Here is a 55,605-nt window from a genome sequence, read left to right as displayed (position 1 = left end):
CAGCCCCACCAGGTCGAGCAGTTCGGCGGCCCGTGCCCGCGCCTTCGCCTTCTTCCAGCCGACCAGCGCGGGGACGGTCGCGGTGTTGTCGAGGATCGTGCGGTGCGGGAACAGGCCCACCTGCTGGATGACGTACCCGATCCGGCGGCGCAGCCGCACCGGGTCGACGGTGGCGACGTCCTCGCCGCTCACCAGGATGCGTCCGGAGGTCGGATCGATGAGCCGGTTGACCATCATCATGGTCGTGGTCTTGCCGCAGCCGGACGGGCCCACCAGCGTGACGAGTTCGCCCTCGGACACCTCGAAGGAGAGACCGTCCACGGCCGTCGTACCGTCCGGATACCGCTTGGTGACCTGCTCGAACCGGATCATCACCCCACGCTAGCCGCGCCGGATGCGGCATGCCCGGCTCCGCTTTTGAAAAAGGTACAAAACAACTCCGACCGGCCGAAGGGATGACGGTGTGACCGACGGGAGTGCGGCGAAGGACGGTGCTGACCACGGCTGTGGGGGCCGTACCGACGGCCAAGGCGGGCGGCGCCGGCCCCACGGGGGCCGCGCCGTCCTCCGACCCGGTCCGCGCGGCACAGCGGGCGGGTCCGGTCGGGGGTGGTCCTCAGTCGACCAGGACGACCTCCAGCGTCCGGGGCCCGTGCACGCCCTCCACCCGGTCCAGCTCGATGTCGCTGGTCGCCGACGGGCCGGAGATCCAGGTCAAGGGCCGTACCGGATCGAGCCGTTCGAGCGCCTGCGGGACGGCGGAGACGACCTGGTCGGGGACCCGGACCACACAGATGTGGTGGTCCGGGACCAGGGTGATCCGACGCCGGCCCTGATCCGGCGCGCCGTCCAGCACGATGGTGCCGGTCTCGGCGATCGCGACCGCGCACGCCGTGACGACGCTGTCCACCCGGTCGAGTTCGCGCACGGTGCTCTCCGCCCGGTCGGCGACCCGGGCGATGTCCGTGGCCGCGAGCCAGCCCGTGTCGAGACCGGGCGGCACCAGCACGGACGTCGCCCCACGGGCCGCCAGCAAGTCGGCGATCAGCGAGGGCAGTTCACCGGCCGTGCAGCGGTGCACGCGCGCCCGGTAGTCGGCGAGGTTCTCCGCGAGCAGATCCACCGTCTGCGCGGCGCTGCGCTCGCCGTGCGCCCGTAGATAGTCCCGGGCGACGGCCCGTTCGTAGGGCGGGTCGTCGCCCGGTACGTCGGCGAGCGCGCGCCGCACCCGGCCCAGGATCAGTTCCCTGCCGCTCACCGTGCGGCCCCCTTCCCACCGTCGGTGCCGGGCTTGCCGCGTTTGCCTACTGTGCCTGCTGTGCTTGGTGTGCCGATTGCGCCCTGGGTGCGCTGCCACCAGTCGCGGAACGGCTCCGCCGGCACCGCCGGCAGATCCCGGGTGGCGCTCCACGCCCGGCCGGGACCGGGCAGGGTGCGGGGGTGCAGCCGGCGGGTGCGGGAGGCCAGCCGCTGACCGGTGCGCAGCGCTGCGGGATGTGTGAACGCCCAGCGGGCCGCCCGCATCGCGGCCCGTTCCGCCGCGTGCCCCTTGGCCGGCCGCAGCACCACCTTGTCGCCGCCACGGGTCGCCGGGCCGCCCGCGACGACCCGCTCCCGCAGATGCACCAGCACCTCGGGGATGTCGATGGCCACCGGGCACACCTCGTAGCAGGCCCCGCACAGCGAGGACGCGTACGGCAGCGAAGCGTCGATCTCGCTGGCCGTGCCCCGCAGTTGGGGACTGAGGATGGCGCCGATCGGACCCGGGTACACCGAGCCGTAGGCGTGCCCGCCCGCCCGCTCGTACACCGGGCAGACGTTCAGACAGGCCGAGCAGCGGATGCAGCGCAGCGCCTGCCGGCCCACCTCGTCGGCCAGGGTGTCGGTGCGTCCGTTGTCGAGCAGCACCAGATGGAAGACGCGCGGACCGTCCTCGTCGGCGGTGCCCGTCCACATCGATGTGTACGGGTTCATCCGCTCGGCCGTCGAGGAGCGGGGCAGCGTCTGCAGGAACACCTCCAGGTCCCGCCACGTCGGCACGATCTTCTCGATGCCCACCACCGAGATCAGCGTCTGCGGCAGGGTCAGGCACATCCGGCCGTTGCCCTCGGACTCCACGACCACCAGTGTGCCGGTCTCCGCGACCATGAAGTTGGCACCCGAGATGCCCACCTTGGCGCGCAGGAACTTCTCCCGCAGATGCAGCCGGGCGGCCTCGGCCAGCTCGGCGGGCGAATCGGTCAGACCGTCGGGCGCCGGGCGGCCCCACTCGCCCATCTCCGCACGGAAGATGTCGCGGATCTCGCCGCGGTTGCGGTGGATGGCCGGAACCAGGATGTGTGAGGGCCGGTCCTTGCCCAACTGCACGATCAGCTCGGCGAGATCGGTCTCGTAGGCGTGGATGCCCTCCGCCAGGAGTGCCTCGTTCAGCCCGATCTCCTGCGTGGCCATCGACTTGACCTTCACGACCTCCGACTCGCCGGTCTCCTTGACCAGCCGGGCGACGATCCGATTGGCCTCGTCGGCGTCCGCCGCCCAGTGGACGACGCCGCCCGCGGCGGTCACCGACTCCTCCAACCGGACCAGATACCGGTCGAGATGACGGAGCGTGTGGTCCTTGATCTGCCTGCCCGCCTCGCGCAGCTGCGCCCAGTCGGACACCTCCGCGACGGCCTTCTCCCGCTTGGCCCTGATGGTGTGCGTGGCGTGCCGCAGATTGCCCCGCAGCGTCGCGTTGCCGACCGCCTCGTGCGCGGCCCTGGGAAACGCCGGCATGCCGACGAACGTCCCGCTCATGGCGCCGGTTCCTCCTCGGTGCTCGCCAGGATCTCAGCGATGTGGACCGGCCGCAGGCCGGACTTCAGGCGGGTCATCGTCCCGCCGATGTGCATCAGACAGGAGTTGTCGGCCGCGCACAGCACCTGCGCGCCCGTCGCCTCGGCGTTGCGCACCTTGTCCTCGCCCATCGCCGCCGAGACATCGGCGTTCTTCAGCGCGAACGTGCCGCCGAAGCCGCAGCACTCCTCGGCGCCCGGCAGCTCGACCAGTTCAAGACCCCGCACCGCGTCGAGCAGCCGGCGGGGACGGTCGCCGAGCCCGAGGCCGCGCAGCCCGTGACAGGTCGGGTGGTAGGTCACCCGGTGCGGGTAGTACGCCCCGACGTCCGTCACCCCCAGCACATCCACCAGGAACTCCGTCAGCTCGTACGTCTTGGGCACGACGGGCGCGAGCGTGGCGGCGAGTGTGTCCCCGCGGCCCTCCGCCCGGGCCCGTTCGCCCATCCGCGGATACAGCTCCCGCACCATCGCCCCACAGGATCCGGACGGCGTCACGATCGCCTCGTACTCCCCGAAGACATCGGAGAAATGCCGGGCCAGCGGTTCCGCCTCATGCCGGTAGCCGGTGTTGTAGTGGGCCTGTCCGCAGCAGGTCTGGGCCATCGGGAAGTCCACGTCGACGCCCAGTCCGGTCAGCAGCTTCACCACCGCGCGGCCGGTGTCCGGATAGAGCGTGTCGTTGACACAGGTCAGGAACAGTGCGACACGCATCGCGGCTCCTTGTGATCGATCATCCGATGAGTGCAGGGTAATGGGCGGCGTGCCGCCGGGGGAGACCCGGTTCACCGCGCGGTGAGCCGTGCCTCCGCCTCCCGCCAGCGCGCGGCATCGCCCCGCGGCTCGTAGCGGGTCAGCGGCTGGGTACGGGCCAGCAGCCCGCGCATATCGGCGCGGTCCCCGACGAGCCCGTGGGCGCGGGCCTGGACCAGAACGTTGCCGAGGGCCGCCGCCTCGGTCGGCCCCGCCACCACCGGCAGCCCGCAGGCGTCCGCGGTGAGCTGGCACAGCAGCGCGTTGCGGGTGCCGCCGCCGACGATGTGCACCACATCGACCGGGTGGTCGGCCAGCCGCTCGGCGTCCGCGACGGCCCGGCGATGGGCGAGCGCCAGGGAGTCCAGGATGCACCGGGTGATTTCGGCAGGGGTCCGCGGCACCGGCTGCCCGGACGCCAGGCAGGCCGCGGCGATCCGGTCCGGCATCCGCCCGGGCGCGAGGAAATCCGCGTCGCCCGCGTCCACCACCGACCGCAGCGCCGGCACCTCGGCCGCGTCCCGCAGCAGCCCGCCGAGGTCCGGATCGCCCCAGGCCCGTACGGACTCCTGGAGCAGCCACAGGCCCATGATGTTGCGCAGATGGCGGACCGTGCCGTCCAGCCCCAGCTCATTGGTGAAGTTGGCGGCCCGGCTCTGCTCCGTCAGCACCGGCGCGGTCAGTTCCAGGCCCGCCAGGGACCAGGTGCCGGTGCAGATGTAGGCGAAGCGTTCGCCCACGGCCGGTACGGCGGCCACCGCGGACGCGGTGTCGTGCGAGGCGACCGTGGTCAGCGGCACCGGACCGGTCAGCCCGGTCTCCTCCAGCACCTCGGCGCGCAGCAGACCCGCCGGATCGCCGGGCCGGCGCAGCGGCGCGAACAGCCCGAGGTCGATGCCCAGCCGGTCCGCGACAGCGTGCGCCCAGGTGCCGGTGCGGGGGTCGACCAGCTGGGTGGTGGAGGCGTTGGTCAGCTCGGTGCCCTGCTGCCCGGTCAGCCAGTACGCCAGCAGATCGGGGATCAGCAACAGGCGCGCCGCGTGGGCGAACTGGTCGGTCGAGCGGGCGGCGGCCAGCTGGTACAGCGTGTTGAAGGGCGCGTACTGCAGCCCGGTGGCCGCGTACAGCTCGGCCGCCGGGACCGTCGCCCACACCTTCTCCGGAACCCCCTCGGTGCGCGGGTCGCGGTAGTGCACCGGGTTGCCGAGGAGGGCGCCGTCGGCGTCCAGCAGGCCGTAGTCGACGGCCCAGCTGTCGATGCCGACCGAATCCACCTGGCCGGCCGCCCGCAGCCCCTCCAGCACTCCCGCGTACAGGGCCAGGACGTCCCAGCGCAGCCCCTCCGGCAGCCGGACGGGCCGGTTGCCGAAGCGGTGCGCCTCGCGCAGCTCCAGTGTGTCGCGGCCGACGCGGCCGACCATCACGCGCCCGCTGGAGGCGCCGAGATCGACCGCGGCGTATGCCCGGACGGCAGCGCTCATCGCAGGAACGCGGCCGCCACGCCCGCGTCGACCGGGATGTGCAGCCCGGTGGTGTGGGTGAGCTGCCCGCCGGTGAGCGCGAACACGGCGTTCGCCACATGCTCGGGCAGCACCTCCCGCTTGAGGATGGTCCGCTGGGCGTAGAACTCGCCCAGCTTCTCCTCCTCGACGCCGTACACGGCGGCCCGCTTGGCGCCCCAGCCGCCCGCGAAGATCCCGGAGCCGCGGACCACCCCGTCCGGGTTGACCCCGTTGACCCGGATGCCGTGCTCGCCCAGCTCGGCCGCCAGCAGACGGACCTGGTGGGCCTGGTCGGCCTTGGTCGCGGAGTAGGCGATGTTGTTGGGCCCGGCGAACACGGCGTTCTTCGAGGCGATGTAGACGATGTCGCCGCCGAGCCGCTGCGGGACCATCACCCGCGCCGCCTCGCGCGAGACGAGGAAGGATCCACGGGCCATGATGTCGTGCTGGAGGTCCCAGTCCTTCGTGGAGGTCTCCAGCAGCGGCTTGGAGACGGAGATTCCGGCGTTGTTGACGACGAGGTCGACGCCGCCGAAGGCCAGCAGGGCCGCCTTGAAGGCGGCCGTGATCTGCTTCTCGTCGGTGACGTCCACGGTCACGGCGACGGCCTTGTCGGGTCCGCCCAGCTCCTCGGCGACCTCGGCGGCGCCGTCCGCGTTGACGTCGGCGACGACGACGCACGCGCCCTCGGCCGCCAGCCGGTGCGCGATCGCCCTGCCGATCCCGCTGCCCGCGCCCGTCACCAGCGCCACCCGGGTCGCCAGCGGCCTGGGCTTCGGCATCCGCTGGAGCTTGGCCTCTTCGAGCGCCCAGTACTCGATGCGGAACTTCTCCGCCTCGTCGATCGGCGCGTACGCCGAGACCGCCTCCGCCCCGCGCATCACGTTGATCGCGTTGACGTAGAACTCGCCCGCCACCCGGGCCGTCTGCTTGTCCTTGCCGAAGCTGAACATGCCGACGCCGGGCACGAGCACGATCGCCGGGTCGGCGCCGCGCATCGCGGGGGAGTCCGGCAGGGCGTGCCGCTCGTAGTAGGCGGCGTACTGCTCGCGGTACTCGGTGTGCAGCTCGGCCAGCCGGGCGACCGCCTCCTCCAGCGGAGCGGACGGCGCCACGTCCAGGACCAGCGGACGCACCTTGGTGCGCAGGAAGTGGTCGGGGCACGAGGTGCCGAGCGCCGCGAGCCGCGGGTGCTCGGCCCGGGCGAGGAAGTCGAGCACGACGTCGGAGTCGGTGAAGTGCCCGACCTGCGGCCGGTCCTGGGAGGCGACGGCCCGCACATACGGCGCGAGCGCGGCGGCCCGCTCCCGCCGCTCGGCCTCGGGCAGGGCCGTGTAGCCCTCGATCACCGGCCCGAACGGCTCCGCCCTGCCCCGCTGCGCGAGGAAGGTCTCCGCGGTACGGATGATGTGCAGCGAGTTGCGTTCGCACTCCTCGGCGGTGTCGCCCCAGGCTGTGATGCCGTGCCCGCCGAGGACACAGCCGATCGCCTGTGGGTTGGCCTCCTTGACGGCCGCGATGTCCAGCCCGAGCTGGAACCCGGGCCGCCGCCACGGCACCCACACCACGGTGTCGCCGAAGCACTCGGCGGTCAGCTTCTCGCCGTCCGCCGCGCAGGCCAGCGCGATGCCCGAGTCGGGGTGCAGATGGTCCACGTGCGGGGCGTCCACCAGACCGTGCATCGCGGTGTCGATGGACGGCGCCGCGCCGCCCTTGCCGTGCAGGCAGTAGTCGAACGCGGCGACCATCTCGTCCTCGCGCTCTACGCCCGGGTAGACCCCGGTGAGCGCGCGCAGCCGGTCGAGGCGCAGCACGGCGAGCCCGGCCTCGGTGAGCGTGCCGAGGTCCCCGCCGGACCCCTTGACCCACATCAACTCGACGTCGCCGCCGGTGACGGGGTCGGTCGCGGTGCCCTTGGCCGACGCGTTGCCGCCGGCGTAGTTGGTGTTGCGCGGATCCGCGCCCAGCCGATGCGACCGGGCCAACAGACCGACAACTTCGGGGTGTGTCATGAACGTTCAGTCCTTACTGAAGTGAAAAAGAGAGAAACCCAGAAACCCAAGCCCCAACGCCCCAAAGAACCAAGGACCCGACAAGCCACCGACCGATCCACCCCAAGGGGACGCAAGAAACGCCGCGACAAGCGACAACGAGCCACCAGCCGACCGCCGACCGATCCACCCCGGATGGGGGCGCGGGGAACGGCGCGACAAGCCCCGACGTGCCGGCAGCCGACCGCCGACCGATCCACCCCGGATGGGGGCGCGGGGAACGGCGCGAGAAGCCCCGACGTGCCGGCAGCCGACCGCCGACCGATCCACCCCGGATGGGGGCGCGGGGAACGGCGCGAGAAGCCCCGACGAACTGCCAGCCGACCGCCGACCGATCCACCCCCAAAGGGGCGCAAGGAACTGCGCGACCAGCCCCGACGTGCCGCCAGCCGACCACCGACCGATCCGACCCCACCGGTCCCACCCGGCGGAGCCCCCCGCAGGGAACGGTGCGAGAAGCCACAACACCCCCGCAGCCGACCGACGACCCCACCCGGCCCACCCGGCGGAGCCGACCGCAGATCCGGCCAACCCAGCGGAGTGCCTACGCGCCCCATCCCGCCTGCTGCCCGCCGACCCGCTCCGCCACGACCTTCTCGGCCCACCCGGACCGGGCATACGCACCCATCGGGTCGGCGTCGAGGCCCAGCTCCTCGCGCACCTCGGCCAGCAGCGGCCGTACGTCCGTGTTGTACGCGTCCATCAGCACGGCGTTCGCGCCGAGCACGTCCTCGGCCCGCTGCGCGGCGGCCAGCGCCTCCGCGTCCACCAGCAGCGCCTTCGCGGTGGCCTCCTGGACGTTCATCACCGACCGGATGATCGCCGGCACCTTGGGCTCGATGTTGTGGCACTGGTCCAGCATGAACGCCACGTCGGCGGTGAACCCGCCCCCGCGCACCACCTCGTACATGATCCGGAACAGCTGGAACGGGTCGGCCGCACCGACCATCAGGTCGTCGTCCGCGTAGAAGCGCGAGTTGAAGTCGAATCCGCCGAGCTTGCCCTCGCGCAGCAGCGTGGCCACGATGAACTCGATGTTGGTCCCCGGCGCGTGGTGACCCGTGTCCACCACGACCTGCGCCTTCGGCCCGAGCTTGAGGCAGTGGGCGTATGCGGTGCCCCAGTCGGGCACGTCCGTGGCGTAGAAGGCGGGCTCGAAGAACTTGTACTCCAGCAGCAGCCGCTGCCCCTCGCCGAGCCGTGCGTACACCTCGGCCAGCCCTTCGGCGAGCCGGTCCTGGCGGCCGCGCAGATCGTCCTGGCCGGGGTAGTTGGTGCCGTCGGCGAACCACAGCTTCAGGTCCTGCGAGCCCGTGGCGTCCATGATGTCGACGCACTCCAGCAGATGGCCGACCGCCTTGCGGCGCACCGCGGCGTCCGGATGGCAGATGCTGCCCAGCCGGTAGTCGTCGTCCTGGAAGGTGTTGGAGTTGATCGCGCCGAGCCGCAGCCCGCGCTCCTCGGCGTACCCGGCCAGGGCGGCGTAGTCGTCCACGGTGTCCCAGGGGATGTGCAGGGCGACGGTGGGCGCGACTCCGGTGAAGGCGTGCACCTGTGCCGCGTCGTCCAGCTTCTCCCGCGGCGAGCGCGGAACGCCCTGCTGGGCGAACACCTTGAAACGGGTCCCCGAGTTGCCGTACGCCCATGACGGTGTCTCGACGGCCTGGGTCTTGAGCGCGGCTTTCACCGCGGCGAGGTCGGTCACTTGAGGGCTCCCGTGAAATCGGTTGGAACGGCTGAGCGGTGAAACGATTCAGACTCGCAAGCTATGAGTCCCCCGAAGGGGGTGTCAAGCTCTCCCGCGCATCCAGTTTTCCGTGACCCCGCCGTGACCTTCGGCTATCGAAAGTTTTTCGAGACGGACCCATTGACGTGACATGGCTGCCCTGTCTAACGTCCCGGCAATCCAGTTGAAACCTTTCACGACGCCGTGGGGGCCATCCCGCAGGCGTCGTCGAGGAGCCCCCATGACCCACCCGTCCGACACGGGACCGGCGCCGGTGCTGGCGCTGAAGGACCTCTCCAAGTCCTTCGGCGCCGTACGGGCCCTGCGGGACGTCTCCCTGGAGCTGTTCCCCGGCGAGGTGCACGCCCTCGCCGGGGAGAACGGCGCGGGCAAGTCGACGCTCATCAAGACGCTCGCCGGGGTGCACCGACCGGACGCCGGTCAGGTGCTGCTCGACGGCGAGCCCGTCGTCTTCCACGGACCCGGTGACGCCCGAGACGCCGGCATCGCCGTGATCTACCAGGAACCCACCCTGTTCCCCGACCTTTCGATCGCCGAGAACATCTTCATGGGCCGCCGGCCACGGCGCGCCCTCGGCCGCATCGACCACCGGGCCACCCATGCGGCCACCGCCGCCCTGATGAAGCGGCTCGGTGTCGAACTCGACCCCGACCGCCCGGCCCGCGGCCTGTCCATCGCCGACCAGCAGATCGTCGAGATCGCCAAGGCGCTGTCCTTCGACGCCCGGGTCCTGATCATGGACGAGCCGACGGCGGCGCTGACCGGCAGCGAGGTGGCCCGCCTCTTCGGCGTCGTCGAGACCCTGCGCGAGCAGGGCGCCGCCGTACTGTTCATCTCGCACCGGCTGGAGGAGATCTTCCAGATCTGCCGGCGCGTGACCACCCTGCGCGACGGCGCCTGGATCGCCAGCGAACCGCTCGCCGGCATGACCGAGGACGACCTGGTACGCCGCATGGTCGGCCGCGACCTCGACGAGCTGTACCCGAAGCAGACCGTGCGGCCCGGCGAGGTCGCGCTCAGCGTCCGGCGGCTGACCCGCGAGGGCGTCTTCACCGACGTCTCCTTCGAGGTGCGCCGCGGTGAGATCGTCGGCCTCGCCGGGCTCGTGGGCGCCGGCCGTACGGAGGTCGCCCGGGCGGTCTTCGGCGTGGACCGCTGGGACGCCGGTGAGGTCGAGGTCGCTGGCCGGCAGCTGACCAACGGCGCCCCCTCCGCCGCCATGGCCGCCGGGCTCGCCCTGGTCCCCGAGGACCGACGCGCCCAGGGCCTGGTGATGGACATGTCCATCGAACGGAACATCGGGCTGACCGGGCTGCGCAGCACCGTGCGCGCGGGGCTCGTGGACCGCGGTGCCGAGCGCAGCCGCGCCCTCGACTGGGCGGTCAGGCTCCAGGTGAAGTACGCCCGGATCGCCGACGCCGTCGCCACGCTCTCCGGCGGCAACCAGCAGAAGGTCGTGCTCGCCAAGTGGCTGGCCACCGGCCCGAAGGTGCTGATCGTCGACGAGCCGACCCGCGGCATCGACGTCGGCACCAAGGCCGAGGTGCACCGGCTGCTCGGCGAGCTGGCCGCCGACGGCGTCGCGGTCCTGATGATCTCCTCCGACCTGCCCGAGATCCTCGGCATGGCCGACCGCGTGCTCGTGATGCACGAGGGCCGGATCACCGCCGAGATCCCCCGCTCCGACGCCACCGAGGAAACCGTGATGGCCGCAGCCACGGGGAGGGCCGCCGCATGACGGTGACCACCCCGAACCAGACCCCCGTCGCCGAGGTGCCGAGGTCCAGCGGCACCCGCCTGGTCGACCGTGTCTTCCGGATGCGCGAACTCGCCATCCTGGTCGTCTTCCTGGTGATGATCGCCGTCACCCAGGCGGGCAACAGCGAGTTCCTGTCCGAGCAGGGCATCAAGGACCTGCTGCTCAACGCGACCATCCTGGTGCTGGTCGCCACCGGCCAGTCGCTGGTCGTCATCACCCGCAACGTCGACCTGTCGGTCGGCTCCACCCTCGGTATCAGCGCCTTCGCGGCCGGCACCTATCTGCACGGCGGCGGGAACGCGGTCGTCGCCGTCGTCCTCGCGGTCCTGCTCGGCGTCGGCTTCGGGCTGCTGAACGGCCTGCTGGTCAGCCTCGGTCAGGTGCCCGCCCTCGTCGTCACCCTCGGCACGCTGTACATCATCCGCGGCATCGACTCCATCTGGGTCGGCTCCCGGCAGATCACCGCCGCCGATCTGCCGGGCGGCTTCGTCGACTTCGGCTCCGGCGGGCTGTCCGCCGTCCCGTGGCCGGCCCTCATCGCCCTGGCCGTGCTGGTCGCCACCGCCTACTACCTCAAGCACTTCGGCAGCGGACGCGAACTGTACGCGCTCGGCTCCAACCCGGAGGCCGCCCGGCTCGCCGGCATCCCGGTGCGCAAGCGGATCCTGGCCGCGTACACCTTCTGCGGCGCCCTGGCCGGCCTCGCCGGCGCGATGTACCTGGCCCGGTTCGGCAACGTCGACTCCAGCACCGGCAACGGCTATGAACTCACCGTGGTCAGCGCGGTCGTGGTCGGCGGCGTCGTCTTCACCGGCGGTTCCGGGAGCGTCTACGGCGCGGCCCTCGGCGCCCTGCTGCTGACCTCCGTCAACAGCGTGCTGCCCGCCCTCGGCGTCAGCTCGGTCTGGGTGCTCGCCATCAACGGCGTGCTGCTGCTCCTCGCCATCGCGGTCGACCGGGTCGTCGCGCTGCGGGTGGCCTCCGCCCTGAAGAAGTCGGCTGCGAAGAAGACGGTCCCGAACAAGGAGAACGGCCGCCATGCCTGAGTCGTTGACGCGCGCGATCCGCTGGGACACGGTCGTAGGTGCGCTGCTCGTCGTCCTGCTGCTGCTCTCGTTCGGCCTCGTGGACGGCTTCGGCAACGCCCTGAACCTGTCCTTCCTGATCGGCAACACCCTCCCGATCGCGCTGATCGCCCTGCCGATGACCCTGCTGGTCGTCTCCGGCGAGATCGATCTGTCGGTCGCCTCCACCGCCGGCCTGTCGGGCGCCGTCATGGGCAAACTGTGGAACCAGGGCATGACGATCGAGACGATCATCCCGCTGTGTCTGCTGCTCGGCGTGGTGTGCGGGATGATCAACGGGCTGCTGGTGACCCGGCTCGGGCTGCCGTCGCTCGCCGTCACCATCGGCACCCTCGCCGCCTACCGGGGCATCGCACAGATCGTGCTCGGCTCCGACGCGGTCACCGACTTCCCCACGCAGTACCTGGACTTCGCGGCCGGCCGGATCGGGGACACCTTCGTCCCGCAGGCCCTGCTGCCCTTCCTGGTGCTGCTCGCCATCGCCGTGGTCGTCCTGCACGCCACCCCGTTCGGCCGGTCGCTGTTCGCGGTAGGCGCCAGCGAGGAGGCCGCCCGGTTCGCCGGCATCCGGGTCAAGCGGGCCAAATTGCTGCTGTTCGCCGCCACCGGCCTCATGGCCTCCCTCACCGGCGTCTTCTGGGCCCTGCACTACGCCAGTGCCCGCTACGACAACGCCACCGGACTCGAACTCTCCGTCGTCGCCGCGGTGTTGCTCGGCGGCATCGACTTCGACGGCGGCAAGGGCACGCTCGGCGGCGCCATCGCGGGCGTCTTCCTGCTCGGCGCGCTGCAGAACGTGATGAGCCTGCTGAACGTCTCCGCGCAGTCGCAGATCGTCGTCACCGGTGTGCTGCTCGTCGTCTCCGTGCTCGGCCCGCGGGTCGCGCGCCAGATCTCCGTCGCGAGGGCCGCACGCTCCACCGGATAGGCAGTTCGAACGCTGCGGGCCGTCTGTGGCTGGTCGCGCAGTTCCCGGCGCCCCTCGGGGCACTCCGTACTCACCTCCGTCAGAAAGATCCCGCCATGCGAACGTCTTCGATCCGCCGCACCTGCGCGGCCCTCGCCGCCGCCACCTCCCTCGCCCTGGCCGTGACCGCCTGCGGCGGCACCACCAAGAACGACGTCAAGGACTCCGGCGGCGGCTCGAACACCGCGGCCGGCACGGCGAACCCGGACGCCGCCCTGAAGAAGGGCCTCACCGTCGGCTTCCTGCCCAAGCAGGTCAACAACCCCTACTTCACCACCGCGGACAAGGGCGGCGAGAAGGCCGTCACCGAACTCGGCTCGACCTACAAGGAGGTCGGCCCCTCCAGCGCCACCGACACCGCCGGCCAGGTGAGTTACGTCAACACCCTCACCCAGCAGCAGGTGGACGCGATGGCCGTCTCCGCGCAGGACCCGGGCGCCCTGTGCACCGCGCTCAAGCAGGCCATGAAGAACGGCATCAAGGTCGTCACCTACGACTCCGACACCACCGCGGACTGCCGCAACGCCTTCATCTCCCAGGCCGGCGCGGAGGACCTGGGCCGCACCGAGGTGCAGCTGCTCGCCGAACAGATCGGCTACAAGGGCGAGATCGCGATCCTGTCCGCCGCGCAGACCGCGACCAACCAGAACACCTGGATCGACTACATGAAGGAGGAGCTGAAGGACCCCAAGTACAAGGACATCAAGCTCGTCAAGACCGCCTACGGCAACGACGACGCCCAGCAGTCCTTCCAGCAGACCCAGGGCCTGCTCCAGGAGTACCCGAACCTGAAGGGGATCATCTCCCCGACCACCGTCGGCATCAAGGCCGCGGCGCAGTACCTGTCCGGCTCCAAGTACAAGGGCAAGGTCAAGCTGACCGGCCTCGGCACCCCCAACGACATGCGCAAGTACGTCAAGAACGGCACCGTCGACGCCTTCGAGCTGTGGGACCCGGCCAGGCTCGGCGACCTCGCCGCCCGCACCGCCGTCGCGCTGGCCTCCGGACAGATCACCGGCAAGGAGGGCGAGACCTTCAAGGCCGGCGACACCGAGTACACCATCGGCAAGGACGGCGTGATCAGCCTGGGCAAGCCGACCGTATTCGACGCGAAGAACATCGACCAGTTCGACTTCTGATCCGCGTCGGCCACTGATCCGCGTCGGCCACTGATCGGGGTCGGCCACTGATCGGGGTCGGCCACTGATCCGGGTCGGCCACTGATCCGGGTCAGTCACCGAACCCTGTCACCTTCTCTTTCCCCAAGGGGTGTTGATGCAGCGCGTGTGCTTCCTGCTGAAGGTCCGCGCGGACCGGCTCGACGCGTACCGCGAGCGGCACGCCGCCGTCTGGCCCGAGATGCGCGCGGCGCTCTCGGCCGCCGGCTGGCACAACTACTCGCTCTTCCTGCGCGACGACGGTCTGCTCGTCGGCTACCTGGAGACCGAGGACTTCCCGGCGGCCCAGGCGGCCATGGAAGCCACCGACGTCAACGCCCGCTGGCAGGCGGAGATGGCGCCGTTCTTCGAGTCGCTGGACGGTGCCAGACCCGACGAGGCCATGAAACCGCTCACCGAAGTGTTCCATCTGGCCTGACACTGGAGTCTGCTCATGACAAGACGCACTGTGCCGGCCGGCGCCCTGCTCCCGTCCGCCGCGGCGTCCGGCAGGGCCGCCGCGGCGGCCCCCGGCCCGTCCACGACCGCCCCCGGCCGCACCCGGCCGGACCCCCAGGCCCTCGCCCTGCCCATGTGACCAGCCCGTAGCGGGGCGGCACCGACGGTAGTGTGAAGTTTTCCCGCCGCCCCTCGTCTTCCAGGAGGTCCCCGCCCGATGGCCCAGTCGGTGGGTATCAAGGACGTCGCCCGCGCCGCCGGAGTGTCGGTGGGCACGGTCTCGAACGTCATCAACCGCCCGGAAACCGTCGCGAGCGAGACCCGTGCCCGGGTGCAGTCCGCGATCGACCGGCTCGGCTACGTACGCAGCGAGTCAGCGCGCCAGCTGCGCGCGGGCCGCAGCCGGATCATGGGCCTGCTCGTCCTCGACATGGGCAACCCGTTCTTCGTCGACCTGGCGCGCGGCGCCGAGCGGGCGGCGCGGGACGCCGGGCTCGGCGTGATGGTCTGCAACAGCGCACAGAACGCCGGGGAGGAGGCCGAGTACCTGGCCCTGTTCGCCGAGCAGCGGGTGCGCGGGGTGCTGCTCACCCCGGCCGACGCCACCGGCCACAACATCGCGGCCTTCCGCCGGCACGGCATCCCGTTCGTCCTGGTCGACCGGGTCGCCGAGGGCACCACCGAGTGCTCGGTCTCCGTCGACGACGTGGCGGGCGGCGCCCTGGCCGTGCGTCATCTGGTGGACGCCGGGCACCGCAGCATCGCCTACGTCAGCGGGCCGCCCGGCCTGAACCAGGTCCACGACCGGCGCACCGGCGCACTGAACGCGCTCGCCGAGGCCGGGCTCGGCCCGCAGTCCCTGCGCGAACTGCCCACCGAACGCCTCGACGTCGCCGCCGGACGGGACGCGGGCGCCCGGCTGCTCGGCCTCGCCGACCGGCCGACCGCCGTCTTCTGCGCCAACGACCTGCTCGCCCTCGGCGTGCTGCAGGCCATGTACGCGGCCGGGGTCGTCGTCCCGGACGATCTGGCGATCGTCGGCTACGACGACATCGAGTTCGCGGCGGCCGCCGCCGTCCCGCTCACCTCGGTGCGCCAGCCGGCGGTGACCATGGGCGCCCTCGCCGCCGAACTGCTCCTGGAGGAGACGGAGGCGCCGCCGGGCACCCATGAGCACCGGCGGGTGGTGCTCCAGCCGGAGTTGGTGGTGCGCCGTTCGAGTCTCGCCGCCCGCTGATCCCCCGGCCCATAGCCCCACCATGATCCCGGGTGTCCGACGGCCGGCGGACATGTGCTGAACTGGGACGCGTCCATCCGTCCGTCCCGGGAGACCTGTTGAGCCACCGTTACCGCCAGCCAGGCGTCGTCCTCACCGACCATCGCTTCACCGTGCCTCTGGACCACACCGACCCCGCGGGCGAGACCATCGAGCTGTACGCCCGAGAGGTCGTCGCCGGCGACAAGGCACACCAGGATCTGCCCTGGCTGGTCTACCTCCAGGGCGGCCCGGGACACGGGGCGAACCGTTTCATCGGGAGACAGGCGTGGCTCGGCCGGGCCCTGGACGAGTACCGGGTGCTGCTGCTCGACCAGCGCGGCACCGGCCACTCCACGCCCGCCACCCGGCAGACGCTGCCGCTGCGCGGCGGCCCCGCCGAACAGGCCGACTACCTCACCCACTTCCGTGCCGACTCGATCGTCCGTGACTGCGAGCACATCCGCCCGCGGCTGACCGGCGGCGCCCCCTGGACCGTGCTCGGCCAGAGCTACGGCGGCTTCTGCACGGTCACCTATCTGTCGCTCGCCCCCGAGGGCCTGAACACCGCGGTGATCACCGGCGGGCTGCCCTCCCTGGACGCCCACGCCGAGGACGTCTACCGGGCCGCCTACCCGCGCATCGAACGCAAGGTCGGCGCGCACTACGCCCGCTATCCGCAGGACGTCGAGCGGGCCCGGCGCATCGCCGAGCACCTGCTGAACCACGAGGTGGTCCTGCCGGGCGGCCACCGGTTCACCGTCGAGGCCTTCCAGTCCCTCGGCCTCATGCTCGGCTCGGGCGACGGCAGCCACCGCCTGCACCACCTGCTGGAGGACGCCTTCGTGCGCACACCGTCGGGCCCCGAGCTGTCCGACGCCTTCCAGGAGGCGGTCCGTGGGCTGCTCTCGTACGCGGCGTACCCGCTGTACGCGCTCGTCCACGAGTCCATCTACGGCCAGGACGCCCGCCCCACCGCCTGGGCGGCCGAACGCGTCCGCGCCGAGTTCCCGCAGTTCGACGCGGCCAAGGCGGTCGCCGGTGACGCACCCGTGCTGTTCACCGGGGAGACCGTGCACCCCTGGATGTTCGAGGCCGACCCGGCCCTGCGTCCGCTGCGTGAGACCGCCGATCTGCTGGCCGCCCGCGCCGACTGGCAGCCGCTGTACGACCCGGCCCGCCTCGCCGCCAACGAGGTCCCGGTCGCCGCGGCCGTCTACCACGACGACATGTACGTCGACACCGAGTTCTCCCTGCGGACCGCCCGCGCGATCCGGGGCCTGCGCACCTGGGTCACCGACGAGTTCGAGCACGACGGCCTGCGCGTCGGCGCGCCCCGTGTCCTGGACCGTCTGCTGGCCCTGACCCGCGACGAGGTGTGACCGCCGCCGGTGAGCCGGTGACCGGCGGGGCGGGCGCGGCCGGGCGGGGCGTCGGCGTTCGCCCCGCCGGAGCGGCGGACGAGCAGGCCAGTAGGGTGGTCGGTATGTCGGATGAGAGGGACCGTCGATCGGCGCTGCGCGGTGACTGTGCGCGCTGCTTCGGGCTGTGCTGTGTCGCCCTGCCCTTCGCCGTCTCGGCGGACTTCGCCCTCGACAAGCCCGCCGGCCGGCCCTGCCCGAACCTGCGGGGTGACCACCGCTGCGGCATCCACACCGAGCTGCGGTCCAAGGGCTTCGCGGGCTGCACGGTCTACGACTGCTTCGGCGCCGGGCAGAAGGTCTCGCAGCTCACCTTCGGCGGGCGGGACTGGCGCACCGGCTCCGCCGAGCACACCCGGAGCATGGTCGAGTCCTTCCCCCTCGTGCGGCAGCTCCACGAACTGCTCTGGTACCTCGCCGAGGCGCTGGAGCTGCCCGCTGCCCGTCCGCTGCGTACCGAGCTGCGTGAGGCATGGCAGCACACCGAGCGGCTCACCCGGCAGACCCCCGAGGAACTGGCCGTCCTGGACGTGGCCGCCCACCGGCAGCGGATCGACGTGCTGCTGCGGCGCGCCAGCGAGTCGGCGCGGTCGGCGATACCGGGCGCTCGGGGCCGGAAGAAGGACCGGCGCGGCGCTGACCTGGTCGGCGCCCGCCTCAAGGGGGCCGATCTGCGCGGCGCCGATCTGCGCGGGGCCTGGCTCATCGCCGCCGACCTGACGGGCGCGGATCTGCGCGGCGCCGACATGATCGGCGCCGATCTGCGCGATGCCGATCTCACGGGCGCCGATCTGACGGGCGTGATCTTCCTGACCCAGCCGCAGGCCGACGCGGCCCGTGGCAGCGCCGGCACCCGGTTGCCGACGTCGGTCACCCGCCCCGCGCACTGGACAGCGCACCGCTGATCCCCGGCTGGTCCGCGGCAGGGGCGGCCCCGGGCCTGGTTGGCGTACATCTCGATCTCCGATAAGTTAGGCAAGCCTTACCTAAGGAGGTTTCGGATGGGTGACAGCCAGACCTGGACGGCCGGGCCCGGCACGGCCGAGCGGGCCCGTTCGGTGCTCGCCACGGCGTGGTCCTGCGCGGTGACCGCGCAGGGCGGGCGCGAGGAACTCGTCGGGGCGCACACCGTGACCGACGACGGGCGGGTGATCCTGCATGTGCCCGAGGACAGCGCCCTGCTCACCGCGGCGATCTGCGCACCGCGCGGCGAGCCCGCCGCGGTGCTGGAGTTCGCCGACGTGGCACCCGTTCCGCTGCACAGCCGGATCCGCGCCCGGCTCTGGCTGGCCGGCTGGTTCGCCCCCGAGGACGGCCGTCTCGTCTTCCACGCCACCCGGGTGGTGCTGCGCCGCCCGTCCGGTGCCGAGGCCATCGGCCTCGACGAGTTCGCCGCCGCCGCACCCGACCCGCTCGCCGCCGCGGAGGCCCGGCTGCTCACCCATCTCGCCGACGCCCACCCCGACGCCGTCGAACGCCTCACCCGGCTCGTCCGGCCCGAGAGTCTGCACGCCGCGACCCGTGTCGTGCCGCTCGCACTGGACCGGCACGGACTCACGCTGCGCATCGAGCGCACCCGCGCCCACGGCGACGTACGGCTGACGTTCCACCGGCCCGCCGACGACCTCGCCCAGCTCACCGAGCGTATCCACGCCCTGCTGGCGCAGGCGGCCACCGCCGGCTGCCCCCGCGCCCTACAACGGCAGCGCGCAGACGGCGACCGGTGAGGCGAACGGCTCGCCCGCGAGCCGCAGCCCGCCGTCCTCCGCGGCCACGTGGAAGACGCTCACCGTGCCCGAGCGCTGGTTCGCCGCGAACAGCAGCCGGCCGTCCGGCGAGAAGGCGATCTGCCGCGGGAAGTCACCGGCCACCGGCACGCTGTCCAGCAGCCGCAGCTTGGCGCCGTCCGCCTCCACGGCGTAGCGCGCCAGACTGTTGTGGCCGCGGTTGGCGAGATAGGCGAACGCGCCGTTCGCCGTGACCAGGATCTGCGCCGGGTAGTTGGTGCCCGCACCGGACCCGGTGGACTGCGGCTCGCCGATCCGGAGCCGGCCGGTGTCCGCGTCGTACGCGCACACCACGACCGTGTCGTCCACCTCGTTGGCCAGATACGCGAACCGGCCGCCCGGGTGGAAGGCGAGATGCCGCGGGCCGGCGCCCGGCCGGGTGTGCGCCCGGGCGACCTCGGTCAGCGTGCCCCGCGCCAGGTCGAGCCGGTAGCTGTACACGCTGTCGGTGCCCAGGTCGACCGCCAGGACATGACCGCCGTCGGGACCGGTGATGAACTGGTGCGCGTGCGGGCCCTGTTGCCCGGGGCCGGGCGGGCCGGAGTGGGTGGCCAGCGCCGTGCGCTCCCCGAGGGCCCCGGAGGCGCCGATGGGGTGCACGGCCACGCTGCCCGAACCGTAGTTGGCGCTGAGCAGCCAGCGCCCGCTCGGATGCACCGACACATGGCAGGGCGCCGTGCCGCCGGTGCCGCGGGAGCCGAGGATCCGCCGGTCGGCGAGGCGCACGGCGGTCACGGCACCGTGCGTGCGCTCGTCGACCGCGTACAGGGTGCGGCCGTCCGGATGCGCGGCGAGGTAGGACGGGTCGGCGACGCCGGTCAGGGTGCCGGATCGGGTGACGGCGCCCGTCGCCGGGTCGTACCGGGCCAGACCGATGCCGGTGCCGCTGCCCGCGGCCGAGGTGTAGGTGCCCAGGTAGAGGGGGCGCGGGCCGGACGGCTCGGCCGGGCGCCGGGGCGCGGCGGACGACGCCGGCGCGGGCTTTGCCGACTGTCCGGGCTCGGCCCGCGGCGCCGCCGGTGCCGGCAGCGCCACCGAGGCGGCGCCGCCCGCCATCGCCCCGACGAACCGGCGCCGGCTCCAGCCGCCGCCCGTCGCTCCCGCACCACTGCCCATGCCCGCACCTCAAGGAAGTCCGCTGCCCCGGTCGTGACAGCCACCATGGCCCGGACCGCCCCGCCGAAGCAAACGAGGCCGTGGCAGAGCGCGCCCCGCGGCGAGTACGGCCACCCTCCTGCCGCGCTCGGTGCCGCCCGGAATCCGGGGCGGCCGATGCATCAGAAGACGGCGGCGACCCGCGGCTGGACCTCATCGACGGCTGGCCCTTCCCGGAAGGCCGGGCCCCGCCCATGACCCGCGCCACCGGTCGTGCCGACGGGACGCACCGCGGTTACGACGGCCTGCGAGTGGGTGTCGGCCGGAGTGGGGCACGGTGGTGATCGTCTGCGAGTGGGTGTCGGTGGGCCGGAGTGGGGCACGGTGGTGATCGTCTGCGAGTGGGTGTCGGTGGGCTGGTGGGGGGCGTGGTGGTGATCGTCTGCGAGTGGGTGTCGGTGGGCTGGTGGGGGGCGTGGTGGTGATCGTCTGCGAGTCCGTGCCGGTCGGCCGGGCTGGGCGCGGTAACGAACGCCTGCGGACCGGTGCCGGTCGGTCGGAGCGGGGCGCGACGCCGTCCGTGTACGAGCCGCTGACCGGCAGGGTCGGCGTACGGCGAGGGACCGCTACCACTCACCGTCCTCGATCGGTCGGCCCGGTGTGTCCTTCAGCGGTTTGACCTGGCCCTGGGCCGGCGGCTGCCAGGGGTCGAGATCGTCCCCGAGCCAGTCGCCGACCGGCTTGACCGCGCCCAGCGCGTCCGTCGCGGCGAGATCCGCCGCCTCCTCGTCGTAGTAGTCGAACCAGGGCAGTCCCGCCCGGGTGTACGCCGCCCGGTCCACCGGCGACGGCGGCGGCGCCTCGCCCGTGATGCGGCGCCACTGCGGAGGCGTCACCAGATGCACGAACACCCGCCCGGCCGGCTCGTCCGCCCAGTCCCGCGCGGGCCGCTCGTCCCGGTAGACCTCCTGGCGCATCGAGCCGCCGACGCCGAGCCCCATGGCCGCCGCCGCCCGCGCCGGGGCGGCCGGCGCCGGTCCCGCACCCGCGGCGGCGGCCATCGGCAGCGCCGCCCCGTACCCGCCGGCCGGCCCGGAGCGCCGCCGCAGCATCCGCTGGTCCCGGTGCCAGGCCGCGAGCGGCTCCGCCTTCAGCGGGAACGACTGCAACTGCACTCCGCCCCACACCTCCTCGCCCGTGATCTGCCCCTCCACCGTCGCGCCCAGGCCCAGCGGCACGGCCACGAACTGGCGGACCGTGCCGCTGCCCGCGTTGATGCCGTCGAGCCAGGGCTGCCGGGGCAGCACCACATAGTTCTGCGGCTCCCGGGACAGCCAATCGCTCCACGGCCGGCCCGAGACGGCGCACACCTTGCCCACCCCGACCTGGAGCGCGGCCGGCTCCGTCGAACCCGCGAAGTCCAGCCACATCGCCTCGCGCAGGTACACCGGCAGCATCACGCCGCCGCGCGCCCGCCACCGCTCGGGCACCGTGTCCGGATGATCGGCCACCCGCCGGAGCGGGAACTCGCCCAGCCCGGGCGGCAGCGGATGCGTGCCCGTCTCGGGCAGCCGCAGCGTGCGCACGAACCGCACCGCGACCCCGCCCGGCAGCCGCAGCGTGTTCCCGTCGATCCGTACCGCCGTGTCGGTCATGTGCAGGCCCCCTCCGTCATCGGTACGCACCTTCGCCTCGCCGGTCCGCACCTCACCGAAGAGAACGTCCCCCGGTGTCCGAGTGGTTCCGGCGCAGCCGCTCCGGCACGCCCACCCGTTCCCGCACCCAGGACATCCAGGGCAGCCGGTCCCGCTGCTTGCGCGAGACCCGGTCCAGCTCCTCCAGCAGACGGCGCGAACGGTGCTCGGTGTCCAGCTCGTCGATGATCCGGTTCACCTCGGCCAGGGTCGCGCCGAGCAGTTGCCAGCGCCGCGGGTCCCGCTCGGCCTGCTCCCGCAGCAGCAGGGCCACCTTGTCGCGGGTGCCGGCCGCCGTCTGCAACTCGGCGGTCAGCCGCGCCTCGGCGGACTCGGCGCTGACGCTGAGGTCGGTGGTCACCAGCACCGCGAAGCTGACCACCGCGTCGGCGACCTCGGACAGCAGCTGCTCTACGGCGGCGCCCGTCTCCGGCGGGAACAGGGGGTGGGGGGCGCGTGACTTCGCCAGGTCGGTGAAGGTCCGGGCCAGCACCCGCAGTACGACCGTGCAGATCTCCAGCGTGTCCAGTCCCGTCCGCAGCACCACCCGGTGCAGCAGGCCCTCCCGCACGCGCGGATTGAGCCGCAGACTGTCCTCGGCCTGCCGCAGGTCGGCGTCCACCTCGACGATGTCGTGATCCAGCCGGCGCGCCTCGTGCAGCCGCTCGACGGCCAGTTCCCACGGGACGCGCCCCGCGGCCTCCTCGCCCAGCCGCAGCATCAGCTGCCGCACCCGCCGGGCCAGCCCCTCGATCGACTCACCGGCCTCGTCCACCCACACCGGGGGAGCGAGCACCAGGTTGCAGGCGAGCCCGACGGCCGCGCCGATCAGCGTCTCCACCACCCGGGCCCAGGCCGTGTTGCCGACCGTGGTCACGCCGAGCACCAGCATGGCGCTGATCGCCACCTCCGGTACGTACTCGTCGACCCGCACCAGGCGCCCGACGGCCAGCGCGGCCACGATCAGCAGGGCCAGGCTCCACCAGGTCAGCCCGACCAGCAGGCTGAAGGCGATGGCGACCAGGACGCCCGCCACCACGGCGTTCACCCGGCGGATGCCGTTGGTGAGCGTGGCGTACAGGGTGACCTGGACGACGAGCAGGGCGGTCAGGGGCGCGGTGAGCGGCGCGGGTTCCGGGCTCAGCCGCAGCGCGACGACGTACGCGATCGTCGCCGCGCCGGCCGACCGCAGCGTCTGGACGACGACGGGGTCACGGCGCCGCTTCACGAACCGCTTCGGGCCCGCGGTCCACTTCCGTACCTCTGGCATGCCTTCGGCTGTTCCCCGACCACGGACCCGCCGAACGTACCCACCCTGCTCCGACCCCATCCCCAAGCGCCCCCGCCCGGCGCCGAGCGGCGGCGTGACGGCGTCTCGCGCGCGTGGCGGTGGCCGGGGCCCGGGGGTGTGGGTGTGGCTCCCGTGGGGTCGGGCGTAGTCCTGGTCGTGGATCGCGAACGGGTTCCCGGCGCGGGGACCGTCGCACGTGCCCGTCGCCTGCCGGGACATCCACGGGCGGCTCCGCCCGACGACGAGCGGCGGCGTGACGGCGTCTCGCGCGCGTGGCGGTGGGTGCCGGTGTGGCCCCTGTGGGAGTCAGGCGTAGAGCTTGTCGAGGAAGGCGAGCAGGTTGCCCCTCGCGCGGGCGATCTGTTCGTCCTGCGTGAGGCTCTCCTCGAAGCGCAGGCCGGACTCGGGCACCTTCCTGCCGCGCATGTACAGCGAACACGCCAGGTCCGTGCACATGTACACGCCGACCGAGTTGCCCTCGCGGCCCGCCGTCCCCGCCTTGCGGGCCGTCATCAGCGAGACACCGCCCCCGCCGTGGGTCGTCAGGCACACCGAGCACATGCTCCGGTGCAGGAAACCGCGCTGCGCGGCCGGGAAACGCAGCGCGACCCCGACCGGCCGGCCCTCCCGCTCGGCCACGAGATAGCTGCGGTCGGGCGCCCCGGGGTCGCGCCAGCCGAGGAAGTCCAGATCGTCCCAGGGCCGTTCGCCGAGGTCGCGGGGGACCGCCAGCCGCTTGGCCTCGCCCTTCGAGCAGTTGACGAAAGAGGCGCGGATGTCCTGTTCGGTGAGCGATCTCATAGGGGGCCTTTCCGGAGGTACGACGGAACCGGAGCCGGAAACCCGACGGCTCCAGGTCTGCGGGCAGCCTAGGCAGCCCCGACGAGGGGGAGCCAGCGGATTTCCGGCGTACCGCACCGGCGCGGACACGTGGGGCACCCGGCCCGCCCGCCACGGGTGGCGGTCACGGCGGCGGTCACGACACAATTCCCGGCCATGCGGATCACCGAACGCGAACTCAACCGGGCCACCCTGTCCCGGCAGCTGCTGCTGGGCAGGGAATCGCGCGGCGTCGACGACGCCGTCCGCCGGGTGGTCGCCCTCCAGGCACAGCACCCCGCCTCCCCCTATGTCGCGCTGTGGAACCGGATCGACGGCTTCGACCCCGCCGACCTGGACGCCGCCTTCGCCGACCGCACCCTGGTCAAGGCCACCCTGATGCGCATCACGCTGCACGCGGTGCACGCCGACGACCACCGGGCGTTCCGCGAGGCGATGCAGCAGACGCTGTACTCCTCCCGTCTCGGCTACCGTTTCGCGGCGGCCGGGCTCACCCCGGCGGACGCGCACGACCTTGTGCCCCACCTGCTGGAGTTCACCGGACGGACGCGTACGGCAGACGAGATGAAGGCGTGGCTGGAGCGGCGGCTCGGCCCCAAGAAGGCGGTCGGCGCCTGGTGGGGGCTGAAGGCGTACGCACCGCTGCTGCATGTGGCCACCGGCGGACCGTGGTCGTTCGGCCACCGGCCGTCGTTCGTCGCCGCGCCCATGGGCCCGCCGCCCACGACCCGGGACGCGGTGCCGGCCGCGCTCCAGGCCCTGGTGCTGCGCTGTCTGGCCGGGTTCGGACCGGCGTCGGTGGCGGACATCGCACAGTTCTCCATGGTGCAACGGTCCCTCGTGCGTACGGCGTTGAGCGCACTCGACGGCTCGGTCGAGCGGCTGGCCGGGCCCGGCGGCAGCGTCCTGTTCGACGTACCCGGCGCCCCGCGCCCGCCCGCGGACGCCCCGGCCCCGCCCCGGCTGCTGGGCATGTGGGACAGCATCCTGCTCGCCTACGCGGACCGCAGCCGGATCATTCCGCCCGCATACCGGCGGCTGGTGATCCGCGTCAACGGCGACGTGCTGCCCACGCTGCTGGTCGACGGCCGGGTGGCCGGAGTGTGGCGCGCGGTCGACGGCGGCATCGAGGCCACGGCCTTCGCGGACCTGCCGTCCGCCGTCTGGGACGGCCTCGCCGACGAGGCCCGCTCGCTCGGCGCGCTGCTGGCCGCCCGCGCCCCGCGCGCCTACGGCCGGTACGACCACTGGTGGGCCAAGCTTCCCGACGGCGCGACGCGTCGGCTGCTGGCGGGCTGACCGCCCGCCGCCCACCGCCGGTCCGTACCCTGGAGCGGGGCCGCCGCCCGACGGGGCGGCGGACGACGGGACAGGGGAGGGGCGGCACACGATGGAGGACTCCTGGGCACGGGCCCGACAGGCACTGGCCGACGCGGGCATCGCGCCGGACCGGCTCGCCGCGGTGCGCCGGCTCGGCGGCGGCACCTACAACACCGTGGAGGAACTTCGGCTCGCCGACGGCGAACGCTATGTGCTGAAGGTCGCGCCGGCCGCCCCGGGACTGCGCTACGAGGTCCGGCTCCTGGACGCCGAGGCGGAGTTCTGCCGCGCCGCCGAGGCCGCCGGGGTGCCGGCGCCGCGCGCCGTGGCCCTCGGCGCCGGTGCCGACGGGCCGCGGCTGCTGCTGACCGCCTGCCCCGGCGAGCCCTGGGACGGCACCCTGAGCGAGCGTGAACAGACCTCGCTGCGCATCGAGTTGGGCCGCCAGGTGGCCCGGCTGCACCAGGTGTCCGGGCCCGGTGGGTACGGCTACCCGTCCGGCGCCCTCGGTCCGCTCGCCGCCGACTGGCGGACCGCGTTCACCACGATGTTCGACGCCGTCCTCGACGACGCACACCGCTACCGGGCCCGGCTGCCCCGGCCCGTCGAGGAGGTGGCGGGCACGGTGCGGGCCGCCTACGACGCGCTGGACGAGGTCACCGCGGCCCGCCCGGTCCACTTCGACCTGTGGCAGGGCAACGTCCTGGTGGACCGCTCGGCGGGGCCGGCCCGGATCGGCGGACTCATCGACGGCGAGCGGATGTTCTGGGGCGATCCGCTGGCCGACTTCGTCTCCCTCGCCCTGCTCGGGGACATCAGGAAGGAGGAGGCGTTCCTCGGGGGCTACCGGGAGGCCGGGGGCCGTGCCGCGTTCGACACCGCGGCCTGTCTGCGGCTCGCCCTCTACCGCAGCTACCTCTACCTGATCATGCTGACCGAGACCGTGCCGCGGGCGGCGGGCCCGGAACACCAGCGCTGGGTGCGTGAGACGGTCGGCCCGGAACTCGTCGCCGCGCTGGACGAGATCGCCGAGCTGGCTCCCGCCTCTTAGCTCGGGGCGTCGGCCGCGGCGCCCGTAACGCGGTCGTGGTCCTCTTCGGCCCCGGCGTCGGCGCCTGCCTCGTCACCCGGAGGCGGAGCACGGCAGGGCCGTCGAGTGGGGGCATCCGACGGTGCGGGTGCGCGGCCGGCGCTGCGGGGCGCTCGGCCCCGTTTGCCGGGGCCCGTGACCCGGCGTTCACGCGCCGGGCGTTTCGTGGTCGTGGCGCGTGGTACCCGCTCTGCGATCGATCGCATGTGAGGGGAGCGCATCATGGCCGTACGGCGCCGTGGCGAGCCCGCCGAGGGCGGGGCGCCCATCCCCCGTGATCTGCCGGACCAGCAGGCCCGTGCCGGGAACGACCCCTGGGAGGCCGCACCGCAGAACCCGGCGGGCGACACCGATGACGATGTCCCCGACACCGACGAGGCCGGCACGGGACGCGGCGACACGCCGTTCTCGGGGACGGTGCACCCCGAGCACCCGGCACCGGAGGAGCCCTCCGACTGACGGGTGGCGGCCCGTCCACGGGGCGGCCGGCGGCCAGGAACCGTTCGGTGAAGCCGCGCACGCTCTCCGGGTCGCCGAGGTCCAGCTCGTCCACCTCGACGCCGTCGAGGCCGGCCAGTGCCTCGCGGGCGCCGTCGGGGCGCCGGGCGGCACGGCCACGCGGGTGCCCGCGCCGGTCGGCGCGCGGGTGGTCTCCAGACCGAGGCCGGAGCAGCCGCCGGTGACGAGGGCGAGCCGCCCGGTGAGGTCGATGCCCGTCGGCTACGAATTCGAGCGCTCTCGCAGTCGAACGCAGATGCGCGGCCCGGACAGGGGGAAGCCCCGACCGCGACGGGGGAATCACGGCCGGGGCGGCCAAGGGGTGGGCGCGCACGGCGGTCGCCTCTCGGCGAAAGGCTCCACAGGGCTTCAGCCGAACGATCGTCCCTGTGGGCGGAAGATGAGGCCCGGGGACACTGTCCCGTCCGCACCCACGGTCTGTTCAACGGGCAACCACCCCCGGGTGTTCCGGGCGCGGGCCGCCCGCCACCGTGATCCCCGTCACCCCGGCGAGGCGCGCCCCGCCCCACGCCGCGGGATCCGGCCCTCCCGGGTCCAGGCCAGCAGTTGCGCGGCGGTCCAGGTGGTCACCACCCGGTCGGCGGGCACTCCGCACTCCTCGGCCCGCGCGCAGCCGAGGACCTGCCAGTCGAGCTGGCCGGGGGCGTGCGCGTCGGTGTCGATCGAGAACAGCACGCCCGCCTCGACGGCCGCGCGCAGCAGCCGGAGGGGCGGGTCAAGCCGCTCCGGGCGGCTGTTGATCTCCACGGCGGTGCCCGCCTCGGCGCAGGCGGCGAACACCGCGTCCGCGTCGAACCGGGACTCCGGCCGGCCCCGCTCGCCCCGCAGCCGCCCGGTGCAGTGGCCGAGCACGTCGGCGTGCGGACTGCGCACGGCGGCGACCATCCGGCGGGTCATCGCGCGGGCGTCCATCCGCAGCCTGGAGTGCACGGACACCACCACCACGTCCAGCAGCTCCAGCAGCTCCGGCTCCTGGTCCAGCGAACCGTCCTCCAGGATGTCGCACTCGATGCCGGTGAGCAGCCGGAACGGGGCCCAGACCGTGTTCAGCGCGGCCACCGCGGCCAGCTGCTCCCGCAGCCGCTGCGGGGACAGCCCGCGGGCCACGGTCAGCCGGGGCGAATGGTCGGTCAGCACCGCCCACTCATGCCCGAGCCGCGCAGCCGTGCGTCCCATCTCCTCGATCGTGCTGCCGCCGTCCGACCAGTCGGAGTGCAGGTGACAGTCGCCGCGCTGCGACTCGCGCAGCCGCCGGCCGCCCTCGGTGAGGGGAGCGCCGGCCTCGTCCTCCAGGGCGCGCAGATAGCCGGGCACCTCACCGGCCAGCGCCTCCCGCACCACCTGGGCGGTCTTCGGGCCGACGCCCTTCAGTGACTCCAGCGTCCCGGCGGCGGCACGCTCGGCGACCTCGGCCGCGGGCAGGGCGCCCAGCACCCGCGCGGCGGTACGGAAGGCGCGCACGCGGTACGTCGGCGCCAGGGACCGCTCCAGCAGGAAGGCGATCCGGTCCAGCGCCTGCACGGGATCCATCGCCACCTCCACCTCAAGGGTTGCCCAGGCGCGGCGGCGCCGCACGGCGGCCCGCGGGCGTCGTGCGGCGCACGATGATCAAAAGGACATATCGCCCGTATCGCTCATCTGCGAATTAACCTCGATGGCATGACCGAGATAGCGAGCCCGCACATCTCCAGACCCCGGATCCTGGTCCACGGGGTGATGCGGGGCAGGCCGGGCAACCCGCCCTTCCGCATCATGGAGGTCGACGGCCAGGTGGTCGGTGCGGCACGGACCGTGACCGACGTCCTGGAGGTCGCCGCCGCCTACGGCATCACCGTCCACGACCTGGACGACCCGGATGTGGTCCGCTGGGTCGGCGGCGACAAGTTCACCTGGACGCCGCACTGAGCCGCCGTCCGCTCAGCCGACCGCCCATTTCTGGTTGGCGCCGCCCGAGCAGGTCCGGATCTGCAGCCGGGTGCCGTTGGCCGAGTTGCTGCCTGTGACGTCCAGGCACTTGTTCGCCTGCGGGTTCACGATGTCGTGCGCGGCGAGTCGCCGGTCGTCACCGACACCGAGTCCACCACCAGTTGCTGCGGGAACACGGTGGAGCCGTCCGGGTCGCCGGGCCAGTAGCCGCCCACCGCCAGGTTCAGGATCAGGAAGAACGGCTTGTCGAACACCCATGTCCTGCCGCCCAGGTCGGCCGGCGTCCGCCGCTGGTAGACGTTGCCGTCCACGGACCAGGTGATCGAGTCCGGCGCCCAGTCGACGGCGAAGCTGTGGAAACCGTCCGCGAACGCCTGCCCGTTCGGCAGGGTGTAGCCCGCGCCGATGCCGCCCGAGCCGGAGTAGCCGGGGCCGTGGATGGTGCCGTGCACGGTCGAGGGCTCGAAGCCGACGTTCTCCATGATGTCGATCTCACCGGAGTCCGGCCAGTTGACCGGTGTTCCGAGCATCCAGAACGCGGGCCACATGCCCTGCCCCCGCGGGATCTTCATCCGTGCCTCGACGTGCCCGTACTGCGCGGTGAACTTCCCGGAGGTGTTCAGCCGGGCCGAGGTGTACTGGCATGTCCCGTACCAGCACTGGTAGTTGGAGGGGTTCTCGCGCCGGGCGGTGATCACCAGATGGCCCTGGCCGTCCAGGGCCGCGTTCTTGTTGCCCGACGTGTAGTACTGCCGCTCGTGGTTGTTGACGTTGTCGCCGGTCTCTGTCTGCCACTTCGAGGAGTCGGCGGCCGCGCCCGCGGGACCGTCGAAGGTGTCGGAGAACGTCACTGCGGTGACGTCGGCGCCGGAGGAGTCCGCCTGGGCGGGACCGATCGCGGCGGCGGCGACGAGCGCGGCGGACAGCGCGGCGAACAGACAACTGCGGAGCAGGCGTGGGGAGGCCATGGCTCGCCCTTCCGTACGGCGGCCCGGAACGCGCACGTGCCGGGCCGGGGTGGGGGGTGAAGGTGACGCCTCTTGATTCAAGGAGTGAGGTGAGGGAGCGTCAATACTTTGGTACGGACCAGTGTCGGGCGATGGTGTGCCCGTGCGGCGGCCTCGTGCCGCGGTCCCGGTGACGGCACCTCAGGTCTTGCCCCCGCGCGCGTGCACCGCCCGCCCGAGCCGTCGGCCGAGGAACAGGTGGCCCACCAGCGCGCCCGCGGTGTTGAGCAGCACGTCGTCGATGTCGAAGGCGCGGCCCGTGACCAGCGCGCCCTGCGCCAGCTCCACCAGCAGCATCACGATCGCCGTGAGCAGCAGCACCTGGCAGACGCCGCGGGCCCGCGGCGCGAGTACCGGCACCAGCACGCCGAACGGGACGCCGAGCAGCAGATTCCCGCCGATCTGCTTGACGGCGTCGCGCAGCGCGGGCTGGTCCAGATAGGCCCTCAGGGTGCTGCCCGGGCGCAGATTGCTGTGCGTGAGGGCCGCGGACGCGGGGGAGGGCTCCAGGGTGAGCCGGGCCAGCGCGGCGGCGAACGCCACCATGCAGGCGAAGGCGATCAGCATCGCCGGCAGCCGCACGGTCCATGCCGGCGCGCGCCGCCCACGGTCGGCCGGCCGCACCGCGCGCCCGCCCCCGCGGGTGCGGCGCGGCGCGCGATCGGCCTTCCCGCCGCCGTGCGGCTTCCCGGCTCCGCGCGGCTTTCCGGCGCCGGGTGGCTTCGCGGAGCCGCCGCGCACGGCCGACCACACCCTGCGCAGCAGTTCCGTGGGCCTGCCGGCCCCGGCCCGCCGGAACGCGGCGGCGGCCCCCGTCCTGGCCGTACGTTCGGCCTTGGTGGCCTTGGTGGCCTTGGTGGCCTTGGTGGCCTTGGTGGCCTTGGGAGTCTTGGCGGTCCCGGGGGAGCGGTTGCCCTTGGCGGGGCGGTCGGGGCTCGTGGGGCCGGCGTCCTTGGCCGTGCGCGGGTGCGAGGCGGAGCGGGCCATCGGTCCTCCTGTCTTCGCGGGCGGTCCGGTCAGCTCCCGTAGGAGACGTGCACCTCCGTGAAACCGAGCGAGCGCAGCAGTCCTTCGAGCATGGCGGTGGTGTTGGTCTCGGCCCGGGCGGTCAGCCCGCTGCCGCCGGCCGCCTCACCGATGTGCCGCACGGCGAGCTGCTGGACGGCGTGCTCGGTGTTGGGGTTGTCCGAGAAGAAGTCCCCGAGCCGGTCGAGCAGACCGCGCTGCTTGGAGACGGTGTACGAGTGGTCGGCGTCCAGGGCCGGCGTGCCCAGCCGGGCGTGCGGCAGCCGGAGCGTGGCCGACGTGCGGTCGCCGTCGACCGTCACGTCCCGCTCGCCCACCCGGCCGAGATCGACATAGGCGTCCACGGTGCCGGTCCCGACGTACAGGGTGCGGGTGCCGCGGATCGCGTCGGGCAGGAACTTGGCGTCCTTCTCCAGGTCCACGACGACCTGGAAGGTGCCGGACGCGGCGTCGTAACGGCTCATGTCCCGGATCGAGCGGAGGAGCGCCGGTCCTGAGCGGTCGTGCGTCTCGGTGCCGAACAGGTCCTTGATGCCCGGCAGCACGGCCAGCCGGATCCCGGCGAAGAGCACCGCGAGCACCGCTACGACGGCGGTCAGGGCCTTCGCCCAGCCCGGCATGCGTCCGGGCTGCCGTCCGATGGCAGTCGTCATGTCGGCTGGCCCCCTTTCTACTGTCCGGATGCCCGCCGAACGCCCGTACCAGACCGGCGGGTTGACGGGGTGCTGGACTCACCGGGGGCACGCGGGGGCGCACGCCCCCGCGCGCTCACCATGAACCGGAGGTCGTCTCGGGCTGCTCAAGGGCCGCGTCCAGGGTCGGCCGCGGGGGCAGCAGCCGGGCCAGGCCGGTGACCCGCAGGACGCGCAGGGTCAGCGGATGGGTGCACACGAGGTGCAGCCGTCCGCCGCGCTCCAGCACCCTGCCGCGGGCCCGGTAGAGCAGGCGCAGCCCCGAGCAGTCGAAGAACTCGATGTGCCGCAGGTCGATCACGATGCGGGCGCCGGGCCGGTCCGTCACCCGGTCCAGGTACGGGCCGATCTCCGTGGCCGCCGCGATGTCGATCTCGCCGTGGAACTCCAGCACCGTGGCCCCGCGGTCCTGGCGGACGCGCAGGTGCCGGGTGAGCGGTGTGGGTTCCTGCCGCGGTTCCGGGTGCACGATGTCACCTCCCACCCATGCCGGGAAAACCGTTTCCCGCCCTGCAAGTTACCCTCGATGGAAGGAATTTGAGCATGTTCGATTGACATATGTCTTCGAGTTTGGCCGCATGCTGCGTGGTTCACGCCCTCACGCCCCCCCGGGGACCGCCCCGACCCGCGGCCCGGACCCCACCAGGCACCCGACGCCCGGCCCGGGCCCCGCCACGTATCCGGCCCGGGGTCCGGGCCCGTCATGTATCCGGCCTGCTGTCCGGACTGCGTCACCCGTTCGGCGCGCCGCCCGGAACCCCGCTGTTGCCCCGGCCGCCGCACATCGGGGCCAGTCGGACGGGTGTTCGTGTTCGGGGTGGTGGTTGACAGGCTGCGGGGTCGGTGCCAAGTCCCCAGTGTTGTGGGACGTTTGGTGCCTCTGTGGGCCTGTCGGAGAGTGGCGGAATCCTCACCTCCGCCACCGGGAGAAGTTGATCTTTTCGCCTTCGAACCAGATAAGCTCCAGAAAGTCACCGCGAGTTGACGTGACCGTTCCATTGAGCGGTCGGCTCGCCGTGCCCACTCATGAGTGCGGCCCTCGCGCACCCCCTTGTTGTGAACGCTTTCTAAGGATGCAGATGGAACTCGCCACTCCGCCACCGGCGGCGCGGGCCCCTGTCGCCTGGTACAGCTGGTGGCTGATGCCACTGGCCTTGGGAGGCGGGACGGTTGCCGCCACCTTCATGAGCTCCGAGCACATGACCGCCGCCGCCGTCGCCGGTGCCGCCGCGACCGCCGCAGGCTCCGTGTGCGTACGGCAGCTGATCCGCTCGCAGCGGCAGTTGCGCGGCCTCGCGGACAGCTCACGTACCACGCAGGCCGAGCACGCGCAGCAGTGGCAGCAGCATGTCGCGGGACTGGAACGGAAGTTCGCCGCCGAGCGCGCCTCGCTGGAGACACGGCTGACCGAACAGAGCGCCGCATTCGAGGCCCAGGCCGGTGAGCAGGCCGCGGCCCACGAGGCCCAACTCGCCGACACCGCACGGGCCTACGAGGAACGGCTCACCGACCAGGCCACGTCCTACGAGGCCCAGCTCGCCGACCGGGCCGAGATCTGGGAGGAACAACTCGCCCACCAGCGGGCCGCGGTCGCCCGGCTCGCCGAAGAGCAGCTGCCCGAGGCGCTGAAGCGGCTGCGGGCCGGCGACGCCATCGACGATGTGCTGCCGACCACCTGGAAGGCCGAGGGCGCGCCGGAACTCCAGGCCGACCTGCGCCGGATCCTGCGGACCTCGCTGATCGGCATCGAGGAGGAGTTCAACCGCTCCACCTCCGCCGAGCAGGCCGTGATCAGCATCGGCAACCGCATCCACGTACTGACCAGCAAGCTCCGCGGCCGGCTGCACGAGATGCAGGGCGAGCACGGCCGGCTGCCCGCCGTGGCCCGCGGCCTGATGGAGCTGGACCAGGAGCTGGGCCCCGCCGACTCGCTCGCCGCGAGCATCGGTGTGCTCGGCGGCTCGGACCGGCCGGGCCGGCAGTGGCAGGAGCCGCAGCGCCTGCTGAGCGTGGTGCGCGGCGGCATCGGCCGGATCAAGGACTTCCACCGCGTCGAGGTGCGCCATCTGCCCGAACTCGGCGTCGACGGCGGTCTTGTGGACCATCTCACGCTGATCTTCGCGCATCTGCTGGACAACGCGGCCCGGTACTCGCCGCCCACCGAGCCGGTGGTGGTCTCCGGCAAGGAGGTCCCGAACGGCGTCGGCATCGAGATCCAGGACTCCGGCAAGGGACTGAGCGAGGAGAAGAAGCGCGAGGCGGCGCACTCCCTGGCGGGCACCGCGGCCGGGCCGGGCCTCGGCGGCATCTCCGAGGACGCCACCATCGGTCTGCGGGTCGTCGGCATCCTCGCCCGCCGCTACGGCATCCGCGTCACCTTCGCGGACTCGCCCTGGCTCGGCACCTCGGTCGTCGTCGTGGTCCCGCACAAGTACTTCAGCCCGCTGCCCACGGTCCCGGCCGCCGCCCCGCCCGCCTCCGCCGCCGGAGCCCCGGTGCCCGCGGCGGCCCCGGCGCCCGCCGCCTCCCACGGCCCGGTCGCCGCACCGCCCGCGGCCGAGCCCGCCGACGCCCTGGACACCACGCCCGGCGGACTGCCCCGGCGTCGGAGCAGACGGCACGATACGGAGCCGGCGCAGGAGGCCGGACGCGGCGACGCCACAGCCGTCTCCGCCGTACCGCCGGACGCGTCCTTCGCCGGTCTGGCGGCGTTCGCCACCGCGGGCCGCGACTCCACCGCGGGCCGCGACTCCGCCGCCCGGACGGCGTCGCTTCGCTCCGGATCCGTCGAGGACGACCGCGCAGGCACCGCGCCCGCCGCCGACGCGCACGCGTTCGCCGAGTCCGGTGAGGCCGCCCCCGGCCCCGTGCCCGAAGCCGCCGCGGCATCCGCGCCGTCCGCCGACCGTGAGTCCACCGAGCACCGCACTGAAGAGAGCGACTAGTCCACATGACGCAACAGGGAACCGACGTGAGCTGGGCGCTGCGCGATCTGGTGGAGAGCATCCCGGAGATCCGCTTCGCCCTCGTGGCCTCCAGCGACGGCAAGGCCATCACTTCCTTCGGCGCCGAAGACCCCGACGACGTGGACCGCTTCGCGGCGGTGGTGGCGGGCCTCCAGGCCCTCGCCCAGCCGGTCGCCGAGCAGTTCCCCAAGTACGCGGGCCAGTTGCGGCTCGCGATGATCGAGGTCGACGGCGGGCATCTGTTCGTCGTCCGCGCGGGCGTCGAGACCTATCTGGGCGTGCTGGCCCGCGAAGGACTCGACCAGGGCCTGCTCGGCCACCAGATGAGAGACCTGGCCCGCCGCATGGGCGAGCTGCTCGGTACCACTCCGCGCCTGGAGGAGCACTCTGGATGAGTGCTCCCCGCCGGCCCACGGACCCTCCCCCCAGCTCTCGGCCGCGCTCGGGCAGGGGGGACCCCCAGGGCCTTGAGCGCTACTACGTCCTGACCAAGGGACGCAGCAGGCCGGGCGGTTCGGCGTCGAGCCTCGACGTGGCGACCCTCATCGTCTCCCGCACCGCCCCCGCCCCGGGCATGCAGCACGAGCACGAGGAGATTGTCCGGCGTTGCCGCGATCCGCTGTCGGTGGCCGAACTCGGCGCCCATCTCGGATTGCCCTTCAACATTCTCGCGGTGCTGCTGGCGGATCTGCTGGACGCAGGCCGCGTCGAAGCCCGTGATCCCATCCCGGCGCACGACGCCGGGCGCGGGCCCGACCTCGCGCTCCTTCAGGAGGTACTCAGTGGACTTGAAAGGCTTTGACCAATCCGGCCGGCCCGCCGCCGGAGGCACCCGCTCGGTCAAGGTGATGATCGCCGGTGGGTTCGGCACCGGCAAGACCACCATGGTCCGCTCCGTCAGCGACATCAAGCCGCTCACCACCGAGGAGACCCTCACCCAGGCCAGTGTCGGCGACGACCATCTCATCGGCATCGCCGACAAGGCCGAGACCACCGTCAGCCTGGACTTCGGCAAGATCAGCCTCAACGACAGCCTGATGCTCTACCTGTTCGGCACCCCGGGCCAGGAGCGGTTCTGGTTCCTGTGGAACGGCCTGTTCAAGGGTGCGCTGGGGGCTATCGTCCTGGTGGACACCCGCCGGCTGGCCTCCAGCTTCCGGGCGATCGAGGAGATGGAACGGCAGAACGTGCCGTTCGTCATCGCCCTCAACGTCTTCCCCGACTCCAAGGACCACCCGGTCGAGGAGATCCGGGACGCCCTGGACATCTCCCCGCACACCCCGGTCGTGGCCTGCGACGCCCGCGACCGTGCCTCCAGCCGTGATGTGCTCCTCGCGCTCATCCGTCATCTGCAGGAACGCTCGGCCGTCGCAGTGGAGTCCCGATGAACGACCAGTCCCACGGCAGCGGCGCCGCGGGTGGCTGCCCGGTCGCCCACGGCGCGGGCGTCACCCGGCTGTACGGCCCGGAGTCGGAGCGGGATCCGCACGGCATCTACGCGCGGCTGCGCGAGCAGCACGGCACGGTCGCCCCGATCCTGCTGGAGGGCGACATCCCCGCCTGGCTGGTGCTCGGCTACCGGGAGAACCGGCGGGTACTCGACAACCCGCTCCAGTTCAGCCGGGATTCACGGATCTGGCGGGACTGGCAGGAGGGCCGGGTCGCCGAGACCTCGCCGCTGATCCAGATGCTGGGCTGGCGACCCGACTGCGTCTCCCAGGACGGCGAGCCGCACCGCAGGCTGCGCGGCGCGGTCACCGACAACCTCCTCGGCGTCTCCGGCCGCGGCATCCGGCGGCATGTCACACACTTCGCGCACAAGCAGATCGACGCGTTCGCGGACGCGGGCCGCGCCGACCTGGTGACGGACTTCGCCGACTATCTGCCGATGCTGGCCCTCACCCGGGTCCTCGGGCTGGCCGAGCGGGAGGGGCGCAGTCTCGCCGAGTCCAGCAACCAGATCCTCAAGGGCGGTGCTGACGCGCTCGCGCACAACGAGAAGATCATGGGCGTACTCGCCGAGCTGGCGGCCCGCAAACGCGCCGAACCGGGTCCCGACTTCGCCTCCGGGCTCATCGAGCACTCCGCCGACCTGGACGAGGACGAACTCGTCAACCATCTGCGGCTGGTGCTGATCACCGGTCACACCATGACCAGCAATCTGCTGGCACGGGCCCTGCAACTGGTCCTCACCTACCCCGAGCGGCGCTCCGAACTGGTCAGTGGGCAGCTGAACATGTCCTCCGTGGTGGAGGAGGTCATGTGGAACACCCCGCCGCTGGCCGTGCTCCCGGGCCGGTTCGCCACCTCCGACCTGGAACTCGGCGGCTGCCCGGTCAAGGAGGGCGACCTGCTGGTGCTCGGCCTCGCGGCGGGCAACGCGGATCCGCAGATCCGCCCGGACCCGACCGTCTCGGTCGTCGGCAACCAGTCGCATCTGGCGTTCAGCGCCGGGCCGCACGAGTGCCCGGGGCAGAATCTCGGCCAGGGCATCATCGAGACGGCCGTCGATGTGCTGCTGCACCGGCTGCCCGGGCTGCGGCTGGCCGTACCGGCGCAGGAACTCACCTCGACGGCCTCCACCTGGGAGTCCCGGCTGGACAGCCTGCCGGTGGAGTTCACCGCCTGAAACGCGCGCGGGCCGCCGTCCGACCGGACGGCGGCCCCGCGGCGTTTCACACGGCGAGCAGATCGTCCACCGAGCCGCGCCCGGCCAGTTCGGCGTTCACCGCCGGCCCCTCCTTGGCCGCCGCGTAGCGGCCGGTGGTCAGCGCCCACTCGTAGTTGCCGTTGATCCAGTGCTGGATGGCCTCCACGCCCATCCGCACCCGCTGCCGCCCCGTCTCGTCCAGGCCGAGGTCGTCGCACATCCGCGGTACGCGCGCCTCCAGGGCGACGTACTCCTGTAGGCACTCGGTCGTCATCCGGTACGCCTCGTCGGCCGCGTCCTGCCAGGAGCCGCCCCGCTCCCGTTGCAGGACGCATATCAGGTTGTGGCCGTCGCCCCGGCGCCGCTCGCGCTCGAAGGAGTGGATGTCGTTCATGAACCCGATGGTGTCGGCGGCCAGATCGCGCATCCGCTCCATCACCGGGTGGGCCTGCACCTCGGCCGGCACCTCGAAGCGGCGGCTGCGCTCGCCCGCGTCGATGCTGTGGTGGATGCCCACCGTGCGGCGGCGGAAGGCCGTGTACTCGTTGAGCGTCAGCGTTCCGGCCAGCCCGCGGGCCGCCAGGTCGACCTCCTCGCAGTGCGCCACGAGGAACCGTCCCCAGGAGGCGGCGAACCGGGATTGCCAGGTCAGGGACATGCCATCCGAGAGATGCTGCCAGACCTCCGCCCAGGCCACGGTGATCGGGCAGACCACCCGGGGCCGGGTGCCGGCCGGGCGCAGCGGCGTGACGATCAGCTCGCGCGCCACCTCCGCGATCCGGTCGGCGCGGTCCGGCCGGCCGGTGTCGAACTGGTCGTCGAAGAGGAAGGCGAGCGAGAACCAGTTCATCAGGACGACCATGTCGTCGGCCGAGGCATGCGGATAGGTGCGCGCGGCTGCCTGCGGCAGGTCCCAGGACCGGTACTCCGCGAACCCGGCCTGGCTGCGTACCAGGCCCATGTCCCAGACCCAGCGCAGATGGCGGGATCGCGCGGACTCCAGATGCGGGCTGACGGGGGTCTCGAAGGGCAGGTCGAAGGTGACGTCCTGCGGCATGCGATTCCTTTCGGGGAGACGGAACGCAGAGTCCCCCTGTCCCTGCGAGCGGGCGGCCGCTTCGGCTGCCCGCGCCTCGAACTCAGCTTTCTGGCCGGTAAGTTGAGACCGGAAGCAGTACGAGGCTGCCCAGAGCCTAAATGATCTATCCCGCAAGATCGCCGTGATGTGGATTACTGCTCACGCCCCCCACGCCGCGTACACTCCCCCACCCCCACAAAGCCCCCCACCGGCCCGCGCCCCGCTGGGCACCGCCAGTTGTTGCACAGAACATCGCCGGGCGCAGGGTTCCCGGGTGTGGCCGTTCGGCCGGGGCGGGGGAGGGAGGGCGAAGTCCTCCCGCAAGGGCCCGGACCCCGCGAACGCGGCAGGCCGTCGGGGCTGCACGTCCTGGAGAATGCGCCGGATGCGGTCGGGCGGCGGCGCTCAGCCCGTGGCCCGCCGCCTCGATCGCACCCAGCGTGCCGCGCAGCACCCACCCGCACATGACGGCCGCCGCCCGCCATCGGGTGACCACCGAGTGGGCCCGCGCCGCGCAGGGCGTCGTCGGGGCCATCAACCGCTCCCACGCTCGGATCCCTGGGTGTGGCCGTTCGGGCGGGGTGGGGGAGGGAGGGCGAAGTCCCGCCGCGCGGGGCCTCCCCCACACGTGCCCGGCAGGGGCCTGGGGCCGGGGCGTCCGCCCCGCCACCCGAGGGTCTCCCCCACATGTGCCCGGCAGGGGCCCGCGCCGCGCATCCCCACCCGCACATCACGGCCGTCGCCTGCCATCGGGTGGCCACCGAGTGGGCCCGCGTCGCGCAGGCCGTCGTCGGGGCCGTCGAGGGCTCTCGCGCGCGGGCAGGGCTCCTCCGCGTGGGCGTACGGTGAAGCCCCGCCGCGACGGGGGAACGCGGCGGGGCCTGACGCACACGTGCCCGGGCCGGGGTTCGTTCATGCCTTGTGGCGGCAGATTTTCCGGATGGCTTCGACGCCCGGCCGGATTCAGCTCCCGGCGACCGGTTCGAGGACGAAGACCGGGATCTCGCGGGACGTCTTCTCCTGGTACTCGGCGTACGGCGGATACGCGGCCACCGCCCGCTCCCACCACTCGGCCTTCTCCGCGCCGGTGACCTCCCGGGCCGTCATGTCCTGCTTGCGAGGCCCGTCCTGCAGTTCCACCTGTGGATCGGTGGTGATGTTGAAGTACCAGACCGGGTGCTTGGGCGCACCGCCCTGCGAGGCCACCACGGCGTACCGCCCCGCGTGCTCGACCCGCATCAGGGGCGTCTTGCGGATCTTGCCGCTGCGGGCGCCCCGGGTGGTCAGCACGATGACGGGCAGCCCCGTGTCCCGCAGCGTCGTGCCCGCGGTGCCACCGGACCCCTCGTACAACTCGACCTGCTCCCGGACCCATGCGGTGGGGCTGGGCTCGTACTCGCCGTCAAGAGGCATGCTCTTCGTCCTCCTCGTCGCGACAAAGGCTCACTGACACCACGGTTCAACACCGGTGACCGCGGATTTCATCCAGAGCGCGCCGCGGGCGATGGACTATCGTGGAATGGCTGGTTCCAGTTGGCCGGCGCCCTCGTGAGGGCCGCCGGGCCACGAAACGGAAGAGTCGCTTCCCGGCCAGATTCCCCAGGTAACCGATCTGGCCGAACTTTGCGTCGCCCGTTAGGTGCCTCGGGCATCTAATGAAGATCGGTACGAAGCACTCTTCGTCTGTGAGGTCTTTCATGACGGAATTGTCGGAGCCCGTCGCCTTTCCACAGGACCGGACCTGTCCCTACCAGCCGCCCGCCGGATACGACCCGCTGCGCGCCTCCCGGCCGCTGGCCCGCGTCACCCTCTACGACGGGCGCCCCGCCTGGCTCGTCACCGGGCACGCCCTCGCCCGCGACCTGCTGGCCGACCCGCGTCTGTCCAGCAACCGCACCCGTGCCGGCTTTCCCATCACCACATCCCGGTTCGCCGCGATCCGCGACGTCACGACGGCCCTCATCGGCGTCGACGACCCCGAGCACCGGGACCAGCGCCGGATGATGGTCCCCAGCTTCACGCTCAAGCGGGCCACCGCGCTCAGGCCGAGCATCCAGCGCATCGTCGACGACCTGCTGGACCGGATGATCGCCCAGGGGCCGCCCGCCGAACTGGTCAGCGCGTTCGCGCTGCCCGTGCCCTCCATGGTGATCTGTGCGCTGCTCGGCGTTCCCTACGCCGACCACGAGTTCTTCGAGGAGCAGTCCCGGCTGCTGCTGCGCGGCCCCACGGCCGAGGCGGCACGGGACGCCCGGGCCCGGCTGGAGGAATACCTCGGTGACCTGATCGACCGCAAGCGCGAGAAGCCCGGCGAGGGCCTGCTGGACGAACTGGTCGAGCAGCAGGCGCGCGAGGGCACCCCGGACCGCAAGGAGCTGATCGCCCTCGCGATCATCCTGCTGGTCGCCGGCCACGAGACCACCGCCAACATGATCTCGCTCGGCACCTACACGCTGCTCCAGCACCCCGAGCGGCTCGCCGAACTGCGCGCCGACCCCTCCCTGCTGCCCGCCGCGGTCGAGGAACTGCTGCGGATGCTGTCCATCGCGGACGGGCTGCTGCGGCTCGCCACCGAGGACATCGAGGTGGCCGGCACCACCATCCGGGCCGGCGACGGCGTGGTCTTCTCCACCTCGGTGATCAACCGCGACGCGGACGCCTACCCCGGACCGGACACGCTCGACTGGCACCGCTCGGCCCGCCACCACGTCGCCTTCGGCTTCGGCATCCACCAGTGCCTCGGCCAGAACCTCGCCCGCACCGAGCTGGAGATCGCCCTGGCCGCCCTGTTCGAACGGCTGCCCACGCTCCGTCTGGGCGCGCCGGCGGACGAGATCCCGTTCAAGCCCGGCGACACGATCCAGGGGATGCTGGAACTCCCCGTGACCTGGTAAGAGGCTTGTGCCATGCACATCGACATCGACATCGACAGGGACGTCTGTATCGGCGCGGGTCAGTGCGCGCTGACCGCCCCGAACGTCTTCACCCAGGACGACGACGGCTTCAGCACGCTGCTGCCAGGCCGGCAGGACGGCGGCGGCGACCCCCTGGTCCGCGACGCCGCCCGCGCCTGTCCGGTCGGCGCCATCACGGTCACCGATCAGCCGGCCTGACCCCGGACCGGCCGGGCCCGCGGCGGCGTAGGGTGCCCGGATGACCGAACCGGACGAGAAGCCCTTCCTCCAGCTCGTCGTGTGCGCGGCCGGGATCGCCGCGGGCGTAGGCAAACTGATCACCGCCGCCCAGGAGCGGAACTGGGCGGTCGGCGTCACGGCCACCCCGAACGCCCTGGGCGGCTTCTTCGACGCCGGTGCCGTCGCGGCGCAGACCGGCCGTCCCGTCCGCTCCGCGTGGCGCGCCCCCGGCGAGCCCCGCCCCTTCCCGCCGCCCGACGCCGTGGTGGTCGCGCCCGCCACCTTCAACACCGTCAACAAGTGGGCGGCGGGGATCGCGGACACCCTCGCGCTCGGCACCCTGTGCGAGGCGTACGGCCTGGGCGTGCCGATCGCCGTCCTGCCCTGCGTGGGCGACGCGCTGGCCGCGCATCCCGCCTACCGGGCGAGCCTGGAGCGGCTGCGCGCCATGGGCGTACGCATCGGCGAGCCGTACACCGGGGAACCCGATGCGAGGGGTCACAGGCCGGACTTCGAGTGGGTACGCGCCCTCGACCTGCTGGAGCGGCCCTAGGGCAGTCCTAGGGCCGCTCCAGCCGTGCGCCGGGCAGGGCGTGGGTCAGCGGACCTTGCGCACGTAGCCGTCGCTGCCCGGAGTCGACACCGCGAGGTCCCGGCGGACGATGCTGAGGCGGTCGCCGAAGCCCGCGAGGGCCTTGCGCAGTCCTTTGTCCGTGTACTCGACGATGAGGACACGGTCGTCGAAGGCGTCGGCGTACGCGCCGCACTCGTCCCACTCGGCGCACTCCTCCACCACCGCGAAGTCGAGCCCGGCCCGCCGCCTCTGGTCGGCCAGTTCCAGGGTGTTCTTCTGCGCGATGGCCAGGTTCCGGGCGTGCGCGTGCCGGGACAGCAGGGTGATGAACGCGGTCGCGTCCTCGGCGGTCAGCAGCTTCTGGGACCGGGTGTAGCTGTCGTAGTTGTCCGGCTCGACCGCGTCGAACCCCTGGTCGGCGCAGCCGTCGATCCAGCGGTTCACCCGCTCGGCCACCCGTGCACGCTTGGCCTCGGTGCCGATGTCGAGCAGCGGTTCGTCCCAGTCCTCGTCCACGACGACCTTGCCGTGGGCGTCCCGCAGCAGCAGGCCGGCGGGCCATGCGTCGGCCTCGTCCGGCTGGGCCTGGAAGGCGTTGACGTAGCAGATGTTGTACAGGCCGGGCGCGGGCGGGTCCGTGCGGTCACGGCTGACGACGCGGACGCCGGCCGGGGGCTGATAGGCGCCGCCGAGCTGGTAGTCGAAGCCGGCGTGCCGCGGCGGAAGCCGTATCCCGGACGACGCACGGCCGGAATCGGGCCGGGTCTTTTCGGACTCCGCCGAGGATCCGCAGCCGGCCAGCAGCAGGGCCGCCGTGACGACCGTGGCCACGAGCCGCGCGCCGACGGCCGTCGCGGGACCTGCGACGCGGAGTGCACCCTTCGCGGGCATGACCGCTCCATCCATCGCGGGTACGGCCCCGCCTCGGACCCGTGGGGCGGTCCTGGCGACTTCGGCCGGGCTGAGAACGTGTCCGTCACCGGCTGGGCGCACCTCTGGGTGTCCGCGCGGGGCGCCGGACACATGATCACGATCAAAACCCGCGCGCCCGGCCGCAGTCAAGTCGGGAGGTGGCGACGCCGTACGCTCCGAGGAGGTAACCGTCCCGAAGGCAGGAGCAGCAACGATGCAGTACGTGAAGCTCGGTTCGACGGGCCTGGACGTGTCGCGGATCTGTCTGGGCTGCATGACCTACGGGGAGCCGGACCGCGGCGTCCACGAGTGGACCCTCGGCGAGGAGGCCGCCCGTCCGCTGATCCGGCAGGCGCTGGAGGCGGGCATCAACTTCTTCGACACCGCGAACGTCTACTCCGACGGCACCAGCGAGGAGATCGTCGGCAGGGCGCTGCGCGACTTCGCCCGGCGCGACGAGATCGTGCTGGCCACCAAGGTGCACGGCCGGATGCGGCCCGGACCCAACGGGGGCGGGCTGTCCCGCAAGGCGATCATGTCGGAGATCGACCACAGTCTCACCCGGCTCGGCACCGACTACGTCGATCTGTACCAGATCCACCGCTACGACCATGACACGCCTGTCGAGGAGACCATGGAGGCGCTGCACGACCTGGTCAAGGCGGGCAAGGTGCGCTACATCGGGGCCAGTTCGATGTACGCGTGGGAGTTCTCCAAGGCCCAGTACACGGCGGACAGGCACGGCTGGACCAGGTTTGTGTCCATGCAGAACCACTACAACCTGATCTACCGCGAGGAGGAACGGGAGATGCTTCCGCTCTGTGCGGACCAGGGTGTGGGCGTGCTGCCCTGGAGCCCGCTCGCCCGCGGCCGGCTCACCCGCGACTGGGACGCCGTCACCGAGCGCAGCGCCAACGACACCTTCGGCAGCCGGCTCTACCTGGACAGCGACCGCTCGATCGTCGAGGCCGTCGGCCGGATCGCCGCCGAGCGGGAGGTGCCACGGGCCCGGATCGCCCTGGCCTGGCTGCTGCACCGGGCCACGGTGACCGCGCCGATCGTCGGCGCGGCCAAGCCGCAGCACCTTCAGGACGCGGTCGCCGCGGTGGAACTGGAGCTGACCGACAAGGAGATCGAGGAACTGGAGCGGTCCTACGCCCCGCACGCCATCAGCGGCCACTGACGGTCGGTGGGGCTGTCCGTGCGGCGCGGGGTCCCCGCCGCACGGACCGGCCGGCGGAGGGCACCGCGGTCAGACCGCCTATCGGGACTTAATTCGGTCGTCGCCCGGCGACAACCGGCAAATGCTGCACCCTGACTTTGCGTCAATTTCCGGTGCCCCGCCGATGAATGCCAAAAACCTGGAATCCCTTGTTCTGACATGAGGCCCTGTGCCAAGGTGTGCCGTGCGGCGCTGCGGACCATTGATTTTCTGTCAAAAAGGCCGCGCACGGCCGACGTTCGAGATGCCGCGTCCCCTGGTACGGACTTATTTCGCATGGCATCTGGGAGGAATGCAGCCGTGAAAGACGCAGGCCCGCCGAATTCCCCGGTTTCCGCTCAACCGTTCGACATCACGGACGAGCAGTTGAGCACCGAACTGGGGAAGTGGACGGGGACGACGCCCGCACCGCATCCCGTGGGCGAACTCCTCGACCGGCACTGGGAGGCGGTGTTCGGCTACGCCCGGCTGTGCACCGACGGGCCGCGCGCGGCCGGCATGCTCACCACGGCCGCCTTCACCCGGCTCTTCGGCGAATCACTCAGACAAGTGGGGCCACCCACCTCCGCGTGGCGCCCCCAACTGCTGGTCACCGTGCGGCGCATCGCCGCCGAGTGGGACGGCGACGGACGCCAGGAACTGCTCCATGCCGCGCTGCGCTCCTCCTTTGCCACCGACGGGGAGCGGACCGCGGCACGGCTGCTGCCGCCTCGGGACCGGCGCCTGCTGTCCCGGGCGTTCCAGCGGCTGCCGCAGACCGCCCGCGCCCTGCTGTGGCACACCGAGGTCGAGGCGGAACCGCTCGCGGTGCCGGTCGCCCTGCTGGGCCTCGACGAGCGGGTCGCCGACGTGGAACTGCGGCGGGCCCGGGAGCGGCTGCGCGAGGAGTGCCTACAGGTGCACCGCGAACTCGCCCCGCAGGAGGAGTGCCTGCGCTACGTCCGGATGCTCGACGTCACCTACCGGCGCGGCGGCGTCGACGTCGACCCGGACCTCGGACAGCACCTGGACGGCTGCGGACACTGCCGGCACACCGCCGACCAGCTCAACCAGTTCAACGGGCTGCTCGGCATCGCCCTGGCCGAGGCCGTGCTCGGCTGGGGCGCCCAGGAGTACGTCGCCTCTCGGGTCGGACCGGCCGAGGCGCCCGCCGGGGACCGGCCCGCACCGCACCCGCCGGCCGGGCCGCCCGGAGGCGAGTCCTTCGGCCCGCCGGCGGGCGCACCGGCCGAGTCCCCGCCGGGCGCCGGAGCCGAGGCGACAGCCGGCGGCCGTGGGCGGTCGGGGCGCCGCGCCGCACCCCGCCGCCCCTTCGGCGGCGGTGCGTCCGGCCGTCCGGAGCCGTCCGCGCCCCGCGCCCGTGCCGCACGTTCGGCCGAGCGCGCGGCCCGCCGGGTCCGCCGGCGCAACCTCACCCTGGCCGCGACGACCGTGAGCACGCTGGTCGTGCTGCCGTTCGTCCTGTGGTCCGTCCTCGGCCCCGGCCACGACATCGCCCCCGGCCCCGGCACAGAGCCCGGCCGGACACCCGGCTCGGGCTCCGCTTCGTCCGACCCGTCCTGGATCGGGTCGAGCGCGACCGCCCAGGGCACCCTGCGCGGCAGGCTGCACAACCTCGCCTCTGGACGCTGCGTCGGCATCGCCGGCGAGAAGGCCGTCGACGGCGCGGAGGCCGAACTGGCCCCGTGCTCCTCGACCGCGTCCCAGCAGTGGGCGTACGAGAGCGACGGACTGCTGCGCAACGCCGCCGCCCCGGACCTGTGCCTCGACTCCCACCTCGGCTACTCGGTCCGGCTGGCGCCGTGCGCGGGCGCGGCGCAGCCCCGCACCAGGAACGTCCGCTACGACTTCACCCTCCAGGGCGCCCTCGTGCCCCGCTGGGACCAGGACCTGGCCCTCGTCCCCGCCGCCACCGACGGGTCGGGCGCCCTCGTCGTGAAGACCCGCTCGGGCGGCGACGCCCAGCGCTGGGTGATCGACACCTCGCGGTCCGACCTGCGGATGCAGGCGGTCAACTGGGGCACCGACGGCCAGCCCTCGCCCACGGCCACCACCGCGCCCCCGCGCGGGGCAGCGCCGGCCCCGTCCGCCTCACCCGCACCGTCGGCGACCAGGACGCCGACGCCGGATCCGCGGTCCACACCGTCCGGCACCGGCTCCGCCGGCCGCTGCACCATCGGCGCCGGCCACCACTCCTACCCCTACCCCGGCACCTGCTCCTGGGACGGCTGGTACGGCGCAGGCGGATACGGCTCCGGCGGCGGTCACCGGGGACGCTGACCGGCCCTCACGAAGAGCCGACCTTGCCGTCCGGCGGCCGGACGACGAGGTTCACAGGGCGGGAAGCGGGCGGTCAGGCGCCGCTTCCGGGAGCGAGGACCGTCAGGGAGACGGCGGAGGCGTTACCGGACACCGGCACCGCGCCCGCCGTCCACGCCACCTTCAGCTGGTCCCGCTCGTCCGGCGGGGTGATCAGCAGCGCGGCGGGCGTCGCCGTGCGGGCGCCGCTGATCTCCGGGTTGGAGAAGGTCAGCCCGGCCCAGGCGCGCTGACCGGGCTTCAGCGTCACCGTCGCGGACGTGCCGGAGGTGCGCTTGGGGTCGGGACCGAGCTGGCCGCCGGAGGCGTTCACGAAGGCGGCGCCCGGGTAGCCGCGCACGGTGCAGGTACGGGCGGAGGTGTTGGTGAAGACGATCGGGAAGTTCTCCTGGCCCGCGCCCGGATTGTTGCGGCCCACGGAGGCGCTCAGCTCGGAGGTGTGACAGCGCGAGCCGCCGCCGGACGCGGGGGGCGCCGCGCTGTTCGCGCCGTCGTGCGAGGCGGGCGGCGAGGAGGGCTCACCGGCCGGGGTCCCGCTGCCCGCCGTCGGCGTTCGCGTCGGCGTGCCGTCCGCCGTGGAGTCCTCGGTCGTCGAACCGCCGGTCGCGGGCGCCGCCGTACCCGAGAACTGCTGCGGACCGCTCCGGGTGCCGGTGCCGTCGCCGCACGCGGTCAGCAGGCCCAGCACGGCGACGGAGGTCACGAGCAGGGCCGCCCGGTGCGAGGTCTGGGACGTGTACGCCATGTCTGTCCACACTCCTGGATCTTCGGGGCGCGCGCCGGACGCGTGCCCGCGGCGCTCCGTGCGCCGTCACCACACTCCGATGTCCGGCCCGCGGAAAAAGTTCGCGGCCCGCGGGAATTCTCTCCCGGCCCGCCGTTCCCCCGCCGACCTCGGGTGTCCCGGAGCGGGCCGAGTATGCCGGGCCGTGCGCTCAGGTGACCCGCAGCGAGCGAAGTACGCCGTCCGTCGCGTCGGGGCTCCCGTGCTCGCGGACCTGGACATAGACCTGCGGCTCGGCCGCGCCGTCCGCCGGGCCGAGCCCCGTCTCCGTGATCGAGCCGCCGCCGGCGCAGCCGTCCCAGGTCCGGGTCCGGCCCCGCCAGCGCGCGTCGGTGAAGGCGCGGCTGCCGGCGTAGTGGCAGCCCGGGTGGGCGAGGGCGTTCACCTCGGGCGTCACCGCGCCGTGCTCGCTCAGGCCGATGAACACGCCGTTCACCGGCGCCGTCAGGTCCTGCCACCGGGCCAGGTCGTCGGCGATCGCCAGCCCCGGTTCCTGCCCGGACCGCAGGCCGAGCGCCCGCGGATTCCAGCCGGAGTCACGCAGCCGACGGGCCCAGCCGGACGGGATCTCGGCCACGATCCGGCCGGTGGCGTCCGTGACCCGCACCGCGTCCGGCGCGGACTGCCGGGTCACCAGCGTGACGGCGACGGCCGCGACACCGGCGGCCAGGGCCGCCGCGCCGGCCAGCGCGAGCGTGCCGAACCGCTTCCCGACCCCGGCGAACCGGCCGCGCGGTGGAGTCTTCGGCGTCCGTGCCGCCAGCCGGTCCAGTTCCTCCGCGAACGCCTGCGCGCTCGGCCAGCGCCGCTCCCGGTCCGGCTCCAGCGCGCGCATCAGGGCCCGCCCCGCCTCCTCGTCGAGGTCCGCACGCAGCCGCTCGGGCCGTACCACCTTGCCCGGAGCCGCCGGGACGGTGCCGGTGACCAGTTCGTAGCCGACCGCGCCGAGGCTGTAGACGTCGGCGCGCGCGTCGATGCCCGCGCCCGGTTCCGCCTGCTCGGGCGGCCGGTACCCGGCCGAACCGGCGGCCAGGGTGAGCCCGGATGCCTGGGCCAGGCTCTTGGCCAGCCCCAGGTCGGCGAGCAGCACCCGGCTGCTGCCGTCCGGCGCGGTGCGCAGCAGCACATTGCTCGGCTTGATGTCGCGGTGCACGATCCCCGCCTCGTGCAGCGCCGCCGCGGCGCGCGCCGCCAGCGCCGTCAGCCGCAGCGCCCGCGCCACCGGCACCGGGCCCGCGGCCGACAGCTCGGCCAGGGTGCCCCCGTCGGCGTACTCCATCACGAAGTACGGCCTGCCGTCGGGCAGTTCACCGATGTCGTAGACCTGCACGACCCGGTTGGAGTCGGCCCGGCGCAGCAGCCGGGCCTCGGACAGGAACCGGTCGTGGATGTCGAGGCGGTGCGACCAGTTCTCGGCGAGGACCTTCACCGCGACGGGCGCCTCCAACTGGTCGTCGTGGGCGAGCCACACCGTGCCGAAGGCGCCGCTGCCCAGACGCCGTTCGAGACGGTAGCGGCCGATCCGCTCGCTGGATTGCATGGGACTATCATGCCTGCCCTGAGATCGACTTCGAGGGGGCCTCCCGTGCACGACCCGGCGCTGACCGAAGACCTCGCCCGGCGCGCCGCCGCCGGTGACCCGGCGGCCCTGGACCGGCTGCTGAGCGAGATCCGGCCCGAGGTCGTGCGGCGCTGCGGACGCTTCCTGCCGTGCCGGGAGGACGCGGAGGAGGCCGCCCAGGACGCGCTCCTCCAGGTCGCCCGGAAGATATCCACCTTCGAGGGCCGCAGCCGCTTCAGCACCTGGCTGTACACGGTCGTCGCCAACTCCGCCCGGCAGAAGTACCGCGAACTCAAGCGCCGCGCCGCCGAACAGCCCACGTCCCTCGAACCGGCCGCGCAGGTCGACCCGCGGACCACCAGTGTGATCGCCGGTTCCCGGGTGGACCTGCTGGAGGCGCTGGAGCGGCTGGAACGCGAGCACCCCGATCTGGTCGCTCCGCTGGTCTACCGCGACATCTGCCAGCTGGAGTACGCCGAGATCGCCGACCGCATCGGCATCCCCCTCGGCACCCTCAAGTCCCGCCTGCACGAGGCCCGCAAACAGATCCGTCCCTGGCTGAGCGCCTGAGCCGCGGTCGGTGCCCGGACCGCTCCGCGGTGGCTCGGCGCGCTGTGCCGAAGCGGCGCTGAGAGGTGGCGGGGCTTGATAGACGGCGGGGCTGAGAGGCGGGAGGGCTGAGAGGTGGCGGGGCTGATCGCCAACCGCCTCACGAAAACTCTCCGCATGCTCTCGTAATTCGGGAATCCGGGACAGCTCGTCGTGAAAGAGCCGTGTGAGATGCCGAGGGCTCACATCGAGGTGCTTGGCGAGTTCGCCGAGTGAGTGGTTTCCCCCGGGAATCGCCGTGATCAAGTCGGTGATTCCGCGCAGGGACGGAGACCGGGGCGGCGGTCCTTGCAAGGGGGCGGAGAACCGGACGGCGGCGGTCACGCCCGGGGAGGTGCAGGTGGTGTTGTCACGGACGCAGATCGCGTCGGGTTCGACGCGGGTGACCCGGTAGCGGGAGGCCGGCTCGTGCGCGACCTTCCGGTGCGTGGTCGCACGCTTGCCGTCCAGGAGGCCGACGGCGACGGGATGAACGCTCCGGTGCAGGAGGAGGAACGCTCCGGTGCAGATGAACGCGACCCGATGCGTGGCGGAGCCCCCACTTCCGCTGCTCGCCTGTCCGGATTCGGGTGGCTCATGGCCGGACCGAGGGTGCGCCGGACACAGGGTGGTCGGCAGAGTGGAAGACGGACGCGGTCCAGGCGCAGCACACCGCTAGCGGAAGGTGCACAGGCCATGAGCGAGATCATCGCGGGGGTGGAGGTCCCTGGGACGGCGGCGGTCGCCGAAGCCACCCGCCTCATGCGGAAGATGACCGGCCCCCTCATCTACCACCACTCCCGGCGCGTTTTCGGCTTCGGTGTCATGCATGCTCGCAGGCTCGGCCTGGAGCCCGACCCGGAGCTTCTCTACCTGGCCGCCATGTTTCACGACACCGGCCTTTCGACGCCGTTCTCCGCCGTGGAGCAGCGCTTCGAGATCGATGGAGCCGACCACGCGCGTAAGTTCATGCTCGACCACGGTTTCCCCACCACGGCCGCCGATGTGGTGTGGACGGCGATCGCACTGCACACGACCCCGGAGGTTCCCGGGCGGATGGGCCCGGAGATCGCCCTCACGCATGCCGGGGTGCTGACCGACGCGCTCGGCCGGGATCTGGACGAGCTGGATCGCAGCCAGGTGGACGAGATCACCGCCGTCCATCCGCGGGGCGACTTCAAGAACGAGTTCTTGCAGGCGTTCGTCGACGGACTCAAGCACCGCCCGGAGACCACGAACGGAACCGTGAACGCGGATGTGCTGGAGCACTTCGTTCCCGGCTTCCGTCGCACCACCATGGTCGAGCGCATCATCGGCGCTCCCTGGCCGAGCTGACGGGCAACGGGCACGGGCCCGGACGGTCTGCGGCCCGCGCACAACGACGAAGGAACACGCGGGCAGGTGAGATCGACCATGCAGAACGGCATACATCCACCTGCGGCCGCCATGTGCCCCGCGCGCGAGCGGGCTGTGCGCCCGGGTCGTCCCTCCTCACAGTAAGGACCTCTATGCGAGCCATCACTGTGCGAGACCGTGACGCCGGTCTTGCCGGGCTGTCCCTGACGGACATGCCCTGCCCCCATGCGGCCGAGAACGACGTCATCGTGCGGGTGCACGCCGCCGGCTTCACCCGTGGCGAGCTGGACTGGCCCGCCACCTGGACCGATCGCGCCGGCCGCGACCGGACGCCGAGCGTGCCCGGGCACGAACTGTCCGGTGTCGTCGTGGAGCTGGGGTACGGCACCACCGGCCTGAGCGTCGGACAGCGGGTGTTCGGCCTGACCGACTGGACCCGTAACGGTGCGCTCGCCGAGTACACCGCGGTGGAGGCCCGTAACCTCGCCCCGCTGCCGACGGGCATCGACCACACCGTGGCCGCCGCGCTGCCGATCTCCGGGCTGACCGCCTGGCAGGGCCTGTTCGACCACGGCCACCTCACCACAGGCCAGACCGTCCTGATCCACGGTGCCGCGGGCGGCGTCGGCTCGATCGCGGTACAGCTCGCCCGCGAGGCCGGCGCCCGCGTCATCGGCACCGGCCGGGCCTACGACCGGGACAGGGCACTGGCACTCGGCGTCGACACCTTCATCGACCTTGAGGCGGAGAAACTGGAGGACGCCGGCGAGGCCGACGTCGTGCTCGATGTGATCGGCGGCGACATCCTCGACCGCTCGGCCGCCCTGGTCCGGGCCGGTGGCACGCTGGTCACCATCGTCATGCCGCCCAAGGTCCGGCCCAAGGACGGGCGGGCGGTCTTCTTCGTCGTCGAACCCGACCGCGCCCGGCTCGCCGATCTCGCCACGCGGTTGAGGGACGGCAGGCTCAAGCCGGTCGTCGGTGCGGTGCGGCCGCTCGCCGAGGCTCCCGCCGCGTTCGCCCCCGGCAAGCGCACCCCGGGCAAGACGATCATCCGCGTCACGGAAGACCGACCAGGAGACCCCTCGTGACCGGAACGCGCATCGCCACCCCCTGGCTGCCGCCACGCTGACCGCACCCACGGCACGGCCCGGGTACGTGAGCCGGGGCTGACCGGCGCGGTGATCCGCCGCGGCGGCTCGTCGCCGTGTCCGCGCGGATCCAGCAGGTCGATGCTGACGAAGTCGGCGAGCGCGGGCACGCACACGTCCGCGAGTTCCTGCGCCGTGCGGGTGACGTCCAGGGTGGTGCCGATGCGCACGCTCGCCTCGTTGACGAGTTGCAGCCGCTCCCGGGCCAGCCGGCTCTCGGTGAAATCGTGGGCGGCCAGGCACACGCCCCGTACCCGCCCGTCGCCGTCGGTGACCGGGGCCAACCGGGCCGGCCAGGCGTGTGCCTGCTTCTCGCCGCCGGTGCGTGTGCGCGTGTGCACGTCCCGGGGCCGGCCGGTGGTGAGAACGGCATGTCCGGCGTCCGCATCTGGGAGCGCTCCCATCGCGGGAGACGGGTCTGTATCGCGGGGGACGGGTCTACGTCGCGGGGGACGGGTCTATGTCGCGTCGTGGAAGACCAGGCCCAGTGTGTGGCGGCGGCCGGAGCGTACCGGGCTCACGCCGTGCCGCAGCGCGCCGGCCGACCAGCCGCGTCGGGTGCGCAGCGGGCGGTCCCGGGTGGTGAAGACCAGACCGTGGCCCTGCCGGAGCACGGTCGCGGTGCCCCGGGACTGGGCCCGGGCCCGCTGCTCGACCATCAGGAACTCGCCCCCGGTGTAGTCGCCGCCCGCCTCGTCGAGGGCGACGACGACCTGGAGCGGGAAGACCAGCTCGCCGAACACGTCCCGGTGCAGGGCGTTCCAGTCGCCCGGCCCGTAGCGCAGCAGGATCTGCGCCGACCGGTCCTGGCCGGCCGCGTGACAGCGCGTCAGCCACTCATCCAGGGAATCCGGCCACGGCGCCGGACGGCCCAGCCGCGCCGCCCAGTCGCGGGCGACCGGCAGCAGCCGCGGATAGAGCGCGGCACGCAGCGCGGCCACCGGAGCGGGCAGGTCATGGGTGAAGTAGCGGTACTGGCCGGCGCCGAACCGGTGCCGGGCCAGGTCGACGGTGGTCCGGAACAGCTCCGGCCTGTCGTACAGGGCGGCCAGCTCGCGGCATTCGGCGGGCGTCAGCAGCGCCGCCGTGGCCGCGCTGCCCTGCGCGTCCAGCTCCGCGGCGAGCGCGCCCCAGTCGGTGTCCGCCACACGGCGGCGGATCTCGGCATCGGCGGGAAACACGGCCGCCGCCTCAGTGGACCGGCAGCGGCCGCAGCGCGCCCTCGTGGGTCAGCAGCCACACCTTGCGCTCGACCCCGGCCGCATAGCCCCGCATCGAGCCGTCGGCACCGATCACCCGGTGGCAGGGGCGGACGATCAGCAGCGGGTTGGCGCCCACGGCGGCGGCGAGCGCCCGGACCTCCGTCCGTGGCACGTCCAGCCGCTCGGCCAGCGCGCCGTACGTCGTCGTGGTGCCGTACGGGATGTCCTCCAGGGCCCGCCACACCCGCTGCCGGAACGCGCTCCCGGCGGCGGCCGACGGCAGCTCGAACCGGGTGAGCCGGCCCGCGAAGTACGCGTCGAGCTGGGTGGTCGCCGCGGCGAAGGCCCGGTCGTCGCGGCGCGGGCCGGGCCGGGCCGGAGGCGCGCCGCGCTGCCCGGGCAGGGACAGGGAGGTGAGCGCGATGCCGCCGGCCGACTCCTCGCCGGTCAGCAGCAGCTCGCCCAGCGGGCTGTCGTGGACGGTGAACAGCGTCATCGTGATCCGCTCCTTCGTCTTCCGTATGTCCTGATGTGTTCTGGCGTTTTCTGATTCCCTCTGCTCACGGGTACGAGTCTGCTGCGCGGACCGCCGCGTCACCGGCGGAAATCGGACAGGGCGCTCACCCACCGCGGTACCGTGGCGGACCGCAGTCGACCTGCGGATATTTACCGGCAAGACCCGGGGAGTACCGTGCGGGCATGCCAGCTCCGAATGTGGAGTTCAGCGAACGCGAGCTAGAGGATCTGCGGCAGATCGCCAAGGAGCGCGGTACGTCGATGAAGGCATTCGTGCGCGAGGCGGCCGCGGCGGACATCGCCCGGCACCGGGCACTCCAGGAGGGCGCCGAGGCGTTCCGCCGCTTCTTCGCCGCCCACGCCGCCGAGTTCGCCGCCGCGTTCCCGGACGACGAACCGCCTGCCAAGGGTGTGGCGCGGGCAGCCTGAAGCGATGCCGTCCGTCATCCATATCGATGTGCCCTGGCTGCTCCAGCGGCATGAGGAAGTACTCCCGGACCAGCCCACGGTCGACGACTTCTCCGCGCTGGTCGCCGCCGTGACCCGGCACCGCGTCGACCCGCCCCGGCACCGCGTCGACCCGCCCCGGCACCGCGTCGACCCGCCCCGGCTCGGCGTGGACTCCGACCCGGCCTGGCGCGCCGCCGCCCTGCTGCACACCCTCACCCTGCTCAGGCCCCTGCCGTCGGCCAACGCCCGCTTCGTGTGCGCCACCGCCGTGGCCTACATGTGCGCCGGCGGCGTCGGTATCGACCCGCCGTACGGCGCCCTGGCCGACCTCACGCGCGACCTGATGTCCGGCACGGCGGACGTGTACGCCGCGGCCGACCGGATCCGCTCCTGGCAGCGGTGAGCCCGGCGGGCGGGCGAGCCGGAGCCACCGGGCGGTCGACGGGAACGGCGGGCGGTCGACGGGAACGGCGGGCGTTCCCCCGTCACAGGGGCGGCGGGGGAGCGTTCCCCGCCACAGGGGCGGCGGGGAACGGCTCCCCGGCCGCCGGCCCCCCGCCCCGGGGCCGCCGACCGAGGGCGGGAGGAACGGGGTCGGCGGCCGGCTTTCGCGCGGGAGAGCCGCCGTCCCGCGTGGGGCCTTCGAGGAGGGCCGGTTCCCAGTGGACCAGCCGGCCGACCGCGGTGGGAGCGTGTGCGCCGGACCGACGCGTGCACGCGCTTCACACGGGGCGCACGCCCGCACCCCGGCCGCAGGCGAACGCCCGCTTTCCACAGGGATTCTGACCTTCTTTCAAAGCGGCCGATGTTGCACGAGCGCCTTGTTGGTTGTGTGGGAGTTGTGCAAGGGTGAACCGGCCCGTGCGGGGGGAAACGGCCGGGCCTCATTCCACCACCGAGGAACCGGACCGGGGCCGATGAGACACCGGTGAATTCCCGCTCCCCGCGCGCGCAACAGGGTCACCCCGTACGTACCAAAGGAATCCGCTCCGTGCTCACCCCCCACCCCCCTCGTCCTCCGTATCCGCCGCCGGGCGCAGCACCCGGAGAATCGGACGAGTCCCTCGCCGCCCCGCTGCGCGCCGGCTCGGACGCGGAGGCCGCCCGATCCGCCGGACTGCTGATGGCACGGCACTGGCAGTCCGCCCAGGACTACGCGGCGATCTGCCTCGCGACCCCGGGCAGCCTCGCCCACCTGGTCACCGCCGCCGCCTTCCACCAGGTCCTGGACCTGGTGGCACTGGGCGAGAGCGCCGACGCGCTGCGGCCCCGGCTGCTGGTCGCCGTCCGCGACACGGTCGGGAACTGGTCCGCCGACCCGCGCATGGCCGCGTCCCTGCCGGACCTCGGGAAACCCGCGGGGGGCCGCGGCATGCGCGCGACGAAGTCCCTGACCCCCGAAAACCGCGCACTCGCCGAGCACGCATTCCGGTCTCTTCCGCCGCTCGCCCAGAGCCTGCTGTGGCACACCGAGGTCGAGGCCGAGTCCATAACCGTTCCGGCCGCCTTGCTCGGCATGGCCGCGGACACCGCGACCGTCGCCCTGGAACACGCCCGGGAGAAATTCCGGGAAGGCTGCGTGAGCGCCCACCAGGAACTCGCGCCGAGCAAGGAATGCCGCTTCTACAACCGTCTCCTCGACGTGCCGATCCGGCGGGGCGGCGGGCTGCTGCCGGACGTCCGCCGGCATCTCGCCGAGTGCCGCCACTGCCGGCACGCCGCCGAGCAACTCGGCCATGTCGAGGCAGGATTGGGGCTGCTGCTGGCCGAGGCGGTGCTCGGCTGGGGAGCCCGCCGCTACGTCGGCTCACGCCCCGGGCACACACGCGCGGCCGGCCCGCGGGGCCGTGGCACGGCCCGGCGCT

Annotated in this window: 51 protein-coding genes and 5 pseudogenes (1 of these 56 only partly in view); 31 read left to right on the top strand and 25 right to left on the bottom strand. The window is 72.8% G+C overall.

Annotation, left to right across the window (positions count from 1 at the left end):
* The 7 genes from ABT245_RS19105 to rhaI all read right to left on the bottom strand — a co-directional run.
* Positions 1-372, bottom strand: partial view of an ABC transporter ATP-binding protein gene (locus ABT245_RS19105; protein ID WP_351735004.1) — the start only. The gene continues 783 nt to the left of window position 1, outside the view; only the first 372 of its 1,155 coding nucleotides appear in the window; its start codon is at positions 370-372; the stop codon falls past the left edge of the window.
* A 244-nt stretch (positions 373-616) separates the two neighbouring features.
* Complete coding sequence (locus ABT245_RS19100) at positions 617-1,258, bottom strand: LutC/YkgG family protein (RefSeq protein ID WP_351735002.1); 642 nt, start codon at positions 1,256-1,258, stop codon at positions 617-619.
* Entirely contained in the window at positions 1,255-2,796 is a 1,542-nt protein-coding gene (locus tag ABT245_RS19095) for a LutB/LldF family L-lactate oxidation iron-sulfur protein (RefSeq protein ID WP_351735000.1), read from the bottom strand. Before ABT245_RS19095 ends, ABT245_RS19100 begins: the two co-directional genes overlap by 4 nt.
* Positions 2,793-3,548, bottom strand: coding sequence for a (Fe-S)-binding protein (locus ABT245_RS19090; protein ID WP_351734998.1), 756 nt, complete (start codon positions 3,546-3,548; stop codon positions 2,793-2,795). Before ABT245_RS19090 ends, ABT245_RS19095 begins: the two co-directional genes overlap by 4 nt.
* A gap of 71 nt (positions 3,549-3,619) precedes the next feature.
* The gene (locus ABT245_RS19085) at positions 3,620-5,068 is read right to left on the bottom strand and encodes a rhamnulokinase (protein WP_351734996.1); all 1,449 of its coding nucleotides are present in this window, start codon (positions 5,066-5,068) and stop codon (positions 3,620-3,622) included.
* Entirely contained in the window at positions 5,065-7,101 is a 2,037-nt protein-coding gene (locus tag ABT245_RS19080; protein ID WP_351734994.1) for a bifunctional aldolase/short-chain dehydrogenase, read from the bottom strand. Before ABT245_RS19080 ends, ABT245_RS19085 begins: the two co-directional genes overlap by 4 nt.
* Positions 7,102-7,684: 583 nt before the next feature.
* Positions 7,685-8,845 carry an L-rhamnose isomerase gene (gene rhaI, locus ABT245_RS19075; RefSeq protein ID WP_351734992.1) on the bottom strand — a complete coding sequence of 387 codons (1,161 nt, stop codon included), beginning with the start codon at positions 8,843-8,845 and terminating at the stop codon, positions 7,685-7,687.
* A gap of 262 nt (positions 8,846-9,107) precedes the next feature.
* On the opposite strand from rhaI, the gene ABT245_RS19070 reads away from it, so the two are divergent.
* From ABT245_RS19070 to ABT245_RS19025, 10 genes are all read left to right on the top strand, one after another.
* Positions 9,108-10,625 (top strand): sugar ABC transporter ATP-binding protein, encoded by a 1,518-nt coding sequence (locus ABT245_RS19070; RefSeq protein ID WP_351734990.1) that lies wholly within the window; start codon positions 9,108-9,110, stop codon positions 10,623-10,625.
* Positions 10,622-11,692, top strand: a complete 1,071-nt coding sequence (locus tag ABT245_RS19065) for an ABC transporter permease (RefSeq protein ID WP_351734988.1) — start codon at positions 10,622-10,624, stop codon at positions 11,690-11,692. Before ABT245_RS19070 ends, ABT245_RS19065 begins: the two co-directional genes overlap by 4 nt.
* Entirely contained in the window at positions 11,685-12,659 is a 975-nt protein-coding gene (locus ABT245_RS19060; protein WP_351734986.1) for an ABC transporter permease, read from the top strand. The genes ABT245_RS19065 and ABT245_RS19060 overlap by 8 nt, the downstream gene beginning before the upstream one ends.
* Before the next feature lie 95 nt (positions 12,660-12,754).
* Positions 12,755-13,837, top strand: a complete 1,083-nt coding sequence (gene rhaS / locus ABT245_RS19055; RefSeq protein WP_351734984.1) for a rhamnose ABC transporter substrate-binding protein — start codon at positions 12,755-12,757, stop codon at positions 13,835-13,837.
* Between the two features lie 136 nt (positions 13,838-13,973).
* Positions 13,974-14,294 (top strand): L-rhamnose mutarotase, encoded by a 321-nt coding sequence (locus tag ABT245_RS19050; protein ID WP_351734982.1) that lies wholly within the window; start codon positions 13,974-13,976, stop codon positions 14,292-14,294.
* Positions 14,295-14,309: 15 nt separating this feature from the next.
* The gene (locus tag ABT245_RS19045) at positions 14,310-14,453 is read left to right on the top strand and encodes a hypothetical protein (RefSeq protein ID WP_351734980.1); all 144 of its coding nucleotides are present in this window, start codon (positions 14,310-14,312) and stop codon (positions 14,451-14,453) included.
* A 78-nt stretch (positions 14,454-14,531) separates the two neighbouring features.
* Complete coding sequence (locus ABT245_RS19040) at positions 14,532-15,551, top strand: LacI family DNA-binding transcriptional regulator (RefSeq protein ID WP_351734978.1); 1,020 nt, start codon at positions 14,532-14,534, stop codon at positions 15,549-15,551.
* Between the two features lie 98 nt (positions 15,552-15,649).
* A complete protein-coding gene (locus tag ABT245_RS19035; protein ID WP_351734976.1) occupies positions 15,650-16,951 on the top strand; it encodes an alpha/beta fold hydrolase in 1,302 nt (433 codons plus the stop codon).
* Between the two features lie 104 nt (positions 16,952-17,055).
* Positions 17,056-17,895, top strand: coding sequence for a pentapeptide repeat-containing protein (locus ABT245_RS19030; protein ID WP_351734974.1), 840 nt, complete (start codon positions 17,056-17,058; stop codon positions 17,893-17,895).
* Positions 17,896-17,991: 96 nt separating this feature from the next.
* Positions 17,992-18,717: a DUF2470 domain-containing protein gene (locus ABT245_RS19025; RefSeq protein WP_351734972.1), complete on the top strand. Its 726-nt coding sequence runs from the start codon at positions 17,992-17,994 to the stop codon at positions 18,715-18,717.
* On the opposite strand, the gene ABT245_RS19020 is transcribed toward ABT245_RS19025, so the two are convergent.
* The 4 genes from ABT245_RS19020 to ABT245_RS19005 all read right to left on the bottom strand — a co-directional run bounded on the left by ABT245_RS19020 (position 18,685) and on the right by ABT245_RS19005 (position 23,658).
* Positions 18,685-19,893, bottom strand: a complete 1,209-nt coding sequence (locus ABT245_RS19020) for a lactonase family protein (protein WP_351734970.1) — start codon at positions 19,891-19,893, stop codon at positions 18,685-18,687. The two genes, ABT245_RS19025 and ABT245_RS19020, sit on opposite strands and share 33 nt — an antisense overlap.
* Positions 19,894-20,498: 605 nt before the next feature.
* Positions 20,499-21,527: a hypothetical protein gene (locus ABT245_RS19015; protein ID WP_351734968.1), complete on the bottom strand. Its 1,029-nt coding sequence runs from the start codon at positions 21,525-21,527 to the stop codon at positions 20,499-20,501.
* Between the two features lie 52 nt (positions 21,528-21,579).
* Positions 21,580-22,836, bottom strand: coding sequence for an FUSC family protein (locus ABT245_RS19010; RefSeq protein WP_351734966.1), 1,257 nt, complete (start codon positions 22,834-22,836; stop codon positions 21,580-21,582).
* Between the two features lie 327 nt (positions 22,837-23,163).
* Positions 23,164-23,658, bottom strand: a complete 495-nt coding sequence (locus ABT245_RS19005) for an FBP domain-containing protein (protein WP_351734964.1) — start codon at positions 23,656-23,658, stop codon at positions 23,164-23,166.
* 195 nt (positions 23,659-23,853) lie between these two features.
* Here ABT245_RS19005 and ABT245_RS19000 point away from each other — a divergent pair, with 195 nt between their 5' ends.
* The 4 genes and pseudogenes from ABT245_RS19000 (at position 23,854) to ABT245_RS18985 (ending at position 26,566) form a co-directional block, all read left to right on the top strand.
* Positions 23,854-24,996 (top strand): winged helix DNA-binding domain-containing protein, encoded by a 1,143-nt coding sequence (locus ABT245_RS19000; protein ID WP_351734962.1) that lies wholly within the window; start codon positions 23,854-23,856, stop codon positions 24,994-24,996.
* A 91-nt stretch (positions 24,997-25,087) separates the two neighbouring features.
* Positions 25,088-26,068 (top strand): phosphotransferase family protein, encoded by a 981-nt coding sequence (locus ABT245_RS18995; RefSeq protein ID WP_351734960.1) that lies wholly within the window; start codon positions 25,088-25,090, stop codon positions 26,066-26,068.
* A 5-nt stretch (positions 26,069-26,073) separates the two neighbouring features.
* Positions 26,074-26,225 (top strand): annotated as a pseudogene (locus ABT245_RS18990) (sugar kinase); the annotation flags it as partial.
* Between the two features lie 104 nt (positions 26,226-26,329).
* The gene (locus ABT245_RS18985; RefSeq protein ID WP_351734958.1) at positions 26,330-26,566 is read left to right on the top strand and encodes a hypothetical protein; all 237 of its coding nucleotides are present in this window, start codon (positions 26,330-26,332) and stop codon (positions 26,564-26,566) included.
* A gap of 13 nt (positions 26,567-26,579) precedes the next feature.
* On the opposite strand, the pseudogene ABT245_RS18980 reads toward ABT245_RS18985, so the two are convergent.
* Together ABT245_RS18980 and ABT245_RS18975 are read right to left on the bottom strand one after the other, a co-directional pair.
* Positions 26,580-26,821: pseudogene (locus ABT245_RS18980) on the bottom strand (oxidoreductase); the annotation flags it as partial.
* A 285-nt stretch (positions 26,822-27,106) separates the two neighbouring features.
* Complete coding sequence (locus ABT245_RS18975) at positions 27,107-28,156, bottom strand: PHP domain-containing protein (RefSeq protein ID WP_351734956.1); 1,050 nt, start codon at positions 28,154-28,156, stop codon at positions 27,107-27,109.
* Between the two features lie 129 nt (positions 28,157-28,285).
* On the opposite strand from ABT245_RS18975, the gene ABT245_RS18970 reads away from it, so the two are divergent.
* Positions 28,286-28,531, top strand: a complete 246-nt coding sequence (locus tag ABT245_RS18970) for a hypothetical protein (protein ID WP_351734954.1) — start codon at positions 28,286-28,288, stop codon at positions 28,529-28,531.
* A gap of 15 nt (positions 28,532-28,546) precedes the next feature.
* Here ABT245_RS18970 and ABT245_RS18965 read toward each other — a convergent pair.
* The 4 genes and pseudogenes from ABT245_RS18965 to ABT245_RS18950 all read right to left on the bottom strand — a co-directional run.
* Positions 28,547-29,520 (bottom strand): annotated as a pseudogene (locus tag ABT245_RS18965) (glycoside hydrolase family 16 protein); the annotation flags it as partial.
* 180 nt (positions 29,521-29,700) lie between these two features.
* The gene (locus ABT245_RS46125; RefSeq protein ID WP_502982149.1) at positions 29,701-30,546 is read right to left on the bottom strand and encodes a VanZ family protein; all 846 of its coding nucleotides are present in this window, start codon (positions 30,544-30,546) and stop codon (positions 29,701-29,703) included.
* A gap of 29 nt (positions 30,547-30,575) precedes the next feature.
* On the bottom strand, positions 30,576-31,238 hold the full coding sequence (locus ABT245_RS18955) for a DUF4230 domain-containing protein (RefSeq protein WP_351734952.1): 663 nt from the start codon (positions 31,236-31,238) through the stop codon (positions 30,576-30,578).
* Between the two features lie 115 nt (positions 31,239-31,353).
* A complete protein-coding gene (locus tag ABT245_RS18950; protein WP_351734950.1) occupies positions 31,354-31,746 on the bottom strand; it encodes an anti-sigma factor antagonist in 393 nt (130 codons plus the stop codon).
* Between the two features lie 610 nt (positions 31,747-32,356).
* Here ABT245_RS18950 and ABT245_RS18945 point away from each other — a divergent pair.
* The 5 genes from ABT245_RS18945 to ABT245_RS18925 are packed head-to-tail and all read left to right on the top strand — an operon-like array spanning position 32,357 to position 36,872.
* Complete coding sequence (locus ABT245_RS18945; RefSeq protein ID WP_351734948.1) at positions 32,357-34,222, top strand: ATP-binding protein; 1,866 nt, start codon at positions 32,357-32,359, stop codon at positions 34,220-34,222.
* Between the two features lie 5 nt (positions 34,223-34,227).
* On the top strand, positions 34,228-34,638 hold the full coding sequence (locus ABT245_RS18940; protein ID WP_030043913.1) for a roadblock/LC7 domain-containing protein: 411 nt from the start codon (positions 34,228-34,230) through the stop codon (positions 34,636-34,638).
* Positions 34,635-35,045 carry a DUF742 domain-containing protein gene (locus ABT245_RS18935; RefSeq protein ID WP_351734946.1) on the top strand — a complete coding sequence of 137 codons (411 nt, stop codon included), beginning with the start codon at positions 34,635-34,637 and terminating at the stop codon, positions 35,043-35,045. The genes ABT245_RS18940 and ABT245_RS18935 overlap by 4 nt, the downstream gene beginning before the upstream one ends.
* Positions 35,026-35,631: a GTP-binding protein gene (locus ABT245_RS18930; RefSeq protein WP_351734944.1), complete on the top strand. Its 606-nt coding sequence runs from the start codon at positions 35,026-35,028 to the stop codon at positions 35,629-35,631. Before ABT245_RS18935 ends, ABT245_RS18930 begins: the two co-directional genes overlap by 20 nt.
* Positions 35,628-36,872 carry a cytochrome P450 gene (locus tag ABT245_RS18925; protein WP_351734942.1) on the top strand — a complete coding sequence of 415 codons (1,245 nt, stop codon included), beginning with the start codon at positions 35,628-35,630 and terminating at the stop codon, positions 36,870-36,872. The genes ABT245_RS18930 and ABT245_RS18925 overlap by 4 nt, the downstream gene beginning before the upstream one ends.
* A 46-nt stretch (positions 36,873-36,918) precedes the next feature.
* Here the strand turns inward: ABT245_RS18925 and ABT245_RS18920 are convergent, their stop codons facing one another.
* Both ABT245_RS18920 and ABT245_RS18915 read right to left on the bottom strand, forming a co-directional pair.
* Positions 36,919-37,950, bottom strand: coding sequence for a 7-epi-alpha-eudesmol synthase (locus ABT245_RS18920; protein ID WP_351734940.1), 1,032 nt, complete (start codon positions 37,948-37,950; stop codon positions 36,919-36,921).
* A 984-nt stretch (positions 37,951-38,934) separates the two neighbouring features.
* Positions 38,935-39,384 carry a nitroreductase family deazaflavin-dependent oxidoreductase gene (locus ABT245_RS18915; RefSeq protein ID WP_351734938.1) on the bottom strand — a complete coding sequence of 150 codons (450 nt, stop codon included), beginning with the start codon at positions 39,382-39,384 and terminating at the stop codon, positions 38,935-38,937.
* Positions 39,385-39,668: 284 nt separating this feature from the next.
* Between ABT245_RS18915 and ABT245_RS18910 the strand changes: the two genes are divergently transcribed.
* The 3 genes from ABT245_RS18910 to ABT245_RS18900 are packed head-to-tail and all read left to right on the top strand — an operon-like array spanning position 39,669 to position 41,658.
* The gene (locus ABT245_RS18910) at positions 39,669-40,865 is read left to right on the top strand and encodes a cytochrome P450 (RefSeq protein WP_351734936.1); all 1,197 of its coding nucleotides are present in this window, start codon (positions 39,669-39,671) and stop codon (positions 40,863-40,865) included.
* Positions 40,866-40,877: 12 nt separating this feature from the next.
* Positions 40,878-41,084 (top strand): ferredoxin, encoded by a 207-nt coding sequence (locus ABT245_RS18905; protein ID WP_351734934.1) that lies wholly within the window; start codon positions 40,878-40,880, stop codon positions 41,082-41,084.
* A gap of 40 nt (positions 41,085-41,124) precedes the next feature.
* Positions 41,125-41,658: a flavoprotein gene (locus ABT245_RS18900; protein WP_351734932.1), complete on the top strand. Its 534-nt coding sequence runs from the start codon at positions 41,125-41,127 to the stop codon at positions 41,656-41,658.
* A gap of 45 nt (positions 41,659-41,703) precedes the next feature.
* Here the strand turns inward: ABT245_RS18900 and ABT245_RS18895 are convergent, their stop codons facing one another.
* Positions 41,704-42,570 carry an endo alpha-1,4 polygalactosaminidase gene (locus tag ABT245_RS18895; RefSeq protein ID WP_351734930.1) on the bottom strand — a complete coding sequence of 289 codons (867 nt, stop codon included), beginning with the start codon at positions 42,568-42,570 and terminating at the stop codon, positions 41,704-41,706.
* Positions 42,571-42,805: 235 nt separating this feature from the next.
* Here ABT245_RS18895 and ABT245_RS18890 point away from each other — a divergent pair, with 235 nt between their 5' ends.
* Positions 42,806-43,774 carry an aldo/keto reductase gene (locus ABT245_RS18890; protein WP_351734928.1) on the top strand — a complete coding sequence of 323 codons (969 nt, stop codon included), beginning with the start codon at positions 42,806-42,808 and terminating at the stop codon, positions 43,772-43,774.
* Between the two features lie 339 nt (positions 43,775-44,113).
* On the top strand, positions 44,114-46,093 hold the full coding sequence (locus tag ABT245_RS18885) for an RICIN domain-containing protein (protein WP_351734926.1): 1,980 nt from the start codon (positions 44,114-44,116) through the stop codon (positions 46,091-46,093).
* Positions 46,094-46,166: 73 nt separating this feature from the next.
* On the opposite strand, the gene ABT245_RS18880 is transcribed toward ABT245_RS18885, so the two are convergent.
* On the bottom strand, positions 46,167-46,877 hold the full coding sequence (locus ABT245_RS18880) for a DUF4232 domain-containing protein (protein ID WP_351734924.1): 711 nt from the start codon (positions 46,875-46,877) through the stop codon (positions 46,167-46,169).
* A gap of 190 nt (positions 46,878-47,067) precedes the next feature.
* Positions 47,068-48,456, bottom strand: coding sequence for a serine/threonine-protein kinase (locus ABT245_RS18875; RefSeq protein WP_351734922.1), 1,389 nt, complete (start codon positions 48,454-48,456; stop codon positions 47,068-47,070).
* 45 nt (positions 48,457-48,501) lie between these two features.
* Here ABT245_RS18875 and ABT245_RS18870 point away from each other — a divergent pair, with 45 nt between their 5' ends.
* The 3 genes from ABT245_RS18870 to ABT245_RS18860 all read left to right on the top strand — a co-directional run bounded on the left by ABT245_RS18870 (position 48,502) and on the right by ABT245_RS18860 (position 51,512).
* A complete protein-coding gene (locus ABT245_RS18870; RefSeq protein WP_351734920.1) occupies positions 48,502-49,047 on the top strand; it encodes an RNA polymerase sigma factor in 546 nt (181 codons plus the stop codon).
* A gap of 714 nt (positions 49,048-49,761) precedes the next feature.
* Positions 49,762-50,400 (top strand): HD domain-containing protein, encoded by a 639-nt coding sequence (locus tag ABT245_RS18865; protein WP_351734918.1) that lies wholly within the window; start codon positions 49,762-49,764, stop codon positions 50,398-50,400.
* Between the two features lie 173 nt (positions 50,401-50,573).
* Positions 50,574-51,512 (top strand): NADP-dependent oxidoreductase, encoded by a 939-nt coding sequence (locus ABT245_RS18860; protein WP_351734916.1) that lies wholly within the window; start codon positions 50,574-50,576, stop codon positions 51,510-51,512.
* An 80-nt stretch (positions 51,513-51,592) separates the two neighbouring features.
* Here the strand turns inward: ABT245_RS18860 and ABT245_RS18855 are convergent.
* The 3 genes and pseudogenes from ABT245_RS18855 to ABT245_RS18845 form a co-directional block, all read right to left on the bottom strand.
* A pseudogene (locus ABT245_RS18855) lies at positions 51,593-51,940 on the bottom strand (PAS domain-containing protein); the annotation flags it as partial.
* Positions 51,941-52,030: 90 nt separating this feature from the next.
* On the bottom strand, positions 52,031-52,753 hold the full coding sequence (locus ABT245_RS18850; protein WP_351734914.1) for a 2OG-Fe(II) oxygenase: 723 nt from the start codon (positions 52,751-52,753) through the stop codon (positions 52,031-52,033).
* A 10-nt stretch (positions 52,754-52,763) separates the two neighbouring features.
* Entirely contained in the window at positions 52,764-53,270 is a 507-nt protein-coding gene (locus ABT245_RS18845) for a methylated-DNA--[protein]-cysteine S-methyltransferase (protein ID WP_351734912.1), read from the bottom strand.
* A 203-nt stretch (positions 53,271-53,473) separates the two neighbouring features.
* On the opposite strand from ABT245_RS18845, the gene ABT245_RS18840 reads away from it, so the two are divergent.
* From ABT245_RS18840 to ABT245_RS18830, 3 genes and pseudogenes are all read left to right on the top strand, one after another.
* A complete protein-coding gene (locus ABT245_RS18840; RefSeq protein ID WP_351734910.1) occupies positions 53,474-53,719 on the top strand; it encodes a hypothetical protein in 246 nt (81 codons plus the stop codon).
* 4 nt (positions 53,720-53,723) lie between these two features.
* Positions 53,724-54,143 (top strand): toxin Doc, encoded by a 420-nt coding sequence (locus ABT245_RS18835; RefSeq protein ID WP_351734908.1) that lies wholly within the window; start codon positions 53,724-53,726, stop codon positions 54,141-54,143.
* A 588-nt stretch (positions 54,144-54,731) separates the two neighbouring features.
* Positions 54,732-55,605 (top strand): annotated as a pseudogene (locus ABT245_RS18830) (hydrolase); the annotation flags it as partial.

The sequence above is a fragment of the Streptomyces sp. NPDC001508 genome (assembly GCF_040298665.1).
Lineage (GTDB): Bacteria > Actinomycetota > Actinomycetes > Streptomycetales > Streptomycetaceae > Streptomyces.
The sequence above is the reverse complement of the archived record's forward strand: the minus strand, read 5'-3'. Positions and strand labels throughout refer to the sequence as shown.

What these genes read in the sequence shown, in the direction of transcription:
- ABT245_RS18840 (WP_351734910.1), top strand. Translation starts at nt 53,474, where the DNA reads ATGCCAGCTCCGAATGTGGAGTTCAGCGAACGCGAGCTAGAGGATCTG.
- ABT245_RS19000 (WP_351734962.1), top strand. Translation starts at nt 23,854, where the DNA reads ATGCGGATCACCGAACGCGAACTCAACCGGGCCACCCTGTCCCGGCAG.
- ABT245_RS18955 (WP_351734952.1), bottom strand. Translation starts at nt 31,238, where the DNA reads ATGACGACTGCCATCGGACGGCAGCCCGGACGCATGCCGGGCTGGGCG.
- ABT245_RS19065 (WP_351734988.1), top strand. Translation starts at nt 10,622, where the DNA reads ATGACGGTGACCACCCCGAACCAGACCCCCGTCGCCGAGGTGCCGAGG.
- ABT245_RS19070 (WP_351734990.1), top strand. Translation starts at nt 9,108, where the DNA reads ATGACCCACCCGTCCGACACGGGACCGGCGCCGGTGCTGGCGCTGAAG.
- ABT245_RS18845 (WP_351734912.1), bottom strand. Translation starts at nt 53,270, where the DNA reads ATGACGCTGTTCACCGTCCACGACAGCCCGCTGGGCGAGCTGCTGCTG.
- ABT245_RS19045 (WP_351734980.1), top strand. Translation starts at nt 14,310, where the DNA reads ATGACAAGACGCACTGTGCCGGCCGGCGCCCTGCTCCCGTCCGCCGCG.
- ABT245_RS18975 (WP_351734956.1), bottom strand. Translation starts at nt 28,156, where the DNA reads ATGGATCCCGTGCAGGCGCTGGACCGGATCGCCTTCCTGCTGGAGCGG.
- ABT245_RS18890 (WP_351734928.1), top strand. Translation starts at nt 42,806, where the DNA reads ATGCAGTACGTGAAGCTCGGTTCGACGGGCCTGGACGTGTCGCGGATC.
- ABT245_RS18865 (WP_351734918.1), top strand. Translation starts at nt 49,762, where the DNA reads ATGAGCGAGATCATCGCGGGGGTGGAGGTCCCTGGGACGGCGGCGGTC.
- ABT245_RS19020 (WP_351734970.1), bottom strand. Translation starts at nt 19,893, where the DNA reads ATGGGCAGTGGTGCGGGAGCGACGGGCGGCGGCTGGAGCCGGCGCCGG.
- ABT245_RS19085 (WP_351734996.1), bottom strand. Translation starts at nt 5,068, where the DNA reads ATGAGCGCTGCCGTCCGGGCATACGCCGCGGTCGATCTCGGCGCCTCC.
- ABT245_RS18880 (WP_351734924.1), bottom strand. Translation starts at nt 46,877, where the DNA reads ATGGCGTACACGTCCCAGACCTCGCACCGGGCGGCCCTGCTCGTGACC.
- ABT245_RS19040 (WP_351734978.1), top strand. Translation starts at nt 14,532, where the DNA reads ATGGCCCAGTCGGTGGGTATCAAGGACGTCGCCCGCGCCGCCGGAGTG.
- ABT245_RS18835 (WP_351734908.1), top strand. Translation starts at nt 53,724, where the DNA reads ATGCCGTCCGTCATCCATATCGATGTGCCCTGGCTGCTCCAGCGGCAT.
- ABT245_RS19025 (WP_351734972.1), top strand. Translation starts at nt 17,992, where the DNA reads ATGGGTGACAGCCAGACCTGGACGGCCGGGCCCGGCACGGCCGAGCGG.
- ABT245_RS19010 (WP_351734966.1), bottom strand. Translation starts at nt 22,836, where the DNA reads ATGCCAGAGGTACGGAAGTGGACCGCGGGCCCGAAGCGGTTCGTGAAG.
- ABT245_RS19060 (WP_351734986.1), top strand. Translation starts at nt 11,685, where the DNA reads ATGCCTGAGTCGTTGACGCGCGCGATCCGCTGGGACACGGTCGTAGGT.
- ABT245_RS18900 (WP_351734932.1), top strand. Translation starts at nt 41,125, where the DNA reads ATGACCGAACCGGACGAGAAGCCCTTCCTCCAGCTCGTCGTGTGCGCG.
- ABT245_RS18875 (WP_351734922.1), bottom strand. Translation starts at nt 48,456, where the DNA reads ATGCAATCCAGCGAGCGGATCGGCCGCTACCGTCTCGAACGGCGTCTG.
- ABT245_RS19080 (WP_351734994.1), bottom strand. Translation starts at nt 7,101, where the DNA reads ATGACACACCCCGAAGTTGTCGGTCTGTTGGCCCGGTCGCATCGGCTG.
- ABT245_RS19050 (WP_351734982.1), top strand. Translation starts at nt 13,974, where the DNA reads ATGCAGCGCGTGTGCTTCCTGCTGAAGGTCCGCGCGGACCGGCTCGAC.
- ABT245_RS18935 (WP_351734946.1), top strand. Translation starts at nt 34,635, where the DNA reads ATGAGTGCTCCCCGCCGGCCCACGGACCCTCCCCCCAGCTCTCGGCCG.
- ABT245_RS18995 (WP_351734960.1), top strand. Translation starts at nt 25,088, where the DNA reads ATGGAGGACTCCTGGGCACGGGCCCGACAGGCACTGGCCGACGCGGGC.
- ABT245_RS19015 (WP_351734968.1), bottom strand. Translation starts at nt 21,527, where the DNA reads ATGACCGACACGGCGGTACGGATCGACGGGAACACGCTGCGGCTGCCG.
- ABT245_RS19005 (WP_351734964.1), bottom strand. Translation starts at nt 23,658, where the DNA reads ATGAGATCGCTCACCGAACAGGACATCCGCGCCTCTTTCGTCAACTGC.
- rhaS (WP_351734984.1), top strand. Translation starts at nt 12,755, where the DNA reads ATGCGAACGTCTTCGATCCGCCGCACCTGCGCGGCCCTCGCCGCCGCC.
- ABT245_RS19095 (WP_351735000.1), bottom strand. Translation starts at nt 2,796, where the DNA reads ATGAGCGGGACGTTCGTCGGCATGCCGGCGTTTCCCAGGGCCGCGCAC.
- ABT245_RS19090 (WP_351734998.1), bottom strand. Translation starts at nt 3,548, where the DNA reads ATGCGTGTCGCACTGTTCCTGACCTGTGTCAACGACACGCTCTATCCG.
- ABT245_RS18920 (WP_351734940.1), bottom strand. Translation starts at nt 37,950, where the DNA reads ATGCCGCAGGACGTCACCTTCGACCTGCCCTTCGAGACCCCCGTCAGC.
- ABT245_RS18985 (WP_351734958.1), top strand. Translation starts at nt 26,330, where the DNA reads ATGGCCGTACGGCGCCGTGGCGAGCCCGCCGAGGGCGGGGCGCCCATC.
- ABT245_RS18940 (WP_030043913.1), top strand. Translation starts at nt 34,228, where the DNA reads ATGACGCAACAGGGAACCGACGTGAGCTGGGCGCTGCGCGATCTGGTG.
- ABT245_RS18970 (WP_351734954.1), top strand. Translation starts at nt 28,286, where the DNA reads ATGACCGAGATAGCGAGCCCGCACATCTCCAGACCCCGGATCCTGGTC.
- ABT245_RS18945 (WP_351734948.1), top strand. Translation starts at nt 32,357, where the DNA reads ATGGAACTCGCCACTCCGCCACCGGCGGCGCGGGCCCCTGTCGCCTGG.
- ABT245_RS46125 (WP_502982149.1), bottom strand. Translation starts at nt 30,546, where the DNA reads ATGGCCCGCTCCGCCTCGCACCCGCGCACGGCCAAGGACGCCGGCCCC.
- ABT245_RS18925 (WP_351734942.1), top strand. Translation starts at nt 35,628, where the DNA reads ATGAACGACCAGTCCCACGGCAGCGGCGCCGCGGGTGGCTGCCCGGTC.
- ABT245_RS18860 (WP_351734916.1), top strand. Translation starts at nt 50,574, where the DNA reads ATGCGAGCCATCACTGTGCGAGACCGTGACGCCGGTCTTGCCGGGCTG.
- ABT245_RS18905 (WP_351734934.1), top strand. Translation starts at nt 40,878, where the DNA reads ATGCACATCGACATCGACATCGACAGGGACGTCTGTATCGGCGCGGGT.
- ABT245_RS19030 (WP_351734974.1), top strand. Translation starts at nt 17,056, where the DNA reads ATGTCGGATGAGAGGGACCGTCGATCGGCGCTGCGCGGTGACTGTGCG.
- ABT245_RS18910 (WP_351734936.1), top strand. Translation starts at nt 39,669, where the DNA reads ATGACGGAATTGTCGGAGCCCGTCGCCTTTCCACAGGACCGGACCTGT.
- ABT245_RS18895 (WP_351734930.1), bottom strand. Translation starts at nt 42,570, where the DNA reads ATGCCCGCGAAGGGTGCACTCCGCGTCGCAGGTCCCGCGACGGCCGTC.
- ABT245_RS18915 (WP_351734938.1), bottom strand. Translation starts at nt 39,384, where the DNA reads ATGCCTCTTGACGGCGAGTACGAGCCCAGCCCCACCGCATGGGTCCGG.